This is a genomic window from Neorhizobium puerariae, from assembly GCF_042429745.1.
In the GTDB taxonomy this organism is placed as follows: domain Bacteria; phylum Pseudomonadota; class Alphaproteobacteria; order Rhizobiales; family Rhizobiaceae; genus Neorhizobium; species Neorhizobium puerariae.
Genome location: NZ_JBHMAA010000013.1, coordinates 167,935 through 225,605, shown reverse-complemented (window position 1 = coordinate 225,605; position 57,671 = coordinate 167,935). Strand labels below are relative to the sequence as shown.

Here is a 57,671-nt window from a genome sequence, read left to right as displayed (position 1 = left end):
AGAGCGCCGCGATCAACCTGGCGGTGAAGTGCCTGGGAAAGGACCGCGACTATCTGATCCGCATCGACGCGCACGGAGACTATCCGGACGACTATTGCCGGACGCTGCTGCAGGAAGCGCTTGATATGGAAGCGGATTCCGTCGTGGTGGGGATGGAGACGGTCGGGTTCGGAACCTTCCAGAAGGCGACGGCCGTGGCGCAGAATTCCAAGCTCGGCAACGGCGGCTCCAAGCACCGGGCCGGGGGCGGCGGCGAGTGGGTCGATCACGGTCACCATGCGCTGATGCGGATCGAGGCCTTCCGTGCCGTCGGCGGCTATGACGAGAACTTCAGCCACAACGAAGACGCCGAACTCGATTTCAGGCTGCGTGCCGCCGGTTTCCGCATCTGGATGACGGGCCGGACCTATATGACCTATTATCCGCGCTCGAGCGCGCTTGCGCTCTTCCGGCAATATCTCGCCTATGGGCGCGGCCGGGCGCAGAACCTCATCAAGCATCGCTCCGTCCCGAAGCTCAGGCAGGCGATCCCGCTCGCGGTGGCGCCGGTCGTCGCCGGGGCGTTGCTGGCCTTGCTCTACTGGTGGGCGGCCGTGCCGCTCGTGGTCTGGGCCGCCGCCTGCTTCGGTTACGGCTTCTGGATGGCCGTAGGGCAGAAGAACCCTTACGGCCCGCTTGCCTCGCTCTCGGCCATGATCATGCATTTCGCATGGTCGGCCGGTTTCTGGCTGGAGCTTGCCGGCATTCGTTCGCGGAGGGCCACATGATGACGGAGAAGGACCGGCCGATCCGCATCGATATCGGCATCTGCACCTATCGGCGGCCGGAGCTGCGGGCGACGCTCGAATCCCTCTTCGCGCTCGCCGTTCCGGCGGGTGCCGCGTTGCGCCTCATCGTCGCCGACAATGACGCAGGCCCGAGCGCCCGCGCGCTGGTGGACGGCCTGCGCGGGCAGTCGCCATTCCCGATCAGCTACGTCCATTGCCCGAAATCGAATATCTCGATTGCCCGCAATGCCTGCCTGGCCGAATGCGATGCGGATTATCTCGCCTTCATCGATGATGACGAAACGGCCCGGCCGCAATGGCTGGCCGAGCTTCTGAACGTGGCGAGCCTGACCCGGGCCGACGCGATTCTCGGTCCCGTGCGGGCAATCTACGGTGTCCGGAGCGCGGCATGGATGCGCAACGGTGATTTCCATTCCACCATGCCCGTCTGGGTCGGCGCGCGGATCAGGACGGGTTACACCTGCAATGTCCTGCTCGACATGCGCTCGCCTGCCGTCGCCGGCCGCCGGTTCGCGCTTTCGCTCGGCCAGAGCGGCGGCGAGGATACGCATTTCTTCACCGAGCTCACCGAGGCCGGCGGGCGCATCGAGTTTGCCCCGAACGCGGTGGTCGAGGAGATCGTGCCGGAAAAGCGGGCGAGTTTTTCCTGGCTTGCCAAACGGCGTTTCCGCTCGGGCCAGACGCATGGACGGATCGTCGCCTCCCGCAATCCTGGATTGGGGCGACTGAAGCAGACCGGACTTGCCGGAATGAAATTCGCCTATTGCGCGGCGCTCACGGCCGCGACGTTTCTTTCCCCGGTTACCCGCAATCGCTACGCCCTTCGCGCGGCGCTGCATGCCGGCGCCGTTTCCGGCACCCTCGGCATGCGCGAAATCCGGCAATACGGGGTCGCCGAGGCCATATGAGCACGCTCGATCACCGACCCGACGTCAGTTTCGTCATCGCCGCCTACAATGCCGGGGAGACGATCGGACGCGCCGTTGCAAGCGCGCTCGCCCAGACCGGCGTGACCATGGAAATCGTCATTATCGACGATTGCTCGACCGACGGGACGCGCGAACTGGTGCGCTCCTACGCCGAAGCGGACGAACGTGTCCGGCTGATCGCCCGGGAAAAGAACGGCGGGCCGGCCGCCGCCCGCAATGCGGGTCTTGAAGCGGCCCGGGGCCGGTGGATCGCCATTCTCGATTCCGACGACACGATCCATCCGGCGCGGCTTCTGACGATGCTGGACAGCGCCAAGGCCTCCGAGGCCCAGATCGTGGTCGACAATATCGACGTCATCCCGCTCGAAGGTGGAAGTCCGCAGACGATGTTTCCGGTGGAGGAACTGAAGCGACGGCCTGTCATGACGCTTGCCGATTTCATCGGCTCGAACGTGATCTTCCAGTCCACCTTCAACTTCGGCTACATGAAACCGGTCTTCGACCGGGAATTCCTCATGCGGCACCAATTGCGTTTCGACGAGACGCTGAGGGTAGGGGAGGATTACCTGCTGCTCGCCTCGGCCCTTGCAAGCGGCGGCCGCTGCGCGGTCGTGCCCGAAACCGGCTACGTCTACCATCTTCGGAAGGGCTCCATCTCCCGGGTCCTGGAACAGTACCATCTCGATGCGATGCTGGCATCGGACCGGGGTTTCCTCGCCCGTTATGCCCTCGACGCGGAGGCCATGGCCGCGCAGCGGCGGCGCACCCGCAGCATCATGGAGGCGAGCGCATTCCTGACGCTCGTCGAGGAGATCAAGAAAGGCTCCGTCGGAGGCTTTCTGAAAACGGCGATCGAAAATCCGCGTGCGCTGATGCATCTGCGTATGCCGATCGCTGTCCGCATGCGCCGGCTGGCGAAGGCTTTCCGGCGTCAACTGAAATCCGATCGGATAGGGCGGGGGCGCCCCCCGGAAAGGACGAAGGAATGGATATGAAAAGACCAGTTCGAAAGGCGGTGATCCCCGTCGCAGGCAACGGCACTCGGTTCCTGCCGGCAACCAAGGCGATGCCCAAGGAGATGCTGACGATCGTCGATCGTCCCGTCGTGCAATATGCCGTCGATGAAGCCATGCAGGCGGGAATCGAGAACATCATTTTCGTAACCAGCCGCAACAAGACGGCGATCGAGGATTATTTCGACAGCGCGCCGGAACTGATCGCGACGCTGACGCGTTCCGGCAAATCGGTCCAGGTCACCCAGCTCGAAAAGATGCTGCCGGTTGCCGGCACCGTCAGTTACACGCGCCAGCAGGCGCCCCTCGGGCTCGGCCACGCGGTCTGGTGCGCCCGGGAACTGGTTGGCAACGAGCCCTTCGCGCTCCTGTTGCCGGACATGGTCTCCTACGGGTCCCAGGGCTGCATGGCGGGCCTGATGGAGCTTTACGAAGAAGTCGGCGGCAATGTCTTCGCTGTGGAGGAATGTGCGCCGGAAGAAACCTCCAGCTACGGTATCGTGGGAGTGGGCCATGCGGTGCGGCACGGCTTCGAAGTGACCGGAATGATCGAGAAACCGAAACCGTCCGAGGCACCGTCCAATTATTACCTGAATGGCCGTTATATTCTGCAGCCTGAAATCTTCGAGCTTCTGGCGAGCCAGGAGCGCGGCGCCGGAAACGAGATCCAGCTGACCGACAGCATGCACAGGCTCGCCAAGGTCCAGCCGTTCCATGCGCATCCCTACAAGGGACGCACGTTCGATTGCGGCAGCAAGCGCGGCTTCATCGAGGCCAATGTGGCTTTTGCCCTGTTGCGCGCCGACATGGGAGCAGACCTTCACGTCTCCATCAAGGAACTGCTGATGTCGCACGAGACACGGGTTCAGGCCGCGTAACGCACTTCAAAATCAATTATGGCGGATGGCGGAACGCCTGCCATCCGTCACACCAACGCTCCGGAAAGCGGGCCCCATGGATCAGGTAAATTTTCGACCGAGAACGATATTCCCCGGCGAGACGCGCGACAACGACACGTTCATCGATCTGGACAAGCTCTGGGCAGCGGCTGTCCGCCGTTCGGGCGTGATCGCAGTCTGCCTTGTCGCCACCATCGCCCTTGCGGGGCTTTATCTCGTCACCGCACAGCCGATCTACACGGCCATGACGCAGATTCTCATCGACGAGAATCTCTCCCGCTACGCCGAAGACGACAAGGACAGCCAGACCGCCCAGCAGATCGACAATCGCATGTCGAGCGCGGTGGAAATCCTGAAATCGAAGGCGCTGGCCCTGCGCGTCGTGGACAAGGCGAGGCTCGATCAGAACGAGATGATCGTCAATCCGCCGCGTTCACCGGTCGATCTCGCCAAGGGCGTCGTTCGCAGCGTCGTCTCCCTGGTGACGCCCGGCAGCCCGCCGCCATCGGAGGAGCTTGCCCGCATGGGACGGCGGGAGAAGGCGGCGGCGATGCTGCAGCAGTCGCTGACCGTCGAGCGCACCGGCAGGAGTTCGGTGATCGCGCTCTCGTTCCGCTCGCCCGATCCCCAGCTTTCGGCATCGGTGGCCCGGACTTACGCGGACTCCTACCTGACCGACCAGCTCAACGCCAATTTCGATGCGTCGGAGAGGGCTTCGCTCTGGCTGCAGGAACGGCTCAACGATCTCAACACCCGGTCGCAGCAGGCCTCGCTGGCCGTCGAACAATACAAGGTCGAGCACAACCTCGTCTCGCCGCGTGGCGAACTGCTTTCCGCCCAGCAGCTTTCCGACCTCAACAGCCAGCTGATCGTCGCGCAGGCGGACGCCGCGACGGCTTCGGCCCGCTACAACCAGTACAAGGCGATTGTCGACAAGGGGGCGGACGCCGCCGTCCAGAACGCCGTCGTTTCGGCGCGCGACACCGACAACACCGTCATCCAGGATCTGCGCAAGCGCTATATCGCGATCAACGACCGGGAGCAGGGAATCATCCAGCAGTTCGGAGCCGATCATCCCCAGGCGATCGCCCTCAAGGGCGAGAAGAATGACGTCGCGCAGCAGATCTACCGCGAGCTGCAGCAATTGACCGGCAGTTTCCGCAACGAGTTCGAGGTGGCGAGTTCGCGCGAGAAATCGCTCCGCGACAGCATCGAACGGGTTGCCGGTCGCGATTCCCAGGCCAATGTCTCCATGGTTCAGCTTCGCGAGCTGGAGCAGCGGGCGACCGCGCTGAAGGCGCTCTACGAATCCTATCTCGGCCGTTTCGAGGAGGCGACGCAGCGTCAGTCCTTCCCGATCGCCAAGGCGCGGGTGATCTCGGATGCCGGCGTTCCCACCGCACCGTCAAGCCCGCGCAAGACGCTGGCCATGGCTCTTTCCGTCGTGCTCGGCCTGATGATCGGGGGGGCGGTGGCAACCCTGCTCGAATTCCGGGAGCGTTTCTTCCGCACCGGCGAAGACGTGCAGGAAAAGCTGGGCATGCGTTTCCTCGGTTACCTGCCGAAGATCAGCGGTGCGCTGGCCGAAGACGGCCCGCCGCCTCCGGCTGCGACGCCTGCCCCGGTGGCGGAAGCGGAGACGGCCAGCCCGCCGCCGGGCAATCCCATCTCCTTCCGGCGGCTGATGCGCGTTGCCGTGGAAGCGCCCCGCTCGCAGTTCGCCGAAACGCTCCGCAATGCGAAGCTTGCCTGCGATATCATGCTGCAGGAGCGGAAATGCCGGGTGATCGGCGTGGTATCCTGCCTGCCGGGCGAAGGGAAATCCATGGTCGCGGCCAATTTCGCCGGGCTGATCGCTTCGACCGGCGTGCGCACGCTGGTGATCGACGCCGACCTGCGCAATCCCGGCCTGAGCCGCATGCTCGGCAGCGAGCCCGAAATCGGTCTCGTGGAAGTCCTTCTCCAGAAGACGTCCTGGACCAATGCCGCACGCGTCGACCGCCGCTCGCGGCTGACGATCCTGCCGATGACCATGCGCAGCCGCAACCTCGCCCATACGAGCGAATTGCTGGCTTCCTCCAGCATGAGCCAGTTCCTCGAGAGCATCAAGGAGACGTTCGACGTCATCGTCGTCGACCTGGCGCCGCTGATTCCCGTCATCGACGCCAAGGCTTTCGAACCCTATGTCGACGGCTTCATCTTCGTGACGGAATGGGGTGTGACACCGGCAAAGGCCGTGCAGTCCGTGCTGCGCTCGGAACCGCAGATCGCGTCGAAGACGGTCGGCGTCATCCTCAACAAGACGGAGATGTCCGACCTGCACAAATATGCCGATCCCGGCGCACCGGAACGGCTGCGCAGCAGCTATCTCTCCTACTATAAGGAAGGTTCGGCCTCGGCGTCGCGATGAGACGGGAAGAGGTATTGCGGCCGTCCCGTTCCATATCCGGCTCGCGTTTCGCCGTCAGGCACTGACGGCGAATTGCCTTGCCGGAAGGCCGGTGCCGGCGGCTCTGGCCGCCTTGCCGAACACGTTGCCGATGCCGATCAGGACCGGTTCGTCGATGCCGATCTCCACCATTGCGGCGGGCAGGTCGCCGAGCGACCCGCTCCACTGCCGCTCGTTCGGCCGGCTTACCGCGCTGACGATGACGGCGGGCATTGTGGACGTCATTCCGGCTTTCGTCAGCCTTGCCGCGATTTCTCCGGCGGTGCGGCCGGCCATGTAGTAGATCGTCGTGGTGCGCGGATCGGCGAGGCCCTTCCAGTCGAGATTGTCCGGCAGGGTTCCCCTGCGGGAATGGCCGGTGACGAAACGGACGCCCTGGGCATGGTCCCGATGGGTGAGCGACACGCCGAGCCGGCTCGCCATGGCGCTGGCGGAGGTGATGCCCGGCACCACGTCGACCGGGATGCCCTCGCCCTCAAGGCAGGCGATTTCCTCGCCGGCGCGGCCGAAGACCATGGGGTCGCCGGATTTCAGCCGCACGACGCGTTTCCCCGCCTTCGCGAACGTCACCATCATGTCGTTGATGTCTTCCTGCCGGCAGCTTTCCCGGCCGCCGCGTTTTCCCACCAGCATGCGCCTGGCCTCCCGCCGGGCAAGTTCCAGCACGTCGTCGGAAACGAGATCGTCGAAGAGGATGACATCGGCGGCCTGCAGGGCGCGCACGGCCTTGAGCGTCAGCAGTTCGGCATCGCCGGGGCCTGCGCCGACCAATGTGACGCGACCGGTCGCGGGGGCTTCCGAAAGCCTCTCGGCATCCTTCAGAAGCGCCACGCCATCAGCCTCCTCCGGCATGTTCGGACTGGTGAACGCACGGTCGACGAAACGCTCCCAGAAGGCGCGGCGCTGCTGGCCGGCGGCCAGGCGCTCGTTGATCTTCTCCCGCAGCGAATGGGCGAGCGCGGCCCAACCTTTCAACGATTGCGGCAGCAGCGTTTCGATGCGGCGGCGGATTGCCTGCGCGAGGATGGGCGCCGCTCCGTCCGTCGATATGGAGACGACGACGGGTGAACGGTTGACGATCGAGCCGAACTGGAACTGGCAGAGGGCCGGCTTGTCGATCACGTTCACCGGTATGCCGACCGCGCGCGCTGCATCGAAAAAAGCTTCCGCCTCATCGTCCTCGTCGCAATCCGCAATCGCGATGGCCGCGCCGGCGAAGATGTCGGCATGCCAGCCATGACGGTGATGGATGTAGCGGCCCTGCGGATGTTCGGCGCCGCGCGCGATCAGCTTTTCGAACGTGCCGGAAAGTTCCCCGGCATAGATATGTACCTCGGCGCCGCAGGCGGCCAGAAGTTCCGCCTTCCAGGCCGCGGCATCCGAACCGCCGGCGACGACTGCCCGCTTGCCGTCGAGAGCCCAGAACACGGGAAGCTTGGCGAGCGGCGCCATGCGGGCGGGGGCTTCATTCCGCTGCTGCTGCAAGACATCCATCGATGATCCCCCTGATTTCGGCGCGACAGGAGCCGCAGTTGGTGCCGGCATTGGTTTCCCTGCCGACGGCTTCGACACTCACGGCGCCGCCGCGAATGGCAGCGATGATCCGGTTGGCGCCGACCGAGAAACACGAGCAGACGGTGGCACCGGGATCGGGCTGGTCCGCACCCGGCCTGCCGGCAACGATGGCGAAACGCTTGCGCAGGTCGGAATGCGAGGCGGAAAGCTGGCCGATCGCCCAGTTGCGGGCGACCGCGACCGGTTCGCGCGCGAGGAACAATGCCGCCAGCAAGGTCCCTTCGTCGAAGAAGGCCAGCCGCAGGTCGCCTGTCTGGTGATCGGCATAACCGAGCGGTTCGATTCCGGCGGGGATCGAAAAAGTCTCGCGGCACCAGGCCGTCCAGTCGCCGACCGTATCGTCAAATGCCAGTTCGATCCGCCAGCCGCCCCCGGCCTTCGCCAGCGCCCAATATTGCGCCTGCGGCGCAACCGGTTTGGCGGCCGAGATGGCAAATCCATAGAAGCCGGCTTTGAAGGGACGGATGGCGACCGCGACGTTTTTCGAGGCCGGCTGGCCGGAATGGGGGTCGGTCACCGGGGGGACCAGGGCATCGATACGGGCCCTCGATGCGAACTGCTCGTTCCAGTGCATCGGCACGAAGACATTTCCACGGGCCTGCCGCTCGGTCACCAGCGCCCGGACCACGGCCTTGCCATGCGGGCTTTCGAGTTCCACCAGGCCCGCGCCGCGGATGCCGAGTTCCATCGCATCGCGCGGATGGATTTCCGCGAAGGGTTCGGCGATATGGCCGGAAAGCCTTGCGCTTTTGCCGGTGCGAGTCAGCGTGTGCCAGTGGTCGCGGATGCGGCCGGTGTTCAGCGTCAGCGGGTATTTTTCGTTCGTGTGGTCGGAAACAGGCGGCTGGACGGCGATAAACCGCGCCTTGCGATCCATGTGATAGAAGCCGCCATCGGCGAAGAAGCGGGTTCTATCGGAGGAACTTCCCGCCGGACGAGGCCACTGGAAGGGCGCCAAGGCGTCGTAATCCTTTCGATCGATCCCGGCATGGGCGCCGATATCGAAATCGCGGCTGCCCCCGTTCTCAAAGGCCGAGAGCGCTGCGTGTTCGGCGAAGATATCGGCCTGCGATCGATAATCGAAGCCGGCAAAGCCCATGCGGCGACCGATTTCGGCCATCTGCCACCAGTCGGGTCTTGCTTCCCCGGGGGCTGCGAGGAATTGACGCTGGCGCGAAATACGGCGTTCGGAATTGGTGACGGTGCCATCCTTCTCGCCCCAGCCGAGCGAGGGCAGCAGCACGTGGGCATGTCGTGTCGTGTCGGTGTCCTTCAGGACGTCCGAGACGACCACGAAGGGGCAGGCCCTGATCGCCGCTTCCACCGCATCGGCATCCGGCATGGAGACGACCGGATTGGTCGCCATGATCCAGAGGGCCTTGACGCGTCCGTCGGCGACGGCGTGGAACATGTCGACCGCCTTCAGGCCGGGCTTGTCGGCGATTGCCGGGGACGCCCAGAAGCGCTGCACGCGTTCGCGGTCCCCGGCGTTTTCGAGCGCCATGTGGGCGGCGAGCATGTTGGCAAGGCCGCCCACCTCGCGGCCGCCCATGGCGTTCGGCTGGCCGGTCAGCGAGAAAGGCCCCATGCCCGGCCGGCCGATGCGGCCTGTCGCCAGATGGCAGTTGATGATCGCGTTGACCTTGTCGGTGCCCGACGACGACTGGTTGACGCCCTGGCTGTAGCAGGTGACGACCTTTTCCGTCGTCTCGAACAATCGGAAGAATTCCCGCAGTTCCATGGCCGGCAGGCCGGTGCGTTCCGTCAGATCGGCGAGGGAAAGCGCGGAAGCCGCGGCAAGGGTTTCGGCAAACCCTTGCGTATGAGTGCCGATATAGGTCCGGTCGATTGCCGGGCCGGCGGCCAGATGGGCAAGCAGGCCCATGAAGAGCGCGACGTCGCCATCCGGCCTGACGGCCAGATGCAGGTCGGCGATGTCGCAGGTCATCGTGCGGCGCGGGTCGATGACGACGATCTTCATCGAGGGGCGGGCCGCCTTGGCCGCGGCAAGCCGCTGGTAGATCACCGGATGGCACCAGGCGAGGTTCGAGCCGGTGAGGACGACGAGGTCGGCGAGTTCGATATCCTCGTAGGTTCCGGGTACCGTATCCGAGCCGAAGGCGCGGCGATGGCCGGCGACGGAGGACGACATGCAAAGGCGCGAGTTGGTGTCGATGTTCGCCGAGCCGATGAAGCCCTTCATCAGCTTGTTGGCGACGTAATAGTCCTCGGTCAGCAATTGCCCGGATACGTAGAAGGCGACGGAATCAGGACCATGGTCCGTGATCGCCTGCGAGAATTTTCCGGCGACAAGATCGAGCGCTTCGTCCCATTCCGCCTGTCGCCCGCCAATCTCCGGAAAGAGTACCCGTCCTTCGAGGTCGATCGTTTCGGCCAGCGCCGATCCCTTCGAGCAGAGGCGGCCGAAATTGGCCGGATGCTCCGGATCGCCCTTCACCGTCACGGCGCCGTGGTCCGCCACTGTGGCGATGACGCCGCAGCCGACGCCGCAATAGGGGCAGGTGGTTTGGACGTCGGGGGGTATCGTTGCCCGCATGAGGACGTTACTCCGCCGCTACCAACATCAAATTTTCCAATGCGATGAAGAGCTTGCCGTCCTCGTTCTTCACGGGGACGGTGCGGACTTCGCCTTCGTCGGCGCCGAGCGCCTTGCCGGTCTCCAGCGAGATCACCCAGTTGTGCAGCGGGCAGGTGACCGCCTTCCCGTGGACGATGCCCTGGGAAAGCGGGCCGTTCTTGTGCGGGCAGTGGTCCTCTATGGCGAAGACCTCGTTTTCCGCCGTGCGGAAAACGGCGATCTTGCCCTGGGGCGTCTTCACGCAGCGCGCGCCGCGCAGCGGGATGTCGGAGAGGTCACCGATTGCGATCCAGTTCATGTCCATCTCCATCTCCCTATTCGGCGGCCTGCGGGTAGCCGATGGTCGCCATCGGCCGGAACTCGTGCTTGTCCTTGCCGGAGACGCGCTCCGACCAGGGATCGACCTGCGCGAATTTCTGGCTGAATACGAAGCGGTCGTAATAGGCCTTGCGCTTGTCGTGATCCTCCATGATCTGGCGGCGGACCTCATCGAGGCCGATGCGCTTCGCCCATTTGTAGATGCGCTCCAGATAACGGGCCTGTTCGCGGTACATCTGGGTCAGCGCCACGATGTGCTCCAGCGCCTCGTCCTCGGTCTTCACCAGCCCGAGCACTTCCGTCCCCTTGATGTCGAGGCCGGCGGCGCCGGCGAAATGAATCTCGAAACCGGAATCCACGCAGATGACGCCGACATCCTTGCAGGTCGCCTCCGCGCAGTTGCGCGGACACCCGGAGACGGCCATCTTCACCTTGGCCGGCGTCCAGGAGCCCCACATGAATTTCTCGATACGGATGCCGAGACCCGTCGAGTCCTGGGTGCCGAAGCGGCACCAGTCGGAGCCGACGCAGGTCTTCACCGTGCGCAGGCCCTTGGCATAGGCCTGGCCGGAGACGAAACCGGCCTTGCCGAGATCGGCCCAGACGGCCGGCAGGTCTTCCTTCTCGACGCCGAGGAGGTCGATGCGCTGTCCGCCCGTCACCTTCACCATCGGGATGGCGAACTTGTCGACAACGTCGGCGATGGCGCGCAATTCCTGCGAATTGGTGACGCCGCCCCACATGCGCGGCACGACGGAATAGGTGCCGTCCTTCTGGATATTGGCATGGACGCGTTCGTTGATGAAACGCGACTGGTAGTCGTCGGCATATTCGTCCGGCCAGTCGCAGACGAGGTAGTAGTTGAGCGCCGGCCGGCACTTGGCGCAGCCGCAGGAGGTCTTCCACTCCAGTTCCTGCATGACGGCCGGAATGGTCTTGAGTCCCTTGGCCTTGATCAGGCGGCGCACGTCGTCATGGCCGAGCTCGGTGCATGTACACATTGGCTGGACGGCCTTGGGATTGTAGGCGTCGCCGAGCGTGAGCGTCATGAGCTGCTCGACGAGGCCGGTGCAGGAGCCGCAGGAGGCGGACGCCTTGGTGTGCGCCCGGACGTCGTCGAGCGAGGTCAGGCTCTTGGCCGTGATCGCCGAGGTGATCTTGCCCTTGCAGACGCCGTTGCAGCCGCAGATTTCCGCATCATCCGGCAAGGCTGCAACGGCCGCCGTAGGGTCCAGCGGCGACCCTCCCTGGTAGGCCTGGCCGAAGATCAGCGTGTCGCGCATCTCGGAAATGTCGGTGCCCTTCTTCTTCAGGTCGTTGAACCAGGCGCCGTCCGAGGTTTCTCCGTAAAGGACCGTTCCGATGATGCGGTTGTCCTTCAGGACGAGGCGCTTGTAGACGCCGGCGGTGGCGTCGCGCAGGACGATTTCCTGCCGGTCGTCGCCATCGGCGAAATCGCCGAGCGAATAGAGGTCGATGCCGGTGACCTTGAGCTTGGTCGGCGTGTCGGAATGGGCGAAGGCGGGCCTGGTGTCGCCCGCGAGGTGCGATGCCGCCACCCGGGCCATCTCGTAGAGCGGCGCGACGAGGCCGTAGACCATGCCGCCGACTTCGGCGCATTCGCCGACGGAATAGATGTCGCCGTCGGAGGTCTGCATGCCGGCATCCACGACGATGCCGCGGTTGACCGCGAGGCCCGCTTCCCTGGCGAGATTGACGTTCGGGCGGATGCCGACGGCCATGACGACGAGGGTCGCCGGAATGATCGTGCCGTTGTCCAGCTCGACGCCTTCCACCCTGCCGTTGCCGACGATCGCCTTGGTATTGGCCTTGCAGATGACCTTGATGCCGCGCTCCTCGACGGCCTTCTGGAGCAGGTAGCCGGCGGCCGGGTCGAGCTGGCGCTCCATCAGCGTCGGCATGACGTGCAGCACGGTCACGTCCATGCCTCGCTGGGCAAGGCCGGCCGCTGCCTCGAGGCCGAGCAGACCGCCGCCGATGACGATCGCCTTCTCGCGCGATTGCGCCGCGAGCAGCATGGCCTGCACGTCGTCGAGGTCGCGATAGGTGATGACGCCCGGCAGATCCTTGCCGGGGACCGGGATGATGAAGGGCACGGAGCCGGTGGCGATGACCAGCTTGTCGTAGCTTTCGGTGACGCCGTGGTCGGAGGTGACGGTCCTGGCGGCGCGGTCGATCGCGACGATCCTGTGGCCCTTGTAAAGGGTGATGCCGTGGTCGATGTACCAGCCGTCGCCATGGATGACGATCTGTTCGTAGGTCTTCTCGCCGGAAAGGACCGGCGAGAGCATGATGCGGTCGTAGTTGACGCGCGGTTCGGCGTTGAAGATCGTGACGTCGTAGCGGCCGGGCGCCTGTTCGAAGAGGTGTTCCAGCATGCGCCCCGGCGCCATGCCATTGCCGATGATGACGAGTTTCTCAATCCGTGTTTCGGGCATGATCGTTACTCCGCGGCTTCGACGAAGCGGTGGCGCTCGTAGAGGAATTTCAGGACCGCCTCCCGGCACCTGAGATACGTGCGGTCGGAGGCGAGCTCGATGCGGTTGCGGGGGCGCTCGATCTGCACGTCGAGCACTTCGCCGATGCGGGCGGCCGGGCCGTTGGTCATCATCACGATGCGGTCGGAAAGCAGCACGGCCTCGTCGACGTCATGGGTGATCATCACCATCGTATTGCCGAGGCGGCCATGGATCTCCATCACCGCGTCCTGCAGACGGGCGCGGGTGAGCGCGTCGAGAGCGCCGAAAGGCTCGTCGAGCAGCAGGATCTTCGGCTCCATGGCAAGCGCGCGGGCGATGCCGACACGCTGCTTCATGCCGCCGGAGATTTCCGAAGGACGCTTGTCCTTGGCATGGCCCATCTGCACGAGGTCCAGGTTGGCCATGACCCATTCATGTTTCTCGACCTTCGTCCGGGTGTTCTTGAAGACCTTGGAGACGGCGAGGTTGACGTTCTCGTAGACGGTCAGCCAGGGCAGGAGAGAATGATTCTGGAAGACTACGGCGCGTTCGGGACCCGGCTCGTTGACCTCGCGGTTTTCCAGGAGAACCGCTCCGGAGGAAACGGGCGTCAGGCCGGCGATCAGGTTGAGCAGGGTCGACTTGCCGCAGCCGGAATGGCCGATGATCGAGACGAATTCTCCCTTGGAAATCGTCAGGTTGATGCCTTTCAGGACCTCGGCTCGCATGCCGCCCCGGTCGAAATGCTTGTCGATATGGTCGAGCTTGAGATAGGCGTTCATGGTCAATCCCTTCTGTGACGCAATTCCGGACGGGAAGCCGGTTCCCACTTCTCCTGGAATTGCCCGCTCCTCAGTTCGCCGAAGCGCCGCGGGTGATGAGTTTGCCGAGCGCGGCGACCAGCTTGTCGAGGGCGAAGCCGACGATGCCGATATAGGCGAGCGCGACGATGATGTCGGGAAGGCGCGACGAGTTCCACGCATCCCAGATGAAGAAGCCGATGCCGACGCCGCCGGTCAGCATTTCCGCTGCGACGATGGCGAGCCAGGAGAGGCCGACACCGATGCGAAGGCCGGTGAAGATGTAGGGTGCTGCCGACGGCAGCATGATCTTCCAGAAGAACTCGAACTGGTTGAGGCGCAGGACTTGCGCAACGTTGCGGTAATCCTGCGGGATGTTGCGCACGCCGACGGCGGTGTTGATGATCACCGGCCAGATGGACGTGATGAAGATGACGAAGATCGCAGAAGGATTGGCGTTCTGGAACGCGGCGAGCGACAGCGGCAGCCAGGCGAGCGGCGGCACGGTGCGCAGCACCTGGAAGATCGGGTCGAGGCCGCGCATTGCCCAGACCGACTGGCCGATGATCGCTCCGACGATCACCCCCGCCACGGCGGCAAGCCCGAAGCCGTAGGCGACGCGCTGCAGCGAGACGAGCACCCGCCAGCCGAGCCCGATATCCTGCGAGCCGTAGTTGAAGAAAGGATAGGCGATCAGGTCATAGGCTTCCGTCCAGACCTGGTGCGGCGAGGGAAGCGAGGCATTGGGAGACGAACAGAGGACCTGCCAGACGAGCAGGATCAATGCGAGCACGACGGCGGGCGGCACGACATTGTGCAGCGCCGCCAGGCCGGCACGCCTGAAATCGATCTTCGAAACCCGCTTGCCGGAAAAAGGCAGGACGTTGGTTTCCGGTTTTGCGGCCGCGGCCGCGGGAAGGTTTTCTTTTTTCGCCAGGGCGGACATCGGCGCGCTCCTCAGGTGGATGGAAGGCCGGCGCGCCCCGTCACGCGCCGGAAGGGAAATCAGGACGCAGCCTTGATGGACAGGCTGTCGAGATAGGCCGAGGGGTTTTCCGGATCGAAGACCTTGCCGTCGAAGAAGGTCTCCTTGCCGCGAGAGGACGAGGCCGGAATGTCGGCGGCGGCGACGCCGAGTTCCTTTGCGGCTTCACGCCAGATGTCCTCGCGATTAACCTGATCGACCAGCGCCTTGATGTCGGTGTTCGCCGGCAGGTTCCCCCAGCGGATGTTCTCCGCCATGAACCAGGTGTCGTGGCTCTTGAAGGGATAGGAGGCGCCGTCTTTCCAGAACTTCATATAGAGGTCGGTGCCTTTGACCTCGCGGCCGTTGCCGTAGTTGATGTCGCCCCTGAGGCGACCGAGGACGTCCTTCGGCGGCACGTTGAACCACTGGCGCTTGCCGAGGATCTCCGCCATCTCCGCCTTGTTGTCCATGCTCTCGCACCATGCCTGGGCTTCCATGACGGCCATCAGCAGCGCCCTGGCGGCATTGGGATTCTTTTCGATCCAGTCGGCGCGCAGGCCGAGCGCCTTTTCGGGATGCCCCTTCCAGAGCTCACCGGTCGTGGCCGCGGTGAAGCCGATGCCTTGGTTGACGAGCTGCTCGTTCCAGGGTTCGCCCACACAGAAGACGTCCATATTGCCGACCTTCATGTTCGCCACCATCTGCGGCGGCGGCACGACGATGGTCGAAACGTCCTTGTTCGGGTCGATGCCGCCGGCGGCGAGCCAGTAGCGAATCCACAGATCGTGGGTGCCGCCCGGGAAGGTCATGGCCGCCTTCACTTCCTTGCCTTCGGCCTTCTTCTTCTCGAATGCCGCCTTCAGCTTGGAGGCATCGAGCTGCACGCCGGTCTCGGCATATTCCTTGGCGACCGAGATGCCCTGGCTGTCGAGGTTGAGGCGGGCGAGGATCGCCATCGGCACCGGCTTGTTGTTCTGGGTGACCTTGCCGGTGTGTATCAGGTAGGGCATCGGCGAGAGGATGTGGGCGCCGTCGATGCCGTTCGCAGCGCCGCCGAGCACCAGGTTGTCGCGGGTGGCGCCCCAGGAGGCCTGCTTGGCGACATCGGCTTCCGGCAGGCCGTGCTTGTCGAAAAAGCCCTTTTCCTTCGCAATGATCAGCGGCGCCGAATCGGTGAGCGCGATGAAGCCGAGCTTGACTCCCTTCACTTCGGGACCCGCCCCGGCCGCGAAGGCGCCGGAGGGAAAGGCCGTCCTGACGGCGCCGACAAGGGCAGCGGTCGCAGTCGTCTTGAGCATGCTGCGGCGGGTGATGCCGGTCGTGAAAATCTTGGTCATGCGCAGGTTCCCTCTGCTGGCAGGTTTGGGCGGGCGGAATTCGGGCACAAAAAAAACGCCGCTCGGAGATTGCGTCCGCGGGAAGGGAGGTTCCCGGACTGCAAATCCTTGCGACGTCGGTGTCTTTTGCAGGCGCTTATGCCGCGCCTATCCGCGCCGGTCGCCGTTGACCGGTGCGAAATAGACAAAGCAAGCTGCGTGCCAGTTTTGGAGTGATTCTATAAGTTTTTGAAAAGCAACAATATTCAGAAAGAGAAAGTATCCGCTTAAATTATCGGCGGTATCTTGTGCTGCAATATTTTTGTGCGATTGCTAAAAAGAGAGCGCGCAAAGGATGGGCATCCGTCGTGTCAATTTCAGATTTCGTGGCGGTCCGGATGGTGGGGAAGAGGGCTGCGGACGGCGAAATTCCGGACATAGGCGGCCATTTCCGCCGGGTCGAAGACATGACCGTCCATGAAGCGGTCAGCCTTGCCGTCTCCCTCGGTGCCGATGTCCGGTTCGGCCGGTCCGATGCCCAACGCCTTCCTGTAGAGATCGGGCCGGTAGGCGCTCGCGGCCGCCCGAAGGCCCGCCTCGCTGAATTCGGCCTGCCCCCAGCGGATCATCTGGCTGTAGATCCACAATGCGTGGCCGGGTTTCGGATAGTTCGCAAAGCCGCGATGGAAGGTGAAATAATTGTCGATGACGCGGCGGTTGCCCTTGGCGTCGAGGCTGAATTGCCCCGCCAGCACATGGCGGATGATATCGACCGGCGCCGCGATGAAACGCGGATCGGCCAGCGCTTCCGCCAGCGTGTCGTGATTTTCGGCCTGGTCGCACCAGCGGGCGGCCGCGTCGAGCGCCGTGACGAGCCGGGAGACGGTTTCCGGGTGGCTTTCCGCCCATTCGGGCCGCATGCCGATCACCTTTTCCGGCGCTGACGGCCAGATATCCTGCTTGGCGGCGACGATGCGGCCCACGCCGCGCTCGGAGGCGACCATGTTCCACGGCGCGCCGACGCAGAAGCCGTCGATGGCGCCGGCCGCCAGGGCATCGGAGGTCAGCGGCGGCGGGACGACGACGAGCTTCACGTCCCGGTCCGGATCGATGCCGCCGGCGGCGAGCCAATAGCGGAATTCGTAATTGTGCGAGGAGAAGGGGTAGGTCATGCCGAGCGTCGGCAGGGTCTCGCCGCGTTCCTTCATGGCTTTCAGGACTTTTGCAAGCGCCCGGGCATTTTCCAGCGCGCTCGCCGTCTCCGAAATCCCGCCGATCCCGCGCATGCGCTCGAAAAGCCGGATGGACAGCGTGATGGCATTGCCGCCGCGGCCGAGAGAGAAGGGCGCGATCGTTGGCGAAGGATTGGAGCCGAGGCCCAGCATGGAAGCGACCGGCATGGGCGAAAGCATGTGGGCGATATCGAACTGCCGGAAGGCGAGGCGGTCACGGACGTTCGCCCAGGAGACATCCTTGACCAGATCGAGGGTCAGGCCTTCCTTCGCGGCGAAGCCGAATTCGGCGGCGGCGATCAGCACGGAGGCGTCGACCAGCGGAATGAAGCCGGTGCGCAGGACCTTCGGGCCTTCGCCATTCGAACGCGCCGGTGCCGCGAGTTTGCTTCCCGCCCGGCCGGTCCTCGATTGTCCGATCTTGCTCATCATGTTCACTCCGGCTTTCTCCCGGACGCTCCATTCGAATGCATCACATCAGCAGTCCCGCCGCCGTCACCACGCTCTGGGCGATCTCGGACATCTTCTTCTTTTCGTTCATGGCGGTCTGGCGCAGCAGCGCGAAGGCATCCTCTTCCGAAAGCCCGCGCATCTTCATCAATATCCCCTTGGCGCGCTCGATGACCTTGCGCTCTTCCAGCGCCGACTTGGCGTCGGCCAGCTCCCGCTGCAGGCGGCTGAAGGCGTTGAAGCGGCTGACGGCCATGTCGAGGATAGGCTTCACCCGCTCCTTCTTGAGGCCATCGACCACATAGGCCGAAACGCCGGCCTCCACCGCGGCCTCGATCGAAGCCGTGTCGGACCGGTCGACGAACATGGCGATGGGGCGGCTCACGGTGCGGGTGAGCTGGAACAGGTGCTCCATCATGTCGCGGTTCGGGTTCTCGATGTCGATGACGATCACGTCCGGCTTCAGCGTCTCGATGATCCGGGCGACGCCGTTGACTTCATGAATGACCGTGACATTGCCATGCCCCGCCTCCCGCAATCCTTCCTCGATGATGGAGGCCCGGATGGCGTTTTCGTCGATGACCAAGATAGTAAGATCGGGCGGTGGCATTCCTACAATGCTGCCGCAGTGCAACAATCTTGGCAAGCGCCATCCTCGTCGAAGCGATTTGTTCTGTCGCGAGGCGGTTGGAAAGAACCGGTTAACCTTTATTTTTTACTTCATAGGGAATGTGCCACTCTCGTATTTCGTCTGGTTCTCATGCAATTTTCCCGTCATAATTTCCCCCAGAGTTCCGACCAGGCCAGCGCCGAAGACGATGCAGTCGAGGCGGCGCGGCAGAACATCCGCCAGCAGAGCCTGGCGGAGTTCAATCAGCCCGTCATAGAGCAGGCCCCCTGGCAGGCGGCGTTCCGCCTGTCGCCCAATGTGCGTTTCACCCGCACGCCTGAAAATGTGCTGACGCGCAAGCCGTTGCCTGCCGCTACCTGGACGCCGGCGCCCGACATGGAGCAGGCCGTTCAGGATATCCCCGAGGCCGCTCCCCGTCCGGCGACGGACGCCGGTGATTCGGACGCCTTCTTCATGGCTTCCGCCGATGATTCGGAAGTCATCTTCGAGCCGCCGGCCATACCGCTCGACCAGATCACCGGGCTTCAGCAGCTTGCCGCTTCGATGCGTCAAAACGTGGCGGAAGAACACGGTCTGGTTGCGCCGAAGACGGAACGGCGGCAGGCGCACCACCAGCCGGCGGACCCCGTTGCAGCGACGCAGCGGCACGACATCGCGATTTCCGACCATGCCTTCTGGGACGTCATGCCGTTCGAACTGGAGGCTCCGGCCTTACCCGCGCCGGCGATCGCGCCAGTCCCGCCGGAGGCGCCGCGCGCAGTTGCGCGACCGGCCGGACCGGTCACCGCGCTCTATCGCGAGGTGCCGCGGACGACAGCGTTCAGAACGGTCGTCGTCGCTCCCTCTCCGCGGCCGGAGCCGATCAAGGCGGCCGAGCCGGTCGCGCCCGCGCCCGTGCCGTTCGTCCCGGAACCGGTCGCCGCAAAAGCAACCGTCGCGGCCGAAGAGGTTCTTCCGGTCGTGGCTCCGGTCCTTGCCACACCGGCGCCGGTGCCGCATCCGGAGCCTGCCCGTCCGCGGACCGTGCGGCCCGCCGAGGCGGAATACGAATTTCCGCCGATCTCGCTGCTGCAGGAGCCGCGCGGCGAACGTGGCCAGGCCATGCAGCCGGACGCGCTCCAGCAGAGCGCGGGCCTTCTCGAAAGCATTCTCGAAGATTTCGGCGTGCGCGGCGAGATCATCGACGTGCGCCCGGGTCCGGTCGTGACGCTCTACGAATTCGAGCCCGCGCCGGGGGTCAAGTCCTCGCGGGTGATCGGTCTTTCGGACGATATCGCCCGGTCGATGTCGGCTCTCTCCGCCCGCGTCGCCGTGGTGCCCGGCCGCAATGTCATCGGCATCGAACTGCCGAATGCGACACGCGAGACGGTCTATTTCCGCGAGCTGATCGAGTGCGAGGATTACTGGGAGACGAAGCACCGGCTGGCGCTTTGCCTCGGCAAGACGATCGGCGGCGAACCGGTCATCGCCGAACTCGCCAAGATGCCGCATCTGCTCGTCGCCGGCACGACCGGCTCGGGCAAGTCGGTCGCCATCAACACGATGATCCTGTCGCTCCTCTACCGGCTGCGTCCGGAAGAATGCCGGCTGATCATGATCGATCCGAAGATGCTCGAACTTTCCGTCTATGACGGCATTCCGCATCTTTTGACGCCGGTCGTGACCGATCCGAAAAAGGCCGTGCTGGCGCTGAAATGGGCGGTTCGCGAGATGGAGGACCGTTATCGCAAGATGTCGCGTCTCAGCGTCCGCAATATCGACGGCTACAACCAGCGCGCCGCGCAGGCCCGCGACAAGGGCGAGGTCATCACCGTCAGCGTGCAGTCCGGTTTCGACCGCACCACGGGCGAGATCGTCTACGAGGACCAGGAACTCGACCTGTCGCCCATGCCCTATATCGTGGTGATCGTCGACGAGATGGCCGACCTGATGATGGTCGCCGGCAAGGACATCGAAGGCGCCATCCAGCGGCTCGCCCAGATGGCGCGCGCGGCCGGCATCCATCTCATCATGGCGACCCAGCGGCCGTCGGTCGACGTTATCACCGGTACGATCAAGGCCAATTTCCCGACCCGCATCTCCTTCCAGGTCACGTCGAAGATCGACAGCCGCACCATCCTCGGCGAGCAGGGCGCCGAACACCTGCTCGGCCAGGGCGACATGCTGCACATGGCCGGCGGCGGGCGGATTTCCCGCGTCCACGGTCCGTTCGTCTCGGATGCGGAGGTGGAATCGGTCGTTCGCCATCTCAAGACGCAGGGCCGTCCCGACTATCTCGGCACCGTCACCGAGGACGAGGAGGATGCGGAGGACGAGGATGTTCCGCAGGAAGTCGTCTTCGACAAGAGCGCGATGGGCGGCGACGACACCGACGAGCTCTACGACAAGGCCGTCAAGGTGGTCATGAAGGACCGCAAGTGCTCGACATCCTACATTCAGCGGCGTCTGTCGATCGGCTACAACCGCGCCGCTTCGCTGGTCGAGCGCATGGAGCAGGAAGGACTGGTCGGCCCCGCCAACCACGTCGGCAAGCGCGAGATCATTACCGGAGGCCGTCCGGGCGCTACCGTCCCGGCCGACTACGAAGATTAGGAATCCGCGAGGATCGATGATGTCCGGGCTGCCGTTCTCCGGCGGCCCGGTTCCTTTCTATCGCTGGCGGCAGATGAATGGCAGGAAGCTGCCCGCGGTGCCGAAATTCATCGCTGCGACCGTCAATGCATTGGCGAGCTCGATCTCCCGCGGAGAATGCGGGCAGACATCCGCGCCGCTGGAACAGCCGTCGGCAATGAACTTTTCATTGCCTCGGATGAAATCCTGGCTGACGCCTTCGAGCCCGATAAATCCGGATATCTGATGCCAGGCACGTTCGTAACGCCGGCATTTCTCCCTGGTCCATGCGTCATGTTCCGGGTCGGCATCCTCGGCCCGGATGCAGCCGAAGGAGGCAAGGAGCGTCGCGAGGATCAGAAGGGCTCTCGTCACGATTGGAGAACGCCCATGCTCACCGGCTGCGGATATAGTCGCCGAGCCGGTTTGCCGCATCCTCGATCTGCAACGGATCGCGCAGGAAACAGCCGCGCATGAAACCCTGGCCGCCGGGTCCGAAGGCCGTTCCGGGCGCAAGGCCGACACCGGTCCGGTCGACGATCCTGAAGGCTTCCTCGCGGCTGTCGGCCACGCCGTCGATCTTCAGGAAGGCATAAAGGGCGCCTTCGGGCTTGCGGGTCTCCACCCGGTTGGTGGCGATCAGTGCATCGCAGAGGATGTCGCGGGATTTCCGGGCGCGTTCGATATTGGTGCGGACGAAGTCGTCGCCCTGATCGAGTGCGACGATCGCTCCCTTCTGCATGAATTGCGCGACACCGGAGGTCGAATACTGGATGAGGTTGGTCAGCGTCTGGCCGATCTCGGCGGGCGCCACCATCCAGCCGACACGCCAGCCGGTCATGCACCAGTTCTTCGAGAAGGAATTGGCGAAGATGATCCGGTCCTCGGGTTCCATCACGTCCATGAAGGAGGGGGCACGCGCGCCGTTGAAATAATAGAGGCCGTAGATCTCGTCGGCGATGATCCAGAGCCCGTGTTGGCGGGCGAGTTCGAGGATTGCCTTCAGGTCGTCGTGCGTCGCGGTCCAGCCGGTGGGGTTGGAGGGGGAGTTGATGAAGAGCGCGCTCGTCCTGGGAGTGATCGCGGCCCCCAGGCGTTCGATATCGAGAACCCAGCGGCCATCGGCGAAGCCGAGTTCCACGGCGACCGGCTTGGCTTCCGAGACGCCGATCGCGTTCACCACATTCGGCCAGGCGGGGGAGAGATGGACGATCTCGTCACCGGCCGAGGCCACCGTCTGGACGGCGAGCACGATCGACTGCATGCCCGAACCGGTGACATAGATATTGTCGACCGAAAGACCGGTTCCGTAGTGCCGCCGGTAATAACGGACGATCGCTTCGCGGAGCGCCGGAATGCCCTGCGTCCAGGTATAGAAGGTCTCGCCGGCCAGAAGGGCCTCGCTGGCCGCGCGGGTGATGAAATCCGGCGTCGGAAGGTCGCCTTCGCCGATCCAGAGCGGCAGGAGGTTTTCGCGGCCCCGGGCATAGGTGACGATTTCGCCAATGCCGCTGCGAGGCGCCGCCGCGGCGCGGGCGCTGATCTGCGGTCTGATGATGGTCATGGAAGGCCTGTCGAAGCTGGGTGATCGTCCTGACTTGGCCCAACTGCGGCCGCCGGTCAATATCTTTCGCCGGTTATCGGCCGCCCAAGCTTGCGAAACGGCCGAATACGCCGCGCGAAAAACACAAGGGATTGCCTTCACGATGGGCGGCGCGCAGCACGCGGCCGAGGATCAGCGTATGGTCGCCCGCATCGTGCATGGAGGAGAGCTCGCATTCGAAACGGGCGAGCGTACCGGGGATGACCGGCACACCCTCCATGTTCTCGATCCAGGCAAGTTTCTCGAAGCCGAGCCCGCCGCGCGTGAAGCGGGCGCTGAGGAGATCCTGTTCGGCGCTCAGGACGTGAATGGCGAAATGGCTCGCGGCGGTGAACGCTGCATGTCGCGACGAGCTTTTCGCCGGGGACCAGAGGACGAGGGGCGGGTCGAGCGACACGGACGTGAAACTGTTGACCGTCATGCCGATCGGTCCGTCCGGGGTTCTTGCCGTCACCACCGTCACGCCTGTCGTGAACGTGCCGAGCGCATTGCGATAATGCCTGGCGGTCGAGGCGCCCGGAATGAAGGCATGCTCGTCGAGGCCGTGGATGGCGTCGGCCGATATCGTCATGGCACCGGCTTTCCGAGGGCGGCGGTGTAGAGATCGAACCAGGTCTGGCGGTCGACCGTCACTTTCGCGGCATCGCCGATCTTCCCGATCCGGTCGAGATTGTTGGTGCCCAGAACCGGCAGGATCTTGGCCGGGTGGGCAAGCAGCCATGCGATCGCGACGGCCGTCGCGTCGACGCCCTGTTCCGTGCCGATCCGTTCCAGGATCGCCAGCAGGCTGCGGTTTTCCGGCTTGAAGAGCGAACCGCCGGCCAGCGGCGACCAGGCCATCGGCGCGATCGCGCGTTCCTGCAGGTAGGCGAGGTCGCCGTTGGTGAAGGCATCCGCCACCAGCAGGCTGATCTCGATCTGGTTGGTGACGAGCGGCGATTCCATCGAGGACTGCAGCAGAGAGAAATCGTGGGGCCGGAAGTTCGAGACACCGACGGCGCGCACCTTGCCGGAGGTGACGAGCGCGTCGAGCGCCGGGCCGGTGACGTCCGGGTCCATGAACGGGTCGGGGCGATGGATCAGCAACAGGTCGACATGGTCCGTCGCCATGTCGCGCAGCGAGGCCTCGACCGATGCGTTGATGTGTTCGGCGCTCGTGTCGTAGTGCTTGCCGCGAACGGCGGAATGCCGGCCGGCCGGTGCGACGATGCCGCATTTGGTGACGATCTCGATCCTGTCACGCAGGGAAGGAGAGGCCTTCAGCGCGGCGCCGAAGATTGCCTCGGCCGTGTAGCCTCCATAGATGTCGGCATTGTCCATGGTGGTGATGCCCTGCGCCAGGCAGGCTTCGACCTTGGCCTCGACATGTTTCGGCGAAGTGTCGGCATCGTCGCCGATGCGCCAGAGGCCGTAGACGAGGCGGCTCAGTTCGAGGTCGGGCGAAAGTTGAACGCGGTCCATCAGCGGCGTCTCCCCATCAATAACGTATCCCTGCTCCGAGGGGTGTTGCGGGCGTCCCGGCCGGGACGCGGCCATAGACGTGCGGCAGCGAACAGGTCTTCAACTGCGGCAGCACCTTCTGGCCGAAATGTTCCGCCTCGTCGAGATGGGGATAGCCGGAAAAGATGAAGGCCCGGATGCCCATCTTCCTGTACGCCTCGATTTCGGAGAGGACCTGATCGGTGGAGCCGACGAGGGCCGCGCCGCAGCCGGAGCGCGCCCGGCCGATGCCCGTCCACAGGTGCCGTTCGACATAACCGAACTTGTCGGCGAGTTCGCGGGTGCGCGCCTGATGCGAGACGCCGAGCGAGGTGCTGTCGTGGGCCCGGTCGCGGATCAGCCGGCCGTATTCGTCGTCAAGTCTGGAAACGAGATGTTCGGCATATTCCCGTGCCTCCTGTTCGGTGTCGCGGACGATCATGTGGACGCGCAGGCCATAGTCGAGGGTGCGGCCATGCTTCCCGGCCCGTTCGTTGACCGCCTTCATGCGCTCGGCGATCTGCTCCTTCGGCTCCGGCCACATGAGGTAGACGTCGCATTGCGCGCCGCAGAGTTCCAGTGCATCCGGCGAATAACCGCCGAAATAGAGAAGCGGGCCGCCGTTCTGCTGGTAGGGTTTCGCCGGGCCCGTCGTGATGCCCTTGAAGCCGTAGACCTCTCCCTCGTGATCGATCGTATCGCGCGTCCAGGCCTGGCGCAGGATCTGGACCACCTCGTGGCTGCGGCGGTAACGGAAGGTGCTGTCGGCGACTTCGCCCGGGAAGTCCGAGCTGATGACGTTCAGCGTCAGCCGGCCCTTCAGCATGTGGTCAAGCGTGGCGACGGTGCGGGCGAGCATGATCGGCTGCATCTCCCCGCAGCGGATCGCCGCCAGAAGATTGATCCGGTCGGTGATCTGCGAGCAGGCCGCGACGAAGCTCAGCGTGTCCTGCCCCACCTGGTAGGAAGAGGGGCAGAGAATGTTGCGGAAGCCGAGCGTCTCGGCCCGCTTCACGATGTCGGAGCAATGCCCGAAGCTCGATTTCAGCGCGTCGTCCGGCACGCCGAGATAGGCGTAGTCGTCTGAGCAGAGGGCGGCAAACCACGAGACTTCCGCCGCGTCGAGATCCGCTGACGTGATCGGCACAACGGTCATCAAACTCTCTCCTCCATGGATGACGATTGGCACTTGAATAACATCGGATTTGATGTAGATCAATAATGTATCAATTTTCCTGGGGAGGGGAAAAGGCCCATGGAGCGGCATTCCGGCAGCCTGCCGGTCTATCTGCAGATCACCGAATTGCTTGTGCGGGACATAGCGGCCGGGCGGCTTGCCGATGGCGAGAGGCTTGCGCCGGAGCGCGACATGGCCGCCGGGCTCGGCATTGCGGTCGGCACGCTGCGCAAGGCCCTGGCGGAGCTGCAGAACCGGGGGCTGCTGCGGCGTGTCCAAGGGTCGGGAAACTACATCTGCGCGATCAGCGATCCGCAAAGCGTCTATTCCCTGTTCCGTCTCGAACTCATCCAGGGCGGCGGCCTGCCGACGGCCGAGGTCCTTGAGGTGGCGCGGCTCGACAAGCCGAAAGAGCTTCCGGGCTTCGGCTTTTCCCCGGAAGGGCATCGCATCCGGCGCATCCGGCGGCTGTCGGGGCAGGCGGCGGCGCTGGAAGAGATATGGCTCGACGGTTCCTATGTATCGAAGATCCTGCCGGAGGACCTGTCGGAGTCCCTCTATCTCTACTACCGCACCCGGCTCGGGCTGTGGATCGTCCGGGCGGAAGACAGGATCGGCCTGGACAGCGTGCCCGACTGGGCGCCGCCTGCGTTCGCTCCGAAGCCGGGCGTGCCGATATCGCATGTGTTTCGCATGAGCCAGGCACAGGATGGCACGGTGGCCGAGATTTCCCACACATGGTTCGACCATTCCGTGGCGCGCTACGTGTCGCGGCTGCGGTAGGATGCCCGGATGAGCGAGATGGCCCGGATAAGTGATATGGCGATGAAATTCGAAGCGGCGCCGGACGGTTTTTCCCTTTCGCTGAATGGACGGACCGTTCTCCGGCATCACGCCGGCTCGCCCTGCATGTTCGTCGGGCAGGGGCAGGAGCGGATGGGCATGTACCGCGGCAACTTCGAGATCGAGGACTATATCGTCGAGCGGAGCCCGCTTCGGCATGCGGAGGTTGACGGACACAGGATCGCCCTGTCCGAGGCGGAGGGCAGGGCGCCGCGGCTCGAACTGTCGATCGTGGGAAATGCGCTCCGTTTCCGCTCGCTGGACGCCGGCATCAACCGCTTCTGGCTCCGCATCCCCGCGGACGCGGAGGAGCATGTCTGGGGCGGTGGCGAGCAGATGTCCTATTTCGACATGCGCGGGCGCCGTTTTCCGCTATGGACATCCGAGCCGGGGGTCGGTCGCGACAAGACGAGCGAGATCACCTTCAAATCCGACCTGAAGGACAAGGCGGGCGGCGACTACCACAACACCAACTATCCGCAGCCGACCTACATCTCCTCGCGGCGATATGCGCTGCATGTGGAAACGACCGCCTATTCGGTGTTCGATTTCCGCCGGGATGCATTTCACGAGATCGAGGTCTGGGCGGTGCCGGAGCGGATCGAGTTCCATTCCGCCCCGAGCTTCATCGAGCTCGTCGAGGCGCTGTCGCTGCGTTTCGGCCGGCAGCCGGAATTGCCGGACTGGATCTACAACGGCGCGATCATCGGCCTCAAGGACGGGATCAATTCGTTCGCGCGGCTGGATAGGATGCGGGCCGCAGGCGTACAGGTGTCCGGCCTCTGGTGCGAGGACTGGGTCGGCAGCCGCCAGACCTCCTTCGGCTCGCGCCTCTTCTGGGACTGGCAGGCGAACGACCAGCGCTATCCGGACCTGCGGCAGCGCATCGCGGAACTGCATGATCAGGGCATCCGTTTCCTGGGATACGTCAATCCCTATCTCGCCGTCGACGCCACGCTGTTCCCCGAGGCCGAAGCGGCGGGCTATTTCGCCAGGGACCGCTCGGGCCGCACGGCGATCGTCGATTTCGGCGAATTCGATTGCGGCGTCGTCGATTTCACCAATCCCGAGGCTGCCGAATGGTTCGCCGAGGAGATCATCGGCCGCCGCATGCTGGATTTCGGTCTTTCCGGCTGGATGGCGGATTTCGGCGAATATCTGCCGATCGACGTGGAGCTTTCGAACGGCGTCGACGCCAAGCTGATGCACAATGCCTGGCCGACGCTATGGGCGGAGGTCAACGCGAAGGCGGTGGAAAGCCGCGGCAGGACGGGCGAGGCGCTGTTCTTCATGCGGGCCGGCTTTACCGGTGTCCAGAAGCACTGTCCCCTGCTTTGGGGCGGCGACCAGTCGGTGGATTTCTCCCGTCACGACGGGCTCGTCACCGTCATCTGCGCCGCGCTTTCCTCGGGACTGCTCGGCAATGCCTATCACCACTCCGATATCGGCGGGTATACCAGCCTGTTCGGCAATGTCCGCACGCCGGAACTCTTGATGCGCTGGGCGGAAATGGCTGCCTTCACGTCCGTCATGCGGAGCCATGAGGGCAACCGCCCGCGCGACAATATCCAGATCGACCAGGACCCGGACGTGCTTGCGCATTTCGCGCGGATGACGCGGATCTATGTGCATCTGGCGCCGTATCTCAAGACCTTGTCGAAGGAGGCCGCGGCGCGCGGCCTGCCGGTTCAGCGGCCGCTTTTCCTGCACCATGAGCACGACCCGAAAACCCATGCGATCCAGGATGCCTATCTCTACGGTCCCGAACTGCTCGTCGCACCCGTCTGGCAGGCGGCGCAGGAGGCGCGCACGGTCTATCTGCCGGTGGGGACGAGCTGGGTGCATGTCTGGAGCGGGGAGATATACGACGGCGGCAAGGAGGTGACGGTTGCGTCTCCCGTCGGCAGTCCGCCGGTCTTTTATCGCGCCGATGCGTCCTTCGCGCCGCTGTTCGCCGCGCTCAGGGATGTCTAGATCCGTTCAGAAGATGTCGAGGCGAATGTCGGCCGGCCGCGAGTTGGCGATGATGAAGCGGCCGTTCGGCAGGTCGTTGCCGTCGAGCTTCCACGCGATCTGCGCTTGATCGAGGCCGTAATGGACCCAGCGCGCCTCGAGCCGCTGCCGCAGGGTTTCTTCGTCGGGGCCGACGAAGATCGTCAGGTCGAACATGTCCGCGAGCCTGGACCACGGCGCCCGGTCGACCAGCAGGTAATTGCCCTCCGCGAGCACGATGCGGGTCTCCGGCGAAATCGGCCGGGCCGAGGCGATGGCGATTTCGCGGGACCGGTCGAAGACGGGCACCAGCACCTCCTCGTCCGCCTGCCGTACGGCCCGGAGGATATCGGCGAAACCACGCACGTCGAATGTCTCCGGCGCTCCCTTGCGGGCCAGCAGGCCCCGGGCTTCCAGAATGCCGTTGTCCATATGGAACCCGTCCATCGGCAGGACTTCGGCGGTCTCGCCGCCGGCGGCAAGTGCTGCGCGCAGGGCATCCGCGAGCGTCGACTTGCCGGCTCCCGGCGGGCCGGCGATGGCCACGACGAAACGGCGCCTGTCCCGGGCGCGGGCGACGACGGTTTCCGCGATATCGGTGAGTTTCATCGTGCCGGGGCCTTGCGATTGCGTGTCATGCCCCATGCTTTTATCGCCAATCCGGCGACGCTGCCAGCGGTGGTTCGCGCCGGTCCGTTCCGCCCCGGCGGCGAACGTCATTTTGCCACGTCGATCACCACCCGACCGCGGATCTTGCCGGCGACGATGTCCTCGGCCAGTTGCGGCAGGTTGGTCATGGGTTCCACGGTCGTTATCCGGTCGAGCCTGCTTCTGTCGAGGTCGCGGGCAAGTCGCGCCCAGGCGGAAAGCCGCTGCTCGCGCGATCCCATGACCGAGTCGACGCCGATCAGCGTGACGGCGCGCAGGATATGCGGCAATACGGTGCCGGGAAGATCGGCGCCGCCGGCGAGGCCGCAGGCGGCCATCGCACCGCCGCGGACGGTCTGGGCCAGAGCGTTGACGAGCGTGGTGGAGCCAACGCTGTCGACGCCGCCCGTCCAGCGCTCCTTCTGCAGCGGCCCGCCTTTTTCGGCGAGTGCTGCGCGATCGATGAAATTCGTGGCGCCGAGCGAGGCGAGATAATCGTGCGTTTCCGGCCGGCCGGTCGAGGCGGTGACATTGTAGCCGCGCGCGGCGAGCAGGGCGATTGCGACCGAGCCGACGCCGCCGGCGGCGCCCGTCACCAGGACCTCGCCTTCGCCGGGCCTGATCGAACCCCATTTTTCGAGCGCGTCGACGCAGAGCGCCGACGTGTAGCCCGCCGTGCCGATCGCCATTGCCTGTTCCATGGAGAAGGCGTCGGGAAGCGGGATCAGCCATTCGGCCCTGACGCGCTGGTAGCGGCCGTATGCGCCCCATTCGGTCTCGGAAAGACCCCAGCCGTTCAGCACCACCTTGTCGCCCGCTTTCCATTCGGGAGAGCGGGATTCGACCACGGTGCCGGAAAGGTCGATGCCGCCGATCATCGGCATGCGGCGGGCGATCCTGCCCTTGCCGGTGATGGCGAGCCCGTCCTTGTAGTTCAGCGTCGAATAGGCGATCTCGACCAGCACGTCGTTGTCGGGCAGGTCGGCCACCGGGATGTCCCTGAACGCGCCCTTCGGCTTGCCGTCGACGGCGTCGATCACCATCGCTCTGAAGGTCTCGGCCATAACAAATCTCCCGATATCTGATTGATGAAACTAGGCGGAGGCCTGGGCGGCATCGCGTTCGGCGCGTGCCTTGATCACGGCGGCGTAACTTTCGCGCACATAGGCGAGCAGGCGGGCGAGTGCGTCGGCCGCTTTCGCGGCTTCGCGATCGCGCACGGCATCGAGGATTTCTTGGTGCAGCGAGGCGACATGCCGGCGCTCGCGCACACGGAAGACGATCATGTTGGTGATCGGGATGAAGGCCTCGATAACGGTGTACATCATCAGCTTCAGGGGGCCGTTTCCGGTCGATTCCACCAGCGCGCGGTGGAAACGCACATCGGAGGCGCAGAAATCCTCGTCGCTGATCGCCGCGTCCTGCTGGACCGCGATCTCGGCCTCCATCGCCGCAAGATCGGCCTCGCTGCGGTTTTCGGCAGAAAGCCGGCAGCAGACCGTTTCCGTCTCCAGCCGGGCGGTGATGATCTCCTCGATGTCGAAGGCGCCGACGCCGACGAGCAGGGTCGCAGCACCGGTAATCGCCTTGGACAGGCCTTCCGGGTCCGGGCGCTTGACGAAATTGCCGCCGGTCGGACCGCGCTTGGAGTGAATGAGGTTCTGGGCGGCGAGCCGCTTCAAGGCCTCGCGGACGGTCGGGCGGGAAATGCCGAAGCTCTTCGCCAGATCTTCTTCAGTCGGCAGGCGTTCGTCCACCTTCAGGCGACCGTCCAGGATCGCCGAGCGGATATTGTCGGCCACCTGCCTGGCAATGCCCGTGCGCACAACCTCGTCATATTTGAGGATCACGTTGGCCTTCCCCACGTTCTGGCTATATCTCCTGCGCCTAGTGATGCCACGGCGCAGCCGAAAAGGCTACTGCTTTTTAAATATAGGTTTGACAAATAGCGGAATGGGAATAACTTCGCCTGCAAAGCCGACAAGGCAAGGGGAATTGGACATGGACGAAAGTGCGTTCGGTGGATGCCGGGCCATGGTTGCGACGGAGACTTTCCGGGGAGGGCCGATTGTCTGAGCGCGCAGGCCGTCTCCTGTCCCGTCTCGAAGGAAGGCTGGACGCAGCCGGCATGCTTGTCGGCGACGCCGTTTCGGACGGGTATGCGGCCGATGCGACGGCGCGCGGTCATCGCCCTGTCGCCGTGCTTCGCCCGCGCGGCACGCAGGACGTTTCAGCCATCCTTTCCGCGGCCAACGAAATCGGCCAGCCGCTCGTCGTGCAGGGCGGCCGCACCGGGCTTTCCGGTGCGTCGCGTCCCCTGGCCGGCGAGGTTTCGCTCTCCCTCGAACGCATGAGCGGCGTGGAATCGATCGACGTCGCCGCCCAGACGATGATCGTCGCGGCCGGCACGCCGCTGCAGGTGGTGCAGCAGGCCGCCGAGGACGCCGGCCTGTTCTTCGGCGTCGATATCGGCGCGCGCGGGACGGCGACGGTCGGGGGCAATATCGGCACCAATGCCGGGGGCATCCGCGTGTTGCGGTACGGCATGTACCGGGCGCAGGTCATGGGGCTCGAGGCGGTTCTGGCCGACGGTACGGTGCTTTCCTCGCTGAAGGGGCTGCCGAAGGACAATTCCGGCTATGACCTCAACCCGCTCTTCATCGGAACGGAAGGCACGCTCGGCGTCATCACCCGGGCCTGCCTGAAACTGCATCCGAAGCCGAAGAGCGAACGCAACGCCTTCATTGCCCTGCCGTCCCTGAAGGCGGCGCAGGAACTGCTGGCGAGGCTGCGCATCGGGCTTTCCGGCCTGCTGTCGGCTTTCGAAGCGATTTTCCCGAATGTCTACGAAGGGACTGTTGCCCATATGGGCATCCGTCCGCCGGTCGAGGTCGGCGCCGGCATGTACGCGATGGTGGAAATCCAGGGCCAGTCGCCGGATCAGGACAACGAGCGTTTCGAAGCTGCGCTTGCCGAGGCGCTGGAAGAGGGGCTTGCCACGGACGTCGTGCTTTCCAGTTCGCTGCGCGAGTTCAGCGGGCTCTGGGCGATCCGCGACGGCATCAACGAGTTCCTCTTCGCGCGCGGGGAATCCGTGGGCTTCGACATTTCCGTGCCGCTCTCCCGCATGCAGGAATTTCTCGACATGGCGGCCCATGCCATCTCGGAGATCGATCCGGATGCGGTTTCCTTCATTTTCGGCCATCTCGGAGACGGCAACCTGCACTATTGCATGGTGACCGAGCGGGAAAAGGAGATCGGCGAAGCCGTATTCTCCGCCATCGCCGCGGTTGGCGGCGGGGTATCGGCCGAACATGGCATCGGCACCGACAAGCGGCGTTATCTGAAATATGCGCGCAGCGAGGCCGAGATCGTCACGATGCGGCGGCTGAAGGCGGCTTTCGATCCGAACTACATCCTCAATCGCGGCCGGGTCTTCGAGGCGCCGGTTTCGGTCGGACAGGTGGAGCGGGCCTAGATGTCGATCCATGCCGCGCCGGATACGCCCTCTTCGGATCGCAAGGTCAGCCTCGACGATCGCTACACGCTGGAAAAGGGCCGCATCCTGGTATCGGGCACGCAGGCGCTGATTCGCCTGCCGATGATCCAGCGCCAGCGCGACCTTGCGCGGGGGCTGAACACCGCCGGTTACGTCTCGGGCTATCGCGGCTCGCCGCTCGCAAGCTTCGACCGCGAGATGGGCAAGGCGAGGAAATATCTCGATGCCGAGCATATAAAATTCCAGCCGGGCCTCAACGAGGACATGGCGGCAACCGCCGTCTGGGGCACGCAGCAGACCGGCATGTTCGAGGGCGCACGATACGACGGCGTGTTCGCCATGTGGTACGGCAAGGGGCCGGGGGTCGACCGCAGCATGGATGTCATCCGCCACGCCAATGCGGTGGGCACGAACCCCAATGGCGGCGTGCTGCTGTTCGTCGGCGACGATCATGGCGCGGTCTCTTCGACGCTGCCGCACCAGAGCGAGCATAACCTGATCTCCGCCATGGTGCCGCTGCTCTCGCCCGCCGGCGTCGGCGAATATATCGAATACGGCCTTTTCGGGATTGCCATGAGCCGCTATTCCGGCGCCTGGATCGGCTTCAAGTGCCAGACCGAGATCGTCGAATGCTCCGCGACGGTCGATCTCGATCCGGACAGGCCGCAGATCGTTATCCCCGACGAAACCTTCGCGCCGGACGGTCTTTCTCTGCGCTGGCCGGACGGGCCGCATGCGATGGAACTTCGGCTGGAGCGAAAGATGCTGGCGGCGCAGGCTTTCGCGCGTGCCAACCGGATCGACCGCACCGTCTGGGGCGGGTCGGGAAAGGCAAGGCTCGGCATCGTGTCGACCGGCAAGTCCTGGCTCGACCTGATGGGCGCGCTGGCGCTGCTCGGCATCGACGCGGCCCGCGCCGCAGAACTCGGCATCCGGCTCTACAAGGTCGGCATGGTCTGGCCGCTGGAGCCGCAGGGCATTGCGGAATTCGCCGCCGGTCTCGACGAGTTGCTGGTGGTCGAGGAAAAACGCTCCATCCTCGAAGACCAGATCAAGGCGCAGCTCTTCAACCTGCCCGGCCGCGAGCGGCCGCGCGTATTCGGCAAGATGGGAGAGAGCGGCACTTCGCTTCTCCAGTCGATCGGCGAGATCACCACTCTGTCGGTCGCAGGGGCCATCCTCTCCCGGCTTGGGCCGCTCGACGGGGACTTGCAGGCCAGGGCACGGTTCGTGGACGAGATGACCGCCGCGCTCGGCGTCGAGGCGACGGCGCTCCGCCGGGAGGCCTATTTCTGTTCCGGCTGTCCGCACAGCGTCTCGACCCGCCTGCCGGCGGGAAGCCGGGCCTCGACCGGCATCGGCTGCCACATGATGATCATCGGCAACGAGGACCGCAACACCTCGACCTTCACCCAGATGGGCGGCGAGGGCGGCTCGTGGATCGGCCTGTCGCAGTTCACCGACGAGAAGCATATCTTCGTCAACATGGGTGACGGCACCTATTTCCATTCCGGCGTGCTGGCAATCCGCGCCGCCATCGCCGCGAAGGTCAACGCCACCTACAAGATCCTCTACAACGACGCGGTCGCCATGACCGGCGGCCAGAAGCATGACGGCGAGGTCACCGTGCCCGGCCTCGTCGGGCAGACGCTGGCCGAGGGCGCAAGCCGCGTCGCCGTGGTCGCCGAACGGCCGGAGGTCTGGCAGGGCAACCTGCCGCGCGAGGTCTCCGTCCATCACCGCGACGAACTGGACGCCGTGCAGCGGGAGCTTCGCGACATCCCCGGCGTGACCGTGCTGATCTACGACCAGGTCTGCGCCGCCGAAAAGCGCCGCCGCCGCAAGCGGGGCGCCTATCCGGTCCCGGACAAGCGGGCCTTCATCAACGAACTGGTCTGCGAGGGCTGCGGCGACTGTTCCGCCGTCTCCAACTGCATCTCCATCGAACCGCAGGAGACGGAGTTCGGGCGCAAGCGGCGTATCAACCAGTCGAGCTGCAATACGGACCTTTCCTGCATCAAGGGCTTCTGTCCGAGCTTCGTCACCGTCGAGGGCGGCAGCATCCGCAAGCCGGCCGCTAAGTCGAAATCGGCGAAGACCGATGATCTGCCGCTGCCCGCCTTCACCACCGGCTTTGCGAAACCCTACAGCATGCTGCTCGCCGGCATTGGCGGCACGGGCGTCATCACGGTCAGCGCGATCCTTGCTCAGGCGGCGCTTCTCGACGGTTTGGCGCTGGTGACGCTCGACCAGACCGGTCTTGCCCAGAAGAACGGCTCGGTCGTCTCGCATATCCGGCTGGCGAGGGACCCGGCCCAGATCCACGCGGCGCGCGTCGGCCCCGGCGAAAGCGATCTCGTGCTTGGCTTCGATATCGTCGTGGCGGCGCAGAAGAATTCGCTCGCCTCGTTTGCCAGGAACAAGACGCGGGCGGTGATCGACGATCATTTTGCGCCGACAGCCTCCTTCGTGAAGGACACGACGATCGATTTCCGGCAGGAGGCGACGTTGAAATCGCTCCGCCGCGCCGCCGGTGACGAGGCGGTCGATACGGTGCCGGCCACCGATCTTGCTACGGCGCTGATGGGCGATGCGATCGCCGCCAACATGTTCCTGCTCGGTTACGCCTGGCAACGGGGCCTCGTGCCGATCAACCTTGCGGCGATCGACAGGGCGATCGAGCTCAACGACACCGGCATTGCCATGAACCGCGCCGCCTTCGGCTGGGGCCGGCGCGCGGCGGTGGATGTCGAGGCGGTTGCCCGCGAGGCCGGTCTGGCGAAATCCGGACCGAAGGCCGAGACGCTCGAGGAGATCGTCGCAAGGCGCGCCGCTTTCCTCACCGCCTACCAGAATGCCGCCTATGCCGGACGTTATACGGATCTGGTCGGGATCGCGAAAGGCGCCGAGGCGCGGCTGCGCGGCATGAGCGGCTTTGCCGAGGCGGTGGCGAAGAATGCCTTCAGGCTGATGGCCTACAAGGACGAATACGAAGTGGCGCGGCTGCACCGCGACCGCAGCTTCGAAAGCAGGCTTGCCGAGCAGTTCGAGGGCGATTTCAAGGTGAAGCACCATCTCGCGCCGCCGCTCTTCTCCCGCAGGATCGATGCGCGCACCGGCCATCCGGCCAAGATCGCCTTCGGGGGCTGGATCAGGCCCGCCTTTGCGGTGCTGGAAAAGCTGAAATTCCTGCGCGGCACAGCTTTCGATCCCTTCGGCCGCACCGCCGAGCGGCGCATGGAGCGCCGGCTGATCGAGGATTATTCCGCGCTGGTGGCGGAACTCGCATCCGGGCTCGACGCCGGCAATCATGCGCTCGCCGTCGAAATCGGCGGCCTGCCCGACATGGTCCGCGGCTTCGGTCCCGTCAAGCTCGCCTCCGTCGGGCGGTTCGAAAAGCGCAAGTCCGATCTCGTCGCGAAATGGCGGGCGAAGGAGCCGCTCACCCATGTCGCCTAACCGTTTTCCCAGTTTCCGAGAGTGATCCCCAGATGGCAGAAAAGATCATCATCGACACCGATCCCGGCCAGGATGACGCGCTGGCCATTCTGCTTGCTCTGGGAAGCCCGGAAATCGAGGTCCTGGGCATCGTCGCGGCGGCGGGCAATGTGCCGCTGTCGCTGACCAACGTGAACATCCGCAAGATCTGCGAGCTTGCCGGGCGGCCCGATGTCAAGGTCTTTGCCGGCTGCAGCCAGCCGCTGACCGGGCCGCTCGTCACGGCCGAGCATGTGCATGGCGCGACCGGTCTCGACGGCGCCGATCTTCCCGATCCGGTCATGCCCCTGCAGGAACGGCACGGCGTTGATTTCATCGTCGAGACGCTGATGAGCGAGCCGGCCGGCACGGTGACCGTCTGCACGCTCGGGCCGCTCACCAACCTGGGAAAGGCGCTGACGAAAGCGCCGGAGATAGCCGGCCGCATCAAACAGGTCGTGCTGATGGGCGGCGGCTGCTTCGAAGGCGGCAACATCACGCCGGCGGCCGAGTTCAACATCTATGTCGATCCGCAGGCGGCGGCGGTGGTGTTCGGTTCCGGCGCACCGATCGTCATGATGCCGCTGGACGTCACCCACAGGACGCTGACGACGCGCGCCCGCGTGGAGGCGATCCGGGCGATCGGCGGGCATTTCGCCGAGGTGCTGGTCGGCTGGCTCGATTATTTCGAACGGTTCGACGTGGCGAAATACGGCAGCGAAGGCGGGCCGCTGCACGACCCCAACGTCATCGCCTACCTGCTGAAGCCGGAGCTTTACTCCGGCCGTCTCTGCAATGTGGAGATCGAGACGGAATCCGAACTGACCAAGGGGATGACGGTGGTCGACTGGTGGGGTGTCTCCGGCCGGCCGAAGAACGCCATGTTCATGCGCGACGTCGATGCCGACGGTTTCTATGCGCTGCTGACGGAGCGGCTGTCGTGGCTCGCCCATGCCGAGACCGAGCGGCAGCCGAAGCTTCGGCTCGTCTGATCAGTTCCTTTTCCGCGGGATGACGAGCGCATCGAGGATGCGCACGCCCCGGCCTTCCGGCAGCACCGCGACCGGGTTGAGGTCCACCGCTTCGATATCGTCGCCATGGCGTGCGGCGAAATCGGAGAGTTTGACGAGCAGTTCCGCCAGCGCCTTGCGGTCGGCCCTCGGCCCGCCGCGATAGCCTTCCAGCAGGGAGGCGAGCTTCGTTTCGCCGATCAGCGTTTCCGCACGGGCGAGGTCGATCGGCAGAAGGTCGAAAGCGCTGTCCCTGACCAGTTCCACCAGCACGCCGCCGATGCCGACGACGAGACCCAGGCCGAAGGGCTCGTGGCGTACGATCCCGACCAGGGCCTCGACGCCGCCCGTCACCATTTCCTGCACCGAGACGCCGCGAAGGTCCGCATCCGGCGCGTAGGCGCGGGCGCTCGCCATGATGGCGTCGAAGGCAGCGTGCGCTTCCGCCTCCGAGGCGATGCCGAGCTTCACGCCGCCTGCCTCGGTCTTGTGGAGGATATCCGGCGACTCGATCTTCATCACGACCGGAAAGCCCAGCGTTCCTGCTGCTTCCGCGGCGGCATCGGCACTGGTGGCGAGCTGTTCCTGTGGGACAGGCAGGCCCTCGGAGGCGAGCAGCGCCTTGGCTTCGCGCTCGGTCGGCGCTCCGGGCGGCAGGGTGCTTTTATCGCCGTTCGGCGCGCCCGGCCAGGAGACGTTGCGGTTCTGCAAGAGGATGCTGTTGACTGCTGTCAACACGCTTTGCGTGCCTCGCAGCACGGGCACGTTCGCAAGCCTGGCTTCGACGGCGGGGTGGTGGCCGGAGGAGAGGTTGCTCATGAAGACGACCGGCGCGCTGCCGGTTTCGGCATAGGCGGAGACGGCGTCGGCTATGCCGAGATATTCGGCGGCGCAGAAGTCGTCCAGGCCGGCCGGTGCGTCCTGCGCGGCGACGATCAGCCCGACCGAGGGGTCGCCGGCCAAGGCATGCAGCACGTCGCGGTAGATGTCGCCGTTGGCGAAGACCGCGCCGGTCGTGTCGAGCGGATTTTGCGGCGTCGCGAAAGGCGGCAGCAGGGTTTCGATCTTCGCGACGGTCTCCGGTTGCAGGTCGGGCAGCGACAGGCCTGCCTCGTCGGCGATGTCGGAGACATGCGCCACGCCGCCGCCGGAAACGCCGACGATCGCCACGCCCGGCTTCGCAGGGCGTCGTTTGAGGTTCAGGCAGAGCGCTGTCGTCTCGATGAAACCGTCCATGTCCGGCACTTCGATGATGCCGACGCGCCTGAAGAAGGCGCGATAGGCCTCGTTGCTGCCGGCGAGCGAGCCGGTATGGGCGGCGGTCGCCTGTGCGCCACGCGCCGAGCGGCCGGCACGCAACGCGATGACCGGCTTGTCCGCTGCGTGCATGTTTTCCATCGCGGCGGCGAGTTTTTCCGGTTCGCGGATCGCCTCGATGACGATACCGACGGCGTTCGTGAGTTCATCCGTGGCCAGGAATTCCAGATAGTCGGGAATGTCGGTCGCGGCGCTGTTGCCGGAGGAGACGATATGGCTCAGCCCGAACCGGCCGGTATTGCCGAGCGTGATCGCGCTCGCGCCGGAATGGGAAAGGATCGCGAAGCGGCCTTTCTGGAGATTGGTCGAGAGGCTGGAGGAATAGAGCGCCGCGCCCGTGCCGAGATTGAAGAGGCCGAGGCAATTGGGTCCGCAGATCGCCATGCCGTAGCGATCGGCGACCTCGATCAACCGGCGTTGCCGTTGGCGTCCCGCCTCGTCCAGTTCGGCGAAGCCGGAGGCCAGCACGACGGCGGCCTTGACGCCTGTCTGGCCGGCTTCCTCCAGCGCGGCGATCACCTTGTCGGCGGCGATGCCGATCACGGCGACGTCGGGCGTATTGTCGAGAGCCGTGAGGGAAGGGGCGGCCTTGTAGCCGAAGACCGTTTCCGCCTTCGGGTGCACCGGGATGATCTTGCCCTGATAGCCGAAGCGCATCAGGTTCTTCATCACATAGCTGGAGGAGGCGTCGGCGCGCTCGGTGGCGCCGACGACCGCGACGGAGCGCGGCGCCATCAAGGCCCGCATCGCATCACTCTTGTTCGTGGGCGTGTTCGCGGGCATTGGCGGGCCTTCTCAGTCGAGGCCCTTGAAGGGGTTGTCGCGGAAGGCGAGGTATTCCTTCAGCGACATCTTTGCAAGGTTCGCCATCCATTCGCGGCCCTGCCTGGTGACGTGAAGCGCCGCGATCGCCTCGATATTGTACTGGAAGGAAGGCAGCAGGCCGGCAACCATCTGCTGGTTGTTGATCGAGGCCTTGGTGTATTTCAGCGCCGGCACCGGCATGCGCGCCAGCTTGCGGGCGAGGTTCTCGGTCTTTTCCTTCAACTGGTCGGCCGGCACGACCTTGTTGACGAGGTGCATGCGCAGCGCCTCTTCGGCATCCACCATGTCGCCGGTGAACATCAGCCAGCGAACGTCGCGGGTGGCGAGCAGCCAGGGCATCATCAGCGCCGGCGGGCCGGAATTGTGGCGCACTTCCGGCTCGCCGAACCTGGCGGTGTCGGCGGCGATGGCGAGGTCGCAGCACATCATCAGTTCGAGAGCGCCGGCGAGCGCGTAACCATTGACCGAGGCGATGACCGGGATCGGGGCGCGCCAGATGTTGAGCAGCGCCTCGGCGTTCTCGGTCATGTCCTCGCGCCAGAAGTCGATGTCCACGTCGAAGTCGCCGCCCTGCAGGTCGTAGCCGGAGGAGAAGGCGCGGCCGGCGCCGGTGATGACCAGGGCGTTGACGTCCGGGTCGTCGACGGCGCTCTTCAGCGCCGCGTCGATCTCGCGGATCACCGTCTTGTTCATCGCGTTCATCTTGTCGGGGCGATTGATGGTGATCGTCGCGAACTTGTCGGTGGCATCCTTCTCGTAAAGGATCGTTTCGTAGCTCATGGCTGTTCCCTTTATTATTGAACGACTTGCCGCGCCGGCCGGATTTACCGGCCGGACTTCTTCAGTGCCGCGTAGGCGACGGCCATCCTTGCGGCCAGCCGGGCGTTGTTCTTCACCAGCTCGATATTGGCCTTGAGGCTCTCGCCCCTGGAAAGCTCGTTGATGCGGGCGAGCAGGAAGGGCGTCAGCTCCTTGCGGCCGATGCCCTTTTCGTCCGCCTCGCGCACGGCGTCGGCAATCGTGCCGTCGATGAATTCCGGCGTCAGCGCGGCGGCTTCCGGGATCGGGTTGGCGATCATCAGGCCGGTGCCGGTGCCGAGCTTGTGGTGCAGGAACATCGCTTCGGCGATCTCTTCCGGCGTGTCCAGCCTATGGTCGGCCTTGTAGCCGCTTTTGCGGGTAAAGAAGGCCGGGAAATCCTCCGTGCCGTAGGCGATCACCGGCACGCGCTGGGTCTCCAGATATTCGAGCGTCTTGGCGATATCGAGGATCGACTTCACGCCGGCGCAGACGACGGCGGTCTTGGTGCGGCCGAGCTCGGTCAGGTCGGCGGAGATGTCGAAGGTCTGTTCGGCGCCGCGATGCACGCCGCCGACGCCGCCGGTCGCGAAAATGTCGATGCCGGCGAGATCGGCGAGCAGCATGGTGGCCGAAACGGTGGTGCCGGCCGACTGCTTCTTGACCATGGCGACGGCGAGGTCGCGGCCGGACGCCTTCACGACGCGCTTGGCCTGCGCCAGTTCGTCGAGTTCCCTGTGCACGAGGCCGACGCGCAGTTCGCCGTCGATCACCGCAATCGTCGCCGGCACCGCGCCATTCTCGCGGATCACCGCCTCGACGCCGAGCGCGGTTTCGAGATTGGCCGGATAGGGCATGCCGTGGGTGATGATGGTCGATTCCAGCGCCACGACCGGGCCGCCGGCGGCGATCGTTTCAGCGACTTCACGGCTCAGCTTCGGTTTCAGAAGGGTCATCGGGTATTCCTCGAATGGTGTTTTCGACCGGCCGGCTTATCCAGCAAGACGGTGCATGTTGGCTTCCAGGAAGCGTTCGGACAATTCGGTGTGGACGCTTGCCGCGCTTTCGGTGGTCAGCGTGCCGAGCAGCGCGCCGGTGCGCGCCGCCGCATAGATGTCTTCCCCGTGCAGGATGCGGTGGAGCGTGCCGGCGATCATGGCGTCGCCCGCGCCGGTGATGTCGACCGGCCTTGCCTGCACGGCCGGGAAGGTGCGGGCGCCGTCGGTGCCCGCCACCGCGATGCCGCGCGCGCCCATGGTGACGACCGCCTCGCGGGCGCCCGCGGCCTGAAGGGCCAGGGCTGCTTCCCGGGCTTCCTCGATCGTCGCGGGCTTGTCGGCTTCCGGCGCCTTGCGGTGCAGGACGGCGTTCGCCTCGTCGATGTTCATGAACAGGAGATCGATGCCGGAGAGATTCCTGGGCAAACGGGCCGCCTTGGGGGTCGAGACGGCGTCTATCGCCAGCCTGAAACGCGCGCCCTGGCGTTTCGCGATCAGCGCAGCCAGCGTCTCGGCCGGCACGTTGGTGTCGCAAAAGACCCAGCTCGCGGCGGCGAGATGCGGCCAGATGCGCTCGAAATGGGTCGGCAGAAGCAGGTCGAAAATGCCCATGTCGGCAATGCCGAGGACGAGGTCGCCTCTGGTGTCGAGGATCGCCGCATATTCGGCCGTCGGGCGCTCGGTCGTGGTGACGACCTGGCTGATGTCGATGCCGCGGTCGCGCATGTATTTGAGCAGCGCATGCCCGCCCTCGTCATCGCCGACGATCGAGACGAAGCTGGTCGTCGTGCCGAGAAGCGCGAGGTTTTCCGCCACGTTGCGGGCGACCCCGCCCATGGAGCGGATGCCGTCGACCGGGTTGGAGGTTTCGAAAACGAGGTCCGCCTTGGCGCGATACTTGCGGTCGAGCACCGCGCCGCCGATGCAGACCGCACGCGTCTGCGCCGGCATCACATAACCGCGGCCGAGGATATAGCCCTTCTGCATGAGCTGTACGATATGCGCGGCGACCGTGGAGCGCGCCAGCCCGAGCTGGGTGGCGATCTCCTGCTGCCCGGCGAACGGGTTGTCCCTGATGATCGCCAGAACGGCCGCTTCCTGCGGAGCGAGATCATCCATCTCGAACATCATCCTTGCGGCGAATGCCGTCCTAAAACTTCGTTATTTTTGATATGGACAACAACAGATGTTTTTGTCAACATCTGTTTGTCAGATATGCAGATGGAGGAAGGCCGTGTCCGTTTCGAGTGCCAATCCCGCGTCATCCAACGGTGCCGTTCCCGGCATTCCGGTCATCGATGTCGGCCCCTTCATCCGGAACGAGACGGGCGCTTCCGCCGTCGTGAAGGCGATCGAAACCGCCTGCCGCGATACCGGCTTCTTCCTCGTCACCGGCCACGGCGTTTCGCCGGACGTGACATCGAGGCTCTACAATCTCGCCCGCGCCTTCTTCGATTTCCCGCAGGACTGGAAGAAGACGATCGGCCGCGGCACGGGCGTGATCGGCGGCGTCTCCTTTTCCCCGATCGCGGAAGAAGCGCTCGCCGCCACGCTGGGCTTGAAGACGCCGGGCGATTACAAGGAGAGCCTGAATTTCGGCGAAAGCCTGCCGGGCGATGCCTGGCCGGACAGGCCCGACGGGCTGGAGCAGGCCTTCCGCGACTATTTCAGGGAAATGGAAAAGCTGTCGAAGCATATGCGCCGCATTTTCTGCCAGGCGATCGGTCTCGACCAGGACTATTTCGAGCCATCCTTCGAAAACCACCTTTCGGCGCTGCGGGTCATCAATTATCCGGAGCAGAGCGAAGCGCCGCTTCCGGGCCAGCTTCGCGCCGGCGTGCACACCGACTACGGTTTCATGACCATCCTGCGTTCCGAAGCCTCCCCGGGCGGCCTGCAGGTGCGCAACCGCAACGGCGAGTGGCTGGACGCGCCGTCGATCGAGGGTGCCTATGTCATCAACATCGCCGACGCCTTCATGCGCTGGACCAATGACGAATGGGTCTCGACGCCGCACCGCGTCGCCAACCCGCCGAGCGGCTTCAAGGGCACGGCCCGGCGGCAATCCATTCCGTTCTTCCTCAATCCGTCGAAGGATACGGTGATCGAATGCCTGAAGCCCTTTATCAAGGACGGGGCGAAATACGAGCCGATCGCCTACGGCGAATATATCGACCTGAAGACGAGACAGGCTTTTTCGAAAGGCTGAGAACTGACTGAACCCGTGCGCAGAAGCGGAACACCGCCGGCACATACCGATCGATGATCGCAACAAGGGGAACTGAAAGATGATGGATCTGACAAGACGGCAAACCCTTGCCGGAATGGGGGCGCTCGCCGCGGCGGGGCTCATGGGGCTGCCCGCGCGGGCCCAGGCGAAGACGCTGGTCGTGCCGACGCTCGGCGGTGTCTGGGAGCAATACTGGCGCTCCACCGTGGCGCCGGCCTTCACCAAGCAGAGCGGCGCGGCCGTGACGCTCGACGTCGGCAACGGCCGCGTCTGGGGCGCGAACCTGCGCGCGGCGGGCGTCGCCAAACCGCCCTATTCGATCGTGATGACCAACGAGGTCTTCGCGTCCGGCCTGCGCAAGGAGGGCTTTTTCGAAAAGCTCGACCTTTCCAAGCTGCCGAACTATGCCGATCTCTATCCGCTCGCCAAGAAGACCGATGGCTGGGGTGCGATCGGCGCGGTCTCGCCGATCGGCATCGGTTACCGGACCGATCTCGTGAAGACCAAGCCGAAGGCCTGGAAGGACCTGTGGGAAAATCCCGAGTTCAAGGGCAGGATCGGCCTCTACAATTTCGCCAACAGCGCCGGCAAGATGGAGCTGCTGCTCTTCTCCAGGATTTTCGGCAAGGACCAGTATGACGTCGACGCGGGTTTTGCCGCGCTTCAGAAACTGGGTTCGGTCATCCAGGTGGATTTCAACCTGTCCACCGGACTGGCCTCGGGCGAGATCGTCGTCGCGCCCTTCGATTTCGGCGAAATCGCCCGGCTGAAGAAGCAGGGGCTGCCGGTCGACTGCATCATCCCGGAAGAGGGGATGATCATGTTCGACCAGACGATCAACATCCTCGCGAACGCCCCGGAAAAGGACCTGGCCTACCAATACGCCAACTTCCTGCTTTCGCCGGAGGTACAGGCCATGATGATGAAGGAATTCTTCATCTCGCCGACCAATTCGAAGGTGGCGGTTCCGGCAGACCTGAAGGCGGACGTCCCGATTTCCGGCGCCGACATGGACAAGATCCTCACCTGGGACTGGAACTTCGTCAACGAGAAGCAGGGCGAGCTCGCCGAACGCTGGGCGAAGACCGTCAAGTGAATTTTCCCCCGCTGCGATCATGGCTTGCCGGTCGCATCGGCCCGAGAATCGGACCGATTTTCGAAAGCACGATGCGTACTTGAAATTCCGGGGCAAGCCATGATCGGCTTTTTTGCAAGACGATTCCGAAAGTGAAGTTTCATGACAGAGGTTAGCATCGAAAAGCTGACCAAGGACTACGGGCAGGGTCCCGCGGTCGACGGCATTTCCATCCGGATCGCCGAGGGCGAGTTCATCTCGCTGCTCGGCCCTTCCGGCTGCGGCAAGACGACGACGCTGAAGATGATCGCCGGGTTCGAGGATGCCACGCAGGGCGCGATCCGGTTCGATGGGCGCGATGTCGTGCATGTGCCGGTCGAAAAGCGCGATATCGGCATGGTGTTCCAGAACTATGCGCTCTTTCCGCACATGACGGTCGAGGGAAACCTCGCCTTCGGCCTGGAAATGCGGAAAATCCCGAAGGCCGAGATCCGCACCCGCATCGCCAGGGTTCTCGACATGGTGCAGCTTGCCGGTTATGCCGAGCGTTATCCGCGCCAGCTTTCCGGTGGCCAGCAGCAGCGCGTGGCGCTTGCCCGCGCGCTGGTCATCGAGCCGAAGATCCTGCTGCTCGACGAGCCGCTCGCCAATCTGGACGCCAAGCTTCGCGAAGAGATGCGCGTCTTCATCCGCGACCTGCAGCGCCGCGTCGGCATCACCACCGTCTATGTGACCCACGACCAGGCGGAGGCCATGACCATGTCCGACCGTGTCGTCGTGATGTTCGGCGGGCGCATCGCGCAGATCGGCGCACCCTCGGACATCTATGAGCGGCCGGCGAACCTGGAGGTCGCCGAATTCGTCGGCCAGGTGAACATCATCCGCGGCAAGGTGGGCAACGGAACCGTCTCGACGCCGTTCGGCGATGTGCCTGCGGCAGGCGCCCATGCCGACGGCACGGAGATCACGCTGGCGCTCCGGCCGGAAGCCGTCGAGCTTCTGCCCCTCGGTTCCGGCGTGGCCGGCGTGCCGGCCAAGGTCCGGTCGAGCTATTATTCCGGCAGCCTTGTCGACTATCGCCTGGAACTTGCGAGCGGCGCGATCGTCAACGTCCAGACCTTTCCGCGCACCCGGTTCGCCGATGGCGACGAGGTGCTCGTCCATGCGCCGGCCGACCGTTTCTGGCCGCTCGGGATCAGCGCATGAACGCCGCTGCCAAGAAGCGTTTCGGACCGCTGCTGCTGATCGCGCCCGCCGCGATCCTGCTCACGGTTTTCCTCGTCCTGCCCTATCTCAACATCGTGCTGATGAGCGTGCGCATGCCGGGGCAGGGCACGCCCTACGGACCGGGCTTCACGCTTGCCAATTACGGGAAGTTCTTCGCGGATTCGTTTTACATAGGCCAGGTCGTCAACACGCTCTGGATCGGCTTCGTGACGACGCTTGCGTGTCTCGTCCTCGGTTATCCGGTGGCCTGGCAGCTTGCCCGCGGCAATTCGGCGTTTCGCGCGGTGGGCTATGGCCTCGTGCTTTCGCCGCTCCTGGTCGGCATCGTCATCCGCAGCTACGGCTGGACGATCCTGCTCGGCAACAACGGCCTCATCAACCGCACGCTGATGGGCTGGGGCGTCATCGACGGGCCGCTGCCGCTGATGTACAACGCGCTCGGCATCATCATCGCGCTGGTGCATGTCTTCCTGCCCTTCATGATCCTGCCGATCATGAGCGCCATCCAGGGCATCGATCCGTCGCTCGAAGCCGCTGCCCGCTCGCTCGGGGCCTCGAAGGCCAAGGTCTTCCGGCGCGTGACCCTGCCCCTGTCGCTGCCCGGCATCCAGGCCGGCTGCATTCTCGTCTTCGTGCTGTCGCTCAGCGCCTATGTGACGCCGTCGCTGATCGGCGGCCTGCGGGTGAAGACCATGGCGGTGACGGTGGTGGATGCCCTGATCGATACGTTCCAATGGCCTTTCGGCTCTGCCATGGCGCTCGTCCTCTCGGCCACGGGGGCGGTCGCCGTCGTCATCTTCGGGCGGCTGACCCGCATGAAATGGAAGGCATAACGATGTCGAGACCCTTCTTCACCGTCTATTGCCTGATCATCTACGCCTTCCTTCTGGCGCCGATCCTCGTCGTCGTGGGGGCCTCCTTCAATGCCGGCGCTTTCCTCACCTTTCCGCCGCAGGGGTTCTCCTTCCGCTGGTACGTCGTCTTCTTCAACAACGACGTCTTCATGCGGGCGATCCGCACGTCGCTCTGGATCGCGGCGGTGACCATGGTGATTTCCGGCGTCATCGGCACGATGGCGGCGATCTTCTATGTGCAGTATTCCGGCAGGCTCAAGGAGGCGGTGCGGGTGGCGATGCTGGCGCCGCTGCTGCTGCCGGAGGTGCTGACCGCGATCTCGCTGCTGTTCTTCGTCTATTCCGTCGGCATCGGAACCCAGACCATGGTCGGCATGATCGTCGGCCATGTGCTGATCACGCTGCCTTTCGTGTTCATCAACGTCTCGGCCTCGATGGAAAGTTACGATCCCTCCTGGAGCATGGCGGCGCAGAGCCTCGGCGCAGGACGGTTCACGCGGTTCCGGCGCATCATGCTGCCGCTCATCAAGCCGGGCGTCATCGGGGGCTGCCTCTTCGCCTTCATCATCTCCTTCGACATCTTCACCATTTCCTTCATGCTGAAGAATGTCGGGACCTCGACGCTGCCGATCCAGCTCTTCGATTACCTCAGGACCAATTTCACGCCGGAGGCGGCCGCCGTCTCGACCTGCTCGATCGTGCTGACGCTGGCAGTCGTGATCGTGTCGGAGAAGGTGCTGGGGTTGCGCATCCATCGCTTTTGACGGCTGGGGACTACGGCCACCGGCTGACCGTCCGTTCCTTTCGGCGGAGGATCGGGAGACCGCCTTCCGGCTGGACGGTCGATCGGTTTATAACTCGGTCCATCGGGTTTCGGCAGCCGCTGCGGCTGCGCCGCCACCGAAGGACCGGGTGACGCGCCCGGCCAGCTTGCGGGCCGGCGATTCCTGCTGTGCGGCGTTGCGGGCCGCGACCGGGCCGGCATCCTGGACGGCGCGCGGCGTGGTTGCCGTGCGGCGGCCCGTGCCTTCGGCAAGCTTGAAGCGGCCGATGAGTTCCCGCAGCCTGGTGCTTTCCGAAGCGAGATTGGCGCCGGCGGCATTGGTCTCTTCCACCATCGCGGCATTCTGCTGGGTCACCTGGTCCATCTGGTTGACCGCCGAATTGACTTCGGCAAGGCCGACCGATTGTTCGTGAGCGGCGGTGGCTATCGCGCTGATATGCTCGTTGATGGTGACGACATGCGCTTCGATCGTCTTCAGCGCCTCGCCGGTCTCGCGGACGAGCTTCACGCCGTTCTGGACTTCGGCGCCGGAGTTGCGGATGAGGTCCTTGATCTCCTTGGCGGCGTTTGCGGAACGCTGGGCGAGTTCGCGCACTTCCTGGGCGACGACCGCAAACCCCTTGCCGGCCTCGCCGGCGCGGGCGGCCTCGACACCGGCGTTGAGGGCCAGAAGGTTGGTCTGGAAGGCGATCTCGTCGATCACGCCGATAATGTTGGAGATCTGGCTGGACGACTGTTCGATGCGCTGCATCGCGTCGACGGCGTTTGCGACCACGGCGCCCGACTGGGCGGCGCTGGCGTTCGCTTCCCGCGTGATCGCCTTGGCCTCGTCGGCGCGCCTGGAGGAGTTCGAGACGTTGGCGGTGATCTCGTCGAGCGCCGCTGCGGTTTCTTCCAGCGAAGCCGCCTGCTGCTCCGTGCGCTTGGAAAGGTCGTCGGCGCTCTGGCTGACCTCGCGCGAGCCGCCGTCAATCGTGCCGGCCGAGGAGGCCACTTCCGAAAGAGCCGCGCCCAGACGGAAGACGGCCGCGTTCAGGTCTTCGCGGAGCGCCTCGAAATCGGGGGCGAAGGGTTCGGTGAGCTGGAAGGCGAGGTCTCCGGCGGCAAGGCGGCGAAGACCGGCGGCAAGGCCGGAGGTCGCCTCCCGCAGGCGGGCCTGGGCGGCCGCCTCGGCTTCCTCCTGGAGGTGGATGCGATCGGCTTCCGCCCGGGTGCGGGCCGCCTCCGCCTCCTCCTGCAGCCGGTGGTTCGAAATGGCGGCCTGGCGGAAGACTTCGACAGCGCCGGCCATGGCGCCCACTTCGTCCTTGCGGCCCGCGAAGGGAATCCCGGTTCCGGTGTCGCCGGCGGCGAGGTTGCTCATGGAGGCCGTGATGCGCTGGATCGGGCGGGCGATGCCGGTCATCACGTATACGGCGGCGCCGGCGATCAGAACGAAGACGACGCCAAGGATGGTCTCCATGGTGGTCAGCGCCGTGGCGTAGGTGACCTTCGCCTTGGCGGTCTCGGCCGCCGCTTCATCCGTATTGGCGCTGACGAGCGCGGTTACGGCTTCCATGACCGGCCGGATGGTGATCCGCATCTTTTCCATCTCGACGCGGGCGCGGGCGTCGGAGGCCTTCCGCGAGAAACCGAGCATCTTTTCGCCGGCCTGCACATATTTCTCGACGCCGGTCTGGATCTGGTCCACGAGCTGCCTTTCCTCCGGGCTGGAGATGAGAGGCCTGTAGATGTCGAGGGCCGCCTTCAGCGCCTCGGACTGCTGGGCGATCAGCTTTTCGGCGGCTTCCATGCCGAAATCGGAGGTCGTCGTCAGATGTCCCATATAGGCGACCGTCATTCCGAGGATCGCTGTCTCGATGTTCTTCGAGGCCTGGACGCTGGGCAAGGCGTTCTCGGAGATACTGTCGAGATTGCCGGCAACATGCGAGAGCGAGGAAATGGCGGCCCAGGCGAGAACGGCGGTGAGCGCCGCAATCGCGCCGAAGGCGGCGATGAGCGAGCTGCGTATGGAGAGACGGGACATGGTTCGGCTCCGGAAGGATGAAGCCTCATCTGAGGCATCGCGTTTTCACGCGCAGATTTGATATCTGGCGATGGGGGAAGAGAGCCGATGTCATACCGGCTCCCGCGCTGTACCGGACGGCGATAGCGCGACGGCCGGAAAGCTAGGCCAAACTCTTTAACGACAGATTGAATTTTGACATTGTACAATGGTTTTTGACAGATTTTCAGCCGAAAAACCAAAAAGCGACCATCTTCTATCTATTTATTTTATAATGATAATCTTATAAGGCGTGCGGGAATCATGACAGGGAGCCTGTCAATTTTGAACTGATTGATTTTCCGTTCAAGGAAGATGCGAGATCTTGCCTCTCGCGAGAGGATTTTAGAGGCCCTGGAAGGCGGCGCGCGAGGGTTACTTCTTCGACCTGAGGCCGTCCATCAGCAGGCCGATCAGACGGTGCGAGCGTTCGCGCCATTCCGGCGATTCCGGAATGGAATAGATGCTGGACAGCGCATGCAGGAGATCGGTGGTTTCGATATCCGTTCGGATATAGCCCTTCTCGCCGGCGGTTTTCAGCAGCCCTTCGAGAGCGCCGCGGATCAGGCCCGAGCCTTCGGCGAAGAGCGAGGAATTGGATGTCATCAGGATGCGCAGGCTGTTTGCCATGCCGCGCTTGGTGGCGATGTAGCCGACGAAGCGGCGCGTCCATTCCTCCAGCGCCACGTCGGGCGGATGTCTTGATGCGAGTTCCGTCGCTGCCGCGGCGAGGCTTTCCAGTTCGCGCCGGTAGACGACCTCGACGAGATGTTCGCGTGTCGGAAAATGCCGGTAGAGGGTGCCGATGCCGACGCCGGCCCGCCGCGCTATATCCTCCAGCGAGGTCTCGACACCCTTTTCCGCAAAGGCGGCGGCCGCCACTTCGATCAGCTTGTCGCGGTTGCGGCGTGCGTCGGCACGAAGCCTGGTCGGTTTGGGTTGTGTCGTCTTCGGCTCGACCGAGGCCAAAATATCGCTCCAGCGGATCAGGGGGCTTGACGAAAATCAACAAGCCACTAATTTAATCGGAGGCGCCTCCGTTTATGTGGAGTGCCTTTCACTTCTTAATCCAGAAGCTCGCAGGATGTCATGCCGAATATTCTCGGGGGCGTCTCTTGGAAAAACCATATAGCGCCTGGTCGACCGTCGACCAGTCCCTATCCGGGGTCGCGCCCTCGGAATTCGAATTTCTCATTCTCGTGACGATGGCAGGAGCTGATCATGACACGAACCATCCATCTTTCGCTCGATATCAACGGCAGACAGCATGAGCTTGATGTCGAGCCGCGCGTCACCCTGCTCGACGCCCTGCGCGAGCATCTGGCGCTTACGGGCACCAAGAAGGGCTGCGACCAGGGGCAATGCGGCGCCTGCACCTGCCATGTCGACGGCAGGCGCGTGCTGTCCTGCCTGACGCTTGCCGCCCAGGTCGAGGGGCGGCGGATCACGACGATCGAGGGCCTGGCCGCCGAAAACGGCGACCTGCATCCCGTCCAGGCCGCGTTCATCGAGAACGACGCCTTCCAGTGCGGTTATTGCACGCCGGGCCAGATCATGTCGGCGGTCGCCTGCATCCGGGAGGGGCATGCGGGGTCGGACGAGGAAATCCGCGAATACATGTCCGGCAATCTCTGTCGGTGCGGAGCCTATAACAGCATCGTCGCGGCGGTGCGCGAAGCGGCGGAGATGGCCTGATGCGCGACTTTTCCTATTTCCGTGCTTCTTCCGTCGATGATGCGCGCAATGCCGCTCGGCAGGCCGGCGCGGTTCTGCTCGCGGGCGGCACGACGCTGCTCGATCTTGCCAAATGCGGCGTTGCCGACCCCGAGACGGTCGTCGACATCACCCATCTTGCCGGTTTGGACGGGATCTCGGTCGACCCCCATGGCGCCACGATCGGCGCGCTTGCGAGGATGGGCGACGTCGCAGATCACCATGACATCAGGACGGCGTTTCCGGCTTTCTCGGAATCGCTGTCGCTCGCCGCTTCCGCGCAGCTCCGCAACATGGCGACGGTCGGCGGCAATCTGCTTCAGCGGACGCGCTGTCCCTATTTCCGCGATCCGGGCACGTTCCCGGCCTGTAACAAGCGCAATCCCGGTTCCGGCTGTTCGGCGATCGGCGGCGTCACCCGCAACCACGCCGTCCTCGGCACGAGCGATGCCTGCATCGCCTCCTATCCCGGCGATCTCGCTGTGGCGCTGTCGGCTTTCGACGCGGCTGTCGATCTCGGCACCCGCAAGGTCGCGATCGACGATTTCTTCCTTCCGCCGGGCGATACGCCCGACAGGGAAACGGTGCTCGAGCGTGGCGAGATGATCACCGCCATCCGCATTCCGGCCTCGGCAGCCGCCAGGAATTCGACCTATCTCAAGGTCCGCGACCGCCAGTCCTACGAGTTCGCGGCGGCAAGCGCTGCGGTCGGCATCGAATTCGAGCCCGACGGCAGGACCGTGAAGGATATCCGCGTCGCGCTTGGCGGCGTCGCCACCAGGCCGTGGCGGGCGCGCGCCGTCGAGCAGGCGCTCACCGGCAAGGTGCTCGAAGCCGATGCCGTCGAGAAAGCCGGCCGGCTCGCCATGGAAGGCGCCGCCAGCCAGGGCGGCAACCATTACAAGATCGAACTCGCGCCGCGCGTCGTCGCCCGCGCCATCCTGAAGATGGCCCAGAATGTTGGAGTCCCCGCATGACCATCATGGAACCCCGCAAACATGGCGATGCCTCCGACGGCCTGCTCGGCGGCCGCCTGTCCCGCTTCGAAGGCAGCATGAAGGTCACGGGCGCCGCGACCTATGCGCTGGAATATCCGGTCGAAGGATTGGCGCATGCGGTGCTCGTGCAGAGCACGATACCGGCCGGCCGCGTCACCGGGGTCGACACGTCCGGTGCGTCGGCTTCGCCCGGCGTCCTTCTGGTCCTGACGCCCGACGACGATCTCGGTCTCGTGGCCGCTTCCGACTGGTATGGCAACCGGCCGGAAAACCAGCCCTATCATCCCCTGCCGCGCGAGATCCGCTTCAACGGCGAGTCGATCGTCGCGGTGGTCGCCGAGACGCGCGAGCAGGCCGTGGAAGCCGCGAGGCTGATCCGCGTCACCTACGAGGAAACGCGCTCGGTCGCGAGCCTCGACGACCCGAACGCCGGCGACGGCAAGCCGATGGAGCATCTCAGCTCCGCCTGGGGCGATGCGGAGGCGGCGCTTGCCGCCGCAGCCGTCAGGATCGAGGCCGAATACAGTACTCCCCGCGAATATCATGTCGCGATGGAGCCGCATGGCCTGACGGTGAAGTGGGACGGGGACATGCTGACCGTCTGGGAGCCGAGCCAGTGGTCGCACGGCATGGCGCGCACCTATTCGGAATGGTTCGGCATTCCCTACGAGAATGTCCGGCTGGTCTCGCCCTTCATCGGCGGCGGTTTCGGGTCGAAGGGGGCCGCGCTCGCCTATAGCGCGGTCGCCGCCTTCGCGGCGAGGAAGCTGGGGCGGCCGGTGAAGCTCGCGGTCACGCGGCCGCAGAATTTCACCAGCTATGGCGGCCGCGCCGCGACGCGGCAGAAGATCGCACTCGGCGCGACGGAGGACGGCGTCCTGCAGGCGATCGTCCATCGCGGCGCCAGCGAGACCTCCACCTATGCGGACTGGCCGGAGCAGACGGGTGCGGCGACGCCGATCCTCTACAGGATCGAGAATTTCTCGTCGCAGCACCGCGTCGTGCCGGTCAACACCGTCACCCCCGGCGCATTGCGCGGCCCGGGCAAGAATCCGAGCGCCTACGGCATCGAATGCGCGATCGAGGAACTGGCCTACAAGATCGGCATGGACCCCCTGGAAATCCGGCTCAAGAATTATGCCGACCACGATTACCAGTCGGGCAAGCCGTGGTCGACGCGCCGGCTGCGCGAGGCCCTGACGGAAGGTGCCGCGGCGTTCGGCTGGTCGCGGCGAAGCCATGCGCCGCGTACCATGCGCGAGGGCAGGACGCTGATCGGCTGGGGCATCGGCTGCGGCACCTTCCCGGTCATCCAGGCGCCGAGCGAAGCGATGATCCGCATCCTGGCCAATGGCAGGGTGGAGGTCGTCAGCGGCGCGATCGACATGGGGCAGGGGACCTACACCATCCTCGCCCAGACCGCCTCGGATGTGCTCGGCGTTCCGGTGGACCGGGTGGATGTCCGGCTCGGCGATTCCCGGCTGCCGGGTTCGGCGATCGCCGGCGGCTCGATGCTGGCGGGCTCGATCACCGGCGCCGTGCACAAGGCGGCGACCGCCGCCCGCGACGAGCTGATCGGTTTGGCGCTGAGCGACGCCAATTCGCCGCTGCGCGATACCGGCGCGAACACGCTGACCTTCAATGACGGCCGGATCGCCGTGCCGCGCGGCGAGGGGCCGTCGCTCACCCTGCCGGAACTGATGGCGGCGCTCGGCCGCGAGGAGATCGAGACCCGGCGCAACACGCTGCCGGACGGCGCGAGCGCGCAGGAGCACCATCAGGCCTGGACCACCATGGCGAAGGTTCAGGGGCCGACCATGGGCGATTATTCCATGCACAGCTGGTGCGCTCATTTCGCCGAGGTGCGCGTGGACGAGGATTTCGGCACTGTGCGGGTATCGCGCATCGTCTCTGCCTTCGACTGCGGCCGGCTCTACAATCCGCGGCTGGTGGAAAGCCAGTGGCGCGGCGGCATCATCATGGGCATCGGACAGGCCTTGCTGGAAGAAGGGCTCGTCGACCAGCGGAACGGCCGGACCGTCAACAACAACGTGGGCGACTATCTGGTGCCGACCAATGCCGATGTGCCGGATATCCAGGTCATCTCCGTCGGCGTGCCGGACCAGAACGCCTCGGCGCTCGGCGGCAAGGGCGTCGGCGAAGTGGGTATCGTCGGCGTGGCGCCGGCGATCGCCAACGCGGTCTTCCACGCAACCGGCAAACGCGTCCGCGACCTGCCGATCACGCTGGAGAAGCTGATCTGAGGTTCGCCTCATCCGACTGCCGCACCTTCTCTCCGCGCGCGGAGAGGGACATGCCGCGCCGGTGCGATTTCTCCCCTCGCTCCGTTTACGGGGGCGAGGGGCTTCCCACGTCGAATCCTAGTCGTTCGAATACCGCTCCTCGGCCCAGGGGTCGCCGCGCATGTGGTAGCCGTTCTTTTCCCAGAAACCGGCGTGGTTCATGGCGACGAAGTCGATCCGCTGCAGCCACTTGGCGCTTTTCCAGAAGTAGAGATGCGGCACGACGAGGCGCACCGGCCCGCCATGTTCCTCCGTCAGCGGCTGGCCTTCCCATTGCGTGACGATGATCGCGTCTGGCGAGGCGAAGTCCGATAAAAGCAGGTTGGTGGTATAGCCGTCGTAACTCGTCAGCATCACCGCCACCGCCTCGTCCTTCGGGTCGACGGCATCGAGGAAATCCCGGGTGGAAACGCCTTTCCAGTGGTTGTCGTAGCGCGACCAGGTGGTCACGCAATGGATGTCGGAACGCATCTCGGTCTGCGGCAGCGCCTGGAAGGCCGCCCAGTCGAATGTCGTCGGGATGTTGACGAGGCCGCGCACGTCGAGCCGCCATTGGGACGTGGGGACCCTCGGCTGTTGGCCGAGGTCGAGCACCGGCCAGTTCTTCACGAGATGCTGACCGGGGGGCAGGCGGTCGGTTTCGGGCCTCGCGATGCGGCCGGTGAGGAATTTTCCCTGCCCGGCCCATTTGCGCTTGGTGACGGTGAGCTTCGAATCCTCGGGCGTAATATCGTCGGCCATGGCGGTTCTCCTTGCGTCCCTCGATAATCTGATGAACAAGAGAGACAAATCAATCGCCTGTCTTGGATAAACATCTGTCTTGGATAAACATGCCCGCCTTCAATCCTCTCGTCGAAAAGCTCTCCCCGCCGCCTGTTCCCTCCGTCGCCGCCTGGGGGCGCGCCTATGACGGCTCGCAGGGGCCGCTGATCGATCTTGCGCAGGCCGTTCCGGGTTATCCCGCCCATCCCGAAATGCTGAAATTGCTGGGCGAGGCGGCATCGTCCCCGGCCTTTACCGGATACGGGCCGATCGAGGGGGAAACGGAGCTTCGCCGCGTCTATGCCGAGCACCTCTCGCAGGTCTACGGCGCGCCGCTCGGATTGGAGAACGTCCATATCACGTCCGGCTGCAATCAGGCTTTCGTCTGCGCCGCGATGACGGTCGCAGGCCCCGGCAATACCGTGCTGATGACCGAACCCTTCTACTTCAATCACGAAACGACGCTTGCCATGATGGCCATTAGGACCGCTTTCGTCTCCTGCGAGCCGGCGAACGGTTTCCTGCCGGATCTCCTGGCGTTGGAGGAGGCGATCACCGGCGACGTGCGGGCGCTGGCGGTCGTTTCGCCCAACAATCCGACCGGCGCGATCTATCCGCCGTCGCTGCTGGAGGCGATCTTCAAGCTCTGCCGGGAAAAGGGCATCTGGCTGATCCTCGACGAGACCTATCGCGATTTCATGCCGGAGGCGGGCCTTGTCGGAGGCGGGCGGGCGCCGCACGGTCTTTTCGGTCTCGACGGCTGGGAAGACACGCTGATCAGCCTCTACAGCTTTTCGAAATCCTTCTGCATTCCCGGTCATCGGCTGGGTGCGGTCACGGCCGGGGCGGGGGTGGTCGCGCAGGTCGCCAAGATCATGGACAACCTGCAGATCTGCGCGCCGCGCGCCGCGCAGGCCGCCGTCGCCAGGGCGTTGCCGCTGCTGGCCGGATGGCGGGAGGAGAACCGGCAGGAGATCGGCCGCCGCGCCGGTGCGCTGAAGGCGGCGATGCGCTCCGTCAACGGCTGGAAGCTCGATGCCATCGGGGCCTATTTCGCCTTCGTGCGGCATCCTTTCCCCGGCAGGGGCTCGGCGGAGGTGGCCGAAAAGCTCGCCAGGCAGGCCGGCATCGTCTGCATTCCCGGGGCCTATTTCGGCGACAGCCAGCAGAACTATCTTCGCTTCGCCTTCGCCAATGCGGACGCGCCCACCATCGGTCTCCTGGAAGAACGTTTGCGGAACTTTTCCCTGTCCTGACCGGCCCTGTCCGTTTATAAGCGGATCATGGTTCAAAGAGCAGGCAGCGCCGATCTTCCGCTTCACGGTGGCCGGGTCCCCCGGTGGCTGGGCGAGCGCATGACGACACTCGGCGCGATCATCGCGCAGGCGATCGTCATCCATTACGGCCGCGACGAATTCATGCGGCGGCTTGCGCACCCCTTCTGGTTCCAGTCCTTCGGCTGCGTCATGGGCATGGACTGGCACTCCTCCGGCATCACCACCAGCGTCATCGGCGCGCTGAAGCGCGGGCTGACGCCGCTGTCGGGCGAACTCGGCATCCATGTCTGCGGCGGGCGCGGGCAGAATTCCCGCAAGACGCCGGGCGAGCTTCTGGCAATCGGCGACCGGGTCGGGCTCGACGGGGAGGGACTGGCCACCGCGAGCCGGCTCGTCGCCAAGGTGGACAGCGCCGCGGTGCAGGATGGTTTCGATCTCTATCTGCACGGTTTCATCGTCACCGACGACGGCAAATGGGTGGTGGTGCAGCAGGGCATGAACGGCGACAAGCGGCAGGCCCGGCGCTATCACTGGCTTTCCGAGGGCATTACCAGCTTCGTGGATTCCCCGCATGCCGCGATCGAAGGCCGGAAACAGGGCGAGATCGTCAATCTTGCCGACCGGCGCGCGGACGTTTCCCGCAAGGGCCAGCTCGACCTGCTCACGTCGCTCGGGCCGGACCGGATCGTCCGCGAGGTGATCGCGCTCGATCCGCCGCCAAGGCCCAGGGAGGCGGCGCAGCCCATGCTGCCGCATCTCATCATGCCGGCGCATCACGATGTCCGCGAGGAGGACGTCAACATGAAGCGGCTGCACGGCACGCTTGCGGCGGCGGCCGATCGCGGGCCGGAGGATTTCGAGCGATTGCTCCTCATGCCGGGCGTCGGCGCCCGCACGGTCAAGGCGCTCGCCATGGTGGCCGAGGTGGTGCACGGCGCGCCCTGCCGGTTCTCCGATCCGGCGCGTTTCTCGCTCGCCCATGGCGGCAAGGACCGGGAACCGTTTCCGGTGCCGATCAAGGTCTATGACGAGACGATCAGGGTGATGAAGTCGGCCGTCGGCAAGGCGCGGCTCGGCCGGGAGGAGGAGCTGCAGGCGCTGAGGCGGCTGGACGACCAGGCCCGCCGGCTCGAACGCTACGTGACCGGCCCGGACCTCAAGGAGATCGTCGCGGGTGAATTCCGCCATTCGCACGAATGGGGCGGCCGCAGCGTCTTCGGCTTCGAGCCGCCTCCGGAAGACACGGCGGAGAAGCGGCGCGGCTGACGAGTTTTTCCTCATGTCCCGGCACTGTCATGCCGGAACCGGTTGAACCAGCGGCGGCCCCGTCACTATGGAGGGACGCTTCCGGACGTGGAGTAGTGGCGCCCCCGTCAAAGGGCGGGCGTCTGGCTGTTCCATCCCGGGTTGGCCGCGGCCGGTCGGTGGACGTTGTGGCTGGAAGCCGTCAGGCCATCGGCATGGCGCGGTCCTTGCGCGCGGATGCGACGCGGCCCGCCAGGTTTCCGATACGTCCCATGGCGTCGGCAAGCACGTCTTCCGGCACGGTGAGGGAGATGCGAAGGAAGCCCGCGGCCTGGTCGCCGAAGGACGAGCCGGGCATGACGGCGACCTTTTCCTCGCGCAGCAGTTCCCAGGCGAATTCCTCTCCGCCAAGGCCGGTCGCCGTCACGTCGAGCAGG

General features: G+C 64.9%; 46 protein-coding genes (2 of these 46 only partly in view). 21 read left to right on the top strand and 25 right to left on the bottom strand.

Going from position 1 to position 57,671, the window contains the following annotated elements; translation table 11 throughout:
- The 5 genes from ACFFP0_RS11855 to ACFFP0_RS11835 all read left to right on the top strand — a co-directional run.
- Positions 1-767, top strand: the 3' portion of a protein-coding gene (locus tag ACFFP0_RS11855; RefSeq protein ID WP_377260658.1) for a glycosyltransferase family 2 protein. It extends 244 nt beyond the left edge of the window; only the last 767 of its 1,011 coding nucleotides appear in the window; its start codon lies off the left edge, out of view; the stop codon is at positions 765-767.
- Complete coding sequence (locus tag ACFFP0_RS11850; RefSeq protein ID WP_377260710.1) at positions 767-1,696, top strand: glycosyltransferase family 2 protein; 930 nt, start codon at positions 767-769, stop codon at positions 1,694-1,696. Before ACFFP0_RS11855 ends, ACFFP0_RS11850 begins: the two co-directional genes overlap by 1 nt.
- Positions 1,693-2,712 (top strand): glycosyltransferase family 2 protein, encoded by a 1,020-nt coding sequence (locus ACFFP0_RS11845; RefSeq protein ID WP_377260655.1) that lies wholly within the window; start codon positions 1,693-1,695, stop codon positions 2,710-2,712. Before ACFFP0_RS11850 ends, ACFFP0_RS11845 begins: the two co-directional genes overlap by 4 nt.
- Positions 2,703-3,608 carry a UTP--glucose-1-phosphate uridylyltransferase gene (locus ACFFP0_RS11840; RefSeq protein ID WP_377260652.1) on the top strand — a complete coding sequence of 302 codons (906 nt, stop codon included), beginning with the start codon at positions 2,703-2,705 and terminating at the stop codon, positions 3,606-3,608. The genes ACFFP0_RS11845 and ACFFP0_RS11840 overlap by 10 nt, the downstream gene beginning before the upstream one ends.
- A 76-nt stretch (positions 3,609-3,684) precedes the next feature.
- Positions 3,685-6,039 carry a polysaccharide biosynthesis tyrosine autokinase gene (locus ACFFP0_RS11835; RefSeq protein WP_377260649.1) on the top strand — a complete coding sequence of 785 codons (2,355 nt, stop codon included), beginning with the start codon at positions 3,685-3,687 and terminating at the stop codon, positions 6,037-6,039.
- A gap of 54 nt (positions 6,040-6,093) precedes the next feature.
- Here the strand turns inward: ACFFP0_RS11835 and cysG are convergent, their stop codons facing one another.
- From cysG to ACFFP0_RS11790, 9 genes are all read right to left on the bottom strand, one after another.
- Positions 6,094-7,572 (bottom strand): siroheme synthase CysG, encoded by a 1,479-nt coding sequence (gene cysG, locus ACFFP0_RS11830; RefSeq protein WP_377260646.1) that lies wholly within the window; start codon positions 7,570-7,572, stop codon positions 6,094-6,096.
- Positions 7,544-10,210 (bottom strand): nitrate reductase, encoded by a 2,667-nt coding sequence (locus ACFFP0_RS11825; protein WP_377260643.1) that lies wholly within the window; start codon positions 10,208-10,210, stop codon positions 7,544-7,546. Before ACFFP0_RS11825 ends, cysG begins: the two co-directional genes overlap by 29 nt.
- Before the next feature lie 7 nt (positions 10,211-10,217).
- Positions 10,218-10,556: a nitrite reductase small subunit NirD gene (nirD, locus tag ACFFP0_RS11820; protein WP_377260640.1), complete on the bottom strand. Its 339-nt coding sequence runs from the start codon at positions 10,554-10,556 to the stop codon at positions 10,218-10,220.
- A 10-nt stretch (positions 10,557-10,566) separates the two neighbouring features.
- On the bottom strand, positions 10,567-13,029 hold the full coding sequence (nirB, locus tag ACFFP0_RS11815; protein ID WP_377260637.1) for a nitrite reductase large subunit NirB: 2,463 nt from the start codon (positions 13,027-13,029) through the stop codon (positions 10,567-10,569).
- Between the two features lie 5 nt (positions 13,030-13,034).
- Positions 13,035-13,832, bottom strand: a complete 798-nt coding sequence (locus ACFFP0_RS11810) for an ABC transporter ATP-binding protein (RefSeq protein ID WP_377260634.1) — start codon at positions 13,830-13,832, stop codon at positions 13,035-13,037.
- A gap of 70 nt (positions 13,833-13,902) precedes the next feature.
- Positions 13,903-14,796, bottom strand: coding sequence for a nitrate ABC transporter permease (ntrB, locus tag ACFFP0_RS11805; protein WP_377260631.1), 894 nt, complete (start codon positions 14,794-14,796; stop codon positions 13,903-13,905).
- Positions 14,797-14,855: 59 nt separating this feature from the next.
- Entirely contained in the window at positions 14,856-16,154 is a 1,299-nt protein-coding gene (locus tag ACFFP0_RS11800) for a CmpA/NrtA family ABC transporter substrate-binding protein (protein WP_377260628.1), read from the bottom strand.
- A gap of 356 nt (positions 16,155-16,510) precedes the next feature.
- Positions 16,511-17,803 carry a CmpA/NrtA family ABC transporter substrate-binding protein gene (locus tag ACFFP0_RS11795; RefSeq protein WP_377260625.1) on the bottom strand — a complete coding sequence of 431 codons (1,293 nt, stop codon included), beginning with the start codon at positions 17,801-17,803 and terminating at the stop codon, positions 16,511-16,513.
- 34 nt (positions 17,804-17,837) lie between these two features.
- A complete protein-coding gene (locus ACFFP0_RS11790; protein ID WP_377260623.1) occupies positions 17,838-18,425 on the bottom strand; it encodes an ANTAR domain-containing response regulator in 588 nt (195 codons plus the stop codon).
- A 150-nt stretch (positions 18,426-18,575) separates the two neighbouring features.
- Between ACFFP0_RS11790 and ACFFP0_RS11785 the strand changes: the two genes are divergently transcribed.
- Entirely contained in the window at positions 18,576-21,038 is a 2,463-nt protein-coding gene (locus tag ACFFP0_RS11785; RefSeq protein ID WP_377260620.1) for a DNA translocase FtsK, read from the top strand.
- Between the two features lie 57 nt (positions 21,039-21,095).
- Here the strand turns inward: ACFFP0_RS11785 and ACFFP0_RS11780 are convergent, their stop codons facing one another.
- The 5 genes from ACFFP0_RS11780 to ACFFP0_RS11760 all read right to left on the bottom strand — a co-directional run bounded on the left by ACFFP0_RS11780 (position 21,096) and on the right by ACFFP0_RS11760 (position 25,294).
- Positions 21,096-21,431: a hypothetical protein gene (locus tag ACFFP0_RS11780; RefSeq protein WP_377260617.1), complete on the bottom strand. Its 336-nt coding sequence runs from the start codon at positions 21,429-21,431 to the stop codon at positions 21,096-21,098.
- Between the two features lie 19 nt (positions 21,432-21,450).
- Positions 21,451-22,620, bottom strand: a complete 1,170-nt coding sequence (locus ACFFP0_RS11775) for a pyridoxal phosphate-dependent aminotransferase (RefSeq protein WP_377260614.1) — start codon at positions 22,618-22,620, stop codon at positions 21,451-21,453.
- Positions 22,621-22,693: 73 nt separating this feature from the next.
- Positions 22,694-23,230, bottom strand: a complete 537-nt coding sequence (smoA, locus tag ACFFP0_RS11770) for an NADH-dependent FMN reductase SmoA (RefSeq protein WP_377260612.1) — start codon at positions 23,228-23,230, stop codon at positions 22,694-22,696.
- Positions 23,227-24,120, bottom strand: a complete 894-nt coding sequence (locus tag ACFFP0_RS11765; protein ID WP_377260609.1) for an aldo/keto reductase — start codon at positions 24,118-24,120, stop codon at positions 23,227-23,229. The genes smoA and ACFFP0_RS11765 overlap by 4 nt, the downstream gene beginning before the upstream one ends.
- Before the next feature lie 16 nt (positions 24,121-24,136).
- Positions 24,137-25,294, bottom strand: coding sequence for an LLM class flavin-dependent oxidoreductase (locus ACFFP0_RS11760; protein ID WP_377260607.1), 1,158 nt, complete (start codon positions 25,292-25,294; stop codon positions 24,137-24,139).
- 99 nt (positions 25,295-25,393) lie between these two features.
- Here ACFFP0_RS11760 and ACFFP0_RS11755 point away from each other — a divergent pair, with 99 nt between their 5' ends.
- Both ACFFP0_RS11755 and ACFFP0_RS11750 read left to right on the top strand, forming a co-directional pair.
- On the top strand, positions 25,394-26,098 hold the full coding sequence (locus ACFFP0_RS11755; protein ID WP_377260605.1) for a GntR family transcriptional regulator: 705 nt from the start codon (positions 25,394-25,396) through the stop codon (positions 26,096-26,098).
- Between the two features lie 18 nt (positions 26,099-26,116).
- A complete protein-coding gene (locus tag ACFFP0_RS11750) occupies positions 26,117-28,132 on the top strand; it encodes an alpha-glucosidase (RefSeq protein ID WP_377260707.1) in 2,016 nt (671 codons plus the stop codon).
- A 6-nt stretch (positions 28,133-28,138) separates the two neighbouring features.
- Here ACFFP0_RS11750 and ACFFP0_RS11745 read toward each other — a convergent pair whose 3' ends face one another.
- The 3 genes from ACFFP0_RS11745 to ACFFP0_RS11735 all read right to left on the bottom strand — a co-directional run bounded on the left by ACFFP0_RS11745 (position 28,139) and on the right by ACFFP0_RS11735 (position 30,663).
- Entirely contained in the window at positions 28,139-28,759 is a 621-nt protein-coding gene (locus tag ACFFP0_RS11745; protein WP_377260704.1) for a nucleoside triphosphate hydrolase, read from the bottom strand.
- A 107-nt stretch (positions 28,760-28,866) separates the two neighbouring features.
- Positions 28,867-29,862 (bottom strand): MDR family oxidoreductase, encoded by a 996-nt coding sequence (locus tag ACFFP0_RS11740; protein ID WP_377260603.1) that lies wholly within the window; start codon positions 29,860-29,862, stop codon positions 28,867-28,869.
- A gap of 30 nt (positions 29,863-29,892) precedes the next feature.
- Positions 29,893-30,663 (bottom strand): FadR/GntR family transcriptional regulator, encoded by a 771-nt coding sequence (locus ACFFP0_RS11735; RefSeq protein WP_377260601.1) that lies wholly within the window; start codon positions 30,661-30,663, stop codon positions 29,893-29,895.
- A gap of 203 nt (positions 30,664-30,866) precedes the next feature.
- Here ACFFP0_RS11735 and ACFFP0_RS11730 point away from each other — a divergent pair, with 203 nt between their 5' ends.
- Genes ACFFP0_RS11730 through ACFFP0_RS11720 form a run of 3 tightly spaced genes read left to right on the top strand, consistent with a single transcriptional unit; the run spans position 30,867 to position 36,766 of the window.
- Positions 30,867-32,276, top strand: a complete 1,410-nt coding sequence (locus tag ACFFP0_RS11730) for an FAD-binding oxidoreductase (protein ID WP_377260598.1) — start codon at positions 30,867-30,869, stop codon at positions 32,274-32,276.
- Positions 32,277-35,756: an indolepyruvate ferredoxin oxidoreductase family protein gene (locus ACFFP0_RS11725; RefSeq protein WP_377260595.1), complete on the top strand. Its 3,480-nt coding sequence runs from the start codon at positions 32,277-32,279 to the stop codon at positions 35,754-35,756.
- 32 nt (positions 35,757-35,788) lie between these two features.
- Complete coding sequence (locus ACFFP0_RS11720; protein ID WP_377260593.1) at positions 35,789-36,766, top strand: nucleoside hydrolase; 978 nt, start codon at positions 35,789-35,791, stop codon at positions 36,764-36,766.
- Here ACFFP0_RS11720 and ACFFP0_RS11715 read toward each other — a convergent pair whose 3' ends face one another.
- From ACFFP0_RS11715 to ACFFP0_RS11700, 4 genes are read right to left on the bottom strand one after another with little or no spacing between them, the layout of a single operon-like run.
- Positions 36,767-38,884 carry an acetate--CoA ligase family protein gene (locus ACFFP0_RS11715; protein WP_377260591.1) on the bottom strand — a complete coding sequence of 706 codons (2,118 nt, stop codon included), beginning with the start codon at positions 38,882-38,884 and terminating at the stop codon, positions 36,767-36,769.
- Positions 38,885-38,896: 12 nt separating this feature from the next.
- Positions 38,897-39,706: an enoyl-CoA hydratase/isomerase family protein gene (locus ACFFP0_RS11710; RefSeq protein ID WP_377260589.1), complete on the bottom strand. Its 810-nt coding sequence runs from the start codon at positions 39,704-39,706 to the stop codon at positions 38,897-38,899.
- Positions 39,707-39,750: 44 nt separating this feature from the next.
- On the bottom strand, positions 39,751-40,680 hold the full coding sequence (locus ACFFP0_RS11705; protein WP_377260587.1) for a pseudouridine-5'-phosphate glycosidase: 930 nt from the start codon (positions 40,678-40,680) through the stop codon (positions 39,751-39,753).
- A 36-nt stretch (positions 40,681-40,716) separates the two neighbouring features.
- Entirely contained in the window at positions 40,717-41,841 is a 1,125-nt protein-coding gene (locus ACFFP0_RS11700) for a carbohydrate kinase (RefSeq protein WP_377260585.1), read from the bottom strand.
- A 115-nt stretch (positions 41,842-41,956) separates the two neighbouring features.
- Here ACFFP0_RS11700 and ACFFP0_RS11695 point away from each other — a divergent pair, with 115 nt between their 5' ends.
- The 5 genes from ACFFP0_RS11695 (at position 41,957) to ACFFP0_RS11675 (ending at position 46,872) form a co-directional block, all read left to right on the top strand.
- A complete protein-coding gene (locus ACFFP0_RS11695) occupies positions 41,957-42,931 on the top strand; it encodes an isopenicillin N synthase family dioxygenase (RefSeq protein ID WP_377260583.1) in 975 nt (324 codons plus the stop codon).
- 79 nt (positions 42,932-43,010) lie between these two features.
- Positions 43,011-44,048, top strand: coding sequence for an ABC transporter substrate-binding protein (locus tag ACFFP0_RS11690; protein WP_377260581.1), 1,038 nt, complete (start codon positions 43,011-43,013; stop codon positions 44,046-44,048).
- A 141-nt stretch (positions 44,049-44,189) separates the two neighbouring features.
- The gene (locus ACFFP0_RS11685; protein ID WP_377260579.1) at positions 44,190-45,233 is read left to right on the top strand and encodes an ABC transporter ATP-binding protein; all 1,044 of its coding nucleotides are present in this window, start codon (positions 44,190-44,192) and stop codon (positions 45,231-45,233) included.
- The gene (locus tag ACFFP0_RS11680; RefSeq protein ID WP_377260577.1) at positions 45,230-46,087 is read left to right on the top strand and encodes an ABC transporter permease; all 858 of its coding nucleotides are present in this window, start codon (positions 45,230-45,232) and stop codon (positions 46,085-46,087) included. The genes ACFFP0_RS11685 and ACFFP0_RS11680 overlap by 4 nt, the downstream gene beginning before the upstream one ends.
- 2 nt (positions 46,088-46,089) lie before the next feature.
- Positions 46,090-46,872, top strand: coding sequence for an ABC transporter permease (locus ACFFP0_RS11675; protein ID WP_377260575.1), 783 nt, complete (start codon positions 46,090-46,092; stop codon positions 46,870-46,872).
- An 87-nt stretch (positions 46,873-46,959) separates the two neighbouring features.
- On the opposite strand, the gene ACFFP0_RS11670 is transcribed toward ACFFP0_RS11675, so the two are convergent.
- A complete protein-coding gene (locus tag ACFFP0_RS11670) occupies positions 46,960-48,918 on the bottom strand; it encodes a HAMP domain-containing methyl-accepting chemotaxis protein (RefSeq protein ID WP_377260573.1) in 1,959 nt (652 codons plus the stop codon).
- Between the two features lie 393 nt (positions 48,919-49,311).
- Positions 49,312-49,905 carry a TetR/AcrR family transcriptional regulator gene (locus tag ACFFP0_RS11665; RefSeq protein ID WP_377260571.1) on the bottom strand — a complete coding sequence of 198 codons (594 nt, stop codon included), beginning with the start codon at positions 49,903-49,905 and terminating at the stop codon, positions 49,312-49,314.
- Positions 49,906-50,157: 252 nt separating this feature from the next.
- Here ACFFP0_RS11665 and ACFFP0_RS11660 point away from each other — a divergent pair, with 252 nt between their 5' ends.
- The 3 genes from ACFFP0_RS11660 to ACFFP0_RS11650 are packed head-to-tail and all read left to right on the top strand — an operon-like array spanning position 50,158 to position 53,911.
- Positions 50,158-50,631 carry a (2Fe-2S)-binding protein gene (locus tag ACFFP0_RS11660; RefSeq protein ID WP_377260569.1) on the top strand — a complete coding sequence of 158 codons (474 nt, stop codon included), beginning with the start codon at positions 50,158-50,160 and terminating at the stop codon, positions 50,629-50,631.
- Positions 50,631-51,626, top strand: coding sequence for an FAD binding domain-containing protein (locus ACFFP0_RS11655; RefSeq protein ID WP_377260567.1), 996 nt, complete (start codon positions 50,631-50,633; stop codon positions 51,624-51,626). Before ACFFP0_RS11660 ends, ACFFP0_RS11655 begins: the two co-directional genes overlap by 1 nt.
- Positions 51,623-53,911: a xanthine dehydrogenase family protein molybdopterin-binding subunit gene (locus ACFFP0_RS11650; RefSeq protein WP_377260565.1), complete on the top strand. Its 2,289-nt coding sequence runs from the start codon at positions 51,623-51,625 to the stop codon at positions 53,909-53,911. The genes ACFFP0_RS11655 and ACFFP0_RS11650 overlap by 4 nt, the downstream gene beginning before the upstream one ends.
- Positions 53,912-54,028: 117 nt before the next feature.
- On the opposite strand, the gene ACFFP0_RS11645 is transcribed toward ACFFP0_RS11650, so the two are convergent.
- Positions 54,029-54,691, bottom strand: a complete 663-nt coding sequence (locus ACFFP0_RS11645; protein WP_377260563.1) for a sulfite oxidase-like oxidoreductase — start codon at positions 54,689-54,691, stop codon at positions 54,029-54,031.
- A gap of 89 nt (positions 54,692-54,780) precedes the next feature.
- Here ACFFP0_RS11645 and ACFFP0_RS11640 point away from each other — a divergent pair, with 89 nt between their 5' ends.
- Both ACFFP0_RS11640 and ACFFP0_RS11635 read left to right on the top strand, forming a co-directional pair.
- The gene (locus tag ACFFP0_RS11640) at positions 54,781-55,968 is read left to right on the top strand and encodes an aminotransferase (protein WP_377260561.1); all 1,188 of its coding nucleotides are present in this window, start codon (positions 54,781-54,783) and stop codon (positions 55,966-55,968) included.
- A 27-nt stretch (positions 55,969-55,995) separates the two neighbouring features.
- Positions 55,996-57,255: a DUF763 domain-containing protein gene (locus tag ACFFP0_RS11635; protein ID WP_377260559.1), complete on the top strand. Its 1,260-nt coding sequence runs from the start codon at positions 55,996-55,998 to the stop codon at positions 57,253-57,255.
- A gap of 181 nt (positions 57,256-57,436) precedes the next feature.
- On the opposite strand, the gene ACFFP0_RS11630 is transcribed toward ACFFP0_RS11635, so the two are convergent.
- On the bottom strand, positions 57,437-57,671 hold the 3' end of the coding sequence (locus ACFFP0_RS11630; RefSeq protein WP_377260557.1) for a pyridoxal phosphate-dependent aminotransferase. 971 nt of this gene lie beyond the right edge of the window; only the last 235 of its 1,206 coding nucleotides appear in the window; its start codon lies off the right edge, out of view — the gene reads right to left on this strand; it ends in the stop codon at positions 57,437-57,439.

What these genes read in the sequence shown, in the direction of transcription:
- ACFFP0_RS11850 (WP_377260710.1), top strand. Translation starts at nt 767, where the DNA reads ATGACGGAGAAGGACCGGCCGATCCGCATCGATATCGGCATCTGCACC.
- ACFFP0_RS11845 (WP_377260655.1), top strand. Translation starts at nt 1,693, where the DNA reads ATGAGCACGCTCGATCACCGACCCGACGTCAGTTTCGTCATCGCCGCC.
- ACFFP0_RS11840 (WP_377260652.1), top strand. Translation starts at nt 2,703, where the DNA reads ATGGATATGAAAAGACCAGTTCGAAAGGCGGTGATCCCCGTCGCAGGC.
- ACFFP0_RS11835 (WP_377260649.1), top strand. Translation starts at nt 3,685, where the DNA reads ATGGATCAGGTAAATTTTCGACCGAGAACGATATTCCCCGGCGAGACG.
- cysG (WP_377260646.1), bottom strand. Translation starts at nt 7,572, where the DNA reads ATGGATGTCTTGCAGCAGCAGCGGAATGAAGCCCCCGCCCGCATGGCG.
- ACFFP0_RS11825 (WP_377260643.1), bottom strand. Translation starts at nt 10,210, where the DNA reads ATGCGGGCAACGATACCCCCCGACGTCCAAACCACCTGCCCCTATTGC.
- nirD (WP_377260640.1), bottom strand. Translation starts at nt 10,556, where the DNA reads ATGGACATGAACTGGATCGCAATCGGTGACCTCTCCGACATCCCGCTG.
- nirB (WP_377260637.1), bottom strand. Translation starts at nt 13,029, where the DNA reads ATGCCCGAAACACGGATTGAGAAACTCGTCATCATCGGCAATGGCATG.
- ACFFP0_RS11810 (WP_377260634.1), bottom strand. Translation starts at nt 13,832, where the DNA reads ATGAACGCCTATCTCAAGCTCGACCATATCGACAAGCATTTCGACCGG.
- ntrB (WP_377260631.1), bottom strand. Translation starts at nt 14,796, where the DNA reads ATGTCCGCCCTGGCGAAAAAAGAAAACCTTCCCGCGGCCGCGGCCGCA.
- ACFFP0_RS11800 (WP_377260628.1), bottom strand. Translation starts at nt 16,154, where the DNA reads ATGACCAAGATTTTCACGACCGGCATCACCCGCCGCAGCATGCTCAAG.
- ACFFP0_RS11790 (WP_377260623.1), bottom strand. Translation starts at nt 18,425, where the DNA reads ATGCCACCGCCCGATCTTACTATCTTGGTCATCGACGAAAACGCCATC.
- ACFFP0_RS11785 (WP_377260620.1), top strand. Translation starts at nt 18,576, where the DNA reads ATGCAATTTTCCCGTCATAATTTCCCCCAGAGTTCCGACCAGGCCAGC.
- ACFFP0_RS11775 (WP_377260614.1), bottom strand. Translation starts at nt 22,620, where the DNA reads ATGACCATCATCAGACCGCAGATCAGCGCCCGCGCCGCGGCGGCGCCT.
- smoA (WP_377260612.1), bottom strand. Translation starts at nt 23,230, where the DNA reads ATGACGATATCGGCCGACGCCATCCACGGCCTCGACGAGCATGCCTTC.
- ACFFP0_RS11765 (WP_377260609.1), bottom strand. Translation starts at nt 24,120, where the DNA reads ATGGACCGCGTTCAACTTTCGCCCGACCTCGAACTGAGCCGCCTCGTC.
- ACFFP0_RS11760 (WP_377260607.1), bottom strand. Translation starts at nt 25,294, where the DNA reads ATGACCGTTGTGCCGATCACGTCAGCGGATCTCGACGCGGCGGAAGTC.
- ACFFP0_RS11755 (WP_377260605.1), top strand. Translation starts at nt 25,394, where the DNA reads ATGGAGCGGCATTCCGGCAGCCTGCCGGTCTATCTGCAGATCACCGAA.
- ACFFP0_RS11750 (WP_377260707.1), top strand. Translation starts at nt 26,117, where the DNA reads ATGGCCCGGATAAGTGATATGGCGATGAAATTCGAAGCGGCGCCGGAC.
- ACFFP0_RS11745 (WP_377260704.1), bottom strand. Translation starts at nt 28,759, where the DNA reads ATGAAACTCACCGATATCGCGGAAACCGTCGTCGCCCGCGCCCGGGAC.
- ACFFP0_RS11740 (WP_377260603.1), bottom strand. Translation starts at nt 29,862, where the DNA reads ATGGCCGAGACCTTCAGAGCGATGGTGATCGACGCCGTCGACGGCAAG.
- ACFFP0_RS11725 (WP_377260595.1), top strand. Translation starts at nt 32,277, where the DNA reads ATGTCGATCCATGCCGCGCCGGATACGCCCTCTTCGGATCGCAAGGTC.
- ACFFP0_RS11720 (WP_377260593.1), top strand. Translation starts at nt 35,789, where the DNA reads ATGGCAGAAAAGATCATCATCGACACCGATCCCGGCCAGGATGACGCG.
- ACFFP0_RS11715 (WP_377260591.1), bottom strand. Translation starts at nt 38,884, where the DNA reads ATGCCCGCGAACACGCCCACGAACAAGAGTGATGCGATGCGGGCCTTG.
- ACFFP0_RS11710 (WP_377260589.1), bottom strand. Translation starts at nt 39,706, where the DNA reads ATGAGCTACGAAACGATCCTTTACGAGAAGGATGCCACCGACAAGTTC.
- ACFFP0_RS11705 (WP_377260587.1), bottom strand. Translation starts at nt 40,680, where the DNA reads ATGACCCTTCTGAAACCGAAGCTGAGCCGTGAAGTCGCTGAAACGATC.
- ACFFP0_RS11700 (WP_377260585.1), bottom strand. Translation starts at nt 41,841, where the DNA reads ATGGATGATCTCGCTCCGCAGGAAGCGGCCGTTCTGGCGATCATCAGG.
- ACFFP0_RS11690 (WP_377260581.1), top strand. Translation starts at nt 43,011, where the DNA reads ATGATGGATCTGACAAGACGGCAAACCCTTGCCGGAATGGGGGCGCTC.
- ACFFP0_RS11685 (WP_377260579.1), top strand. Translation starts at nt 44,190, where the DNA reads ATGACAGAGGTTAGCATCGAAAAGCTGACCAAGGACTACGGGCAGGGT.
- ACFFP0_RS11680 (WP_377260577.1), top strand. Translation starts at nt 45,230, where the DNA reads ATGAACGCCGCTGCCAAGAAGCGTTTCGGACCGCTGCTGCTGATCGCG.
- ACFFP0_RS11675 (WP_377260575.1), top strand. Translation starts at nt 46,090, where the DNA reads ATGTCGAGACCCTTCTTCACCGTCTATTGCCTGATCATCTACGCCTTC.
- ACFFP0_RS11670 (WP_377260573.1), bottom strand. Translation starts at nt 48,918, where the DNA reads ATGTCCCGTCTCTCCATACGCAGCTCGCTCATCGCCGCCTTCGGCGCG.
- ACFFP0_RS11660 (WP_377260569.1), top strand. Translation starts at nt 50,158, where the DNA reads ATGACACGAACCATCCATCTTTCGCTCGATATCAACGGCAGACAGCAT.
- ACFFP0_RS11655 (WP_377260567.1), top strand. Translation starts at nt 50,631, where the DNA reads ATGCGCGACTTTTCCTATTTCCGTGCTTCTTCCGTCGATGATGCGCGC.
- ACFFP0_RS11650 (WP_377260565.1), top strand. Translation starts at nt 51,623, where the DNA reads ATGACCATCATGGAACCCCGCAAACATGGCGATGCCTCCGACGGCCTG.
- ACFFP0_RS11645 (WP_377260563.1), bottom strand. Translation starts at nt 54,691, where the DNA reads ATGGCCGACGATATTACGCCCGAGGATTCGAAGCTCACCGTCACCAAG.
- ACFFP0_RS11640 (WP_377260561.1), top strand. Translation starts at nt 54,781, where the DNA reads ATGCCCGCCTTCAATCCTCTCGTCGAAAAGCTCTCCCCGCCGCCTGTT.
- ACFFP0_RS11635 (WP_377260559.1), top strand. Translation starts at nt 55,996, where the DNA reads ATGGTTCAAAGAGCAGGCAGCGCCGATCTTCCGCTTCACGGTGGCCGG.